The organism is Echinicola sediminis (assembly GCF_054777495.1).
Genome location: NZ_BAAHAP010000015.1, coordinates 1 through 57,671, shown reverse-complemented (window position 1 = coordinate 57,671; position 57,671 = coordinate 1). Strand labels below are relative to the sequence as shown.

At 43.7% G+C, this 57,671-nt stretch carries 52 protein-coding genes and 2 rRNA genes (1 of these 54 running past the window's edge); 25 read left to right on the top strand and 29 right to left on the bottom strand.

Going from position 1 to position 57,671, the window contains the following annotated elements:
* On the bottom strand, nt 1-398 hold the start of the coding sequence (locus ACYVAA_RS05985) for a nucleoside permease (RefSeq protein ID WP_460539498.1). Its footprint begins 838 nt before the window's first position; only the first 398 of its 1,236 coding nucleotides appear in the window; its start codon is at nt 396-398; its stop codon lies off the left edge, out of view.
* A gap of 298 nt (nt 399-696) precedes the next feature.
* On the opposite strand from ACYVAA_RS05985, the gene ACYVAA_RS05980 reads away from it, so the two are divergent.
* From ACYVAA_RS05980 to ACYVAA_RS05965, 4 genes are all read left to right on the top strand, one after another.
* On the top strand, nt 697-1,863 hold the full coding sequence (locus tag ACYVAA_RS05980; RefSeq protein WP_460539496.1) for a Gfo/Idh/MocA family protein: 1,167 nt from the start codon (nt 697-699) through the stop codon (nt 1,861-1,863).
* A 108-nt stretch (nt 1,864-1,971) separates the two neighbouring features.
* Nucleotides 1,972-3,024 (top strand): sugar phosphate isomerase/epimerase family protein, encoded by a 1,053-nt coding sequence (locus ACYVAA_RS05975; RefSeq protein WP_460539494.1) that lies wholly within the window; start codon nt 1,972-1,974, stop codon nt 3,022-3,024.
* Nucleotides 3,025-3,051: 27 nt separating this feature from the next.
* Complete coding sequence (locus ACYVAA_RS05970) at nt 3,052-3,474, top strand: c-type cytochrome (RefSeq protein WP_460539492.1); 423 nt, start codon at nt 3,052-3,054, stop codon at nt 3,472-3,474.
* 59 nt (nt 3,475-3,533) lie between these two features.
* Complete coding sequence (locus tag ACYVAA_RS05965; protein ID WP_460539490.1) at nt 3,534-4,295, top strand: 3-keto-disaccharide hydrolase; 762 nt, start codon at nt 3,534-3,536, stop codon at nt 4,293-4,295.
* 314 nt (nt 4,296-4,609) lie between these two features.
* On the opposite strand, the gene ACYVAA_RS05960 is transcribed toward ACYVAA_RS05965, so the two are convergent.
* A complete protein-coding gene (locus tag ACYVAA_RS05960; protein WP_460539488.1) occupies nt 4,610-6,853 on the bottom strand; it encodes an NADP-dependent isocitrate dehydrogenase in 2,244 nt (747 codons plus the stop codon).
* 728 nt (nt 6,854-7,581) lie between these two features.
* On the opposite strand from ACYVAA_RS05960, the gene ACYVAA_RS05955 reads away from it, so the two are divergent.
* The gene (locus ACYVAA_RS05955) at nt 7,582-7,998 is read left to right on the top strand and encodes a hypothetical protein (RefSeq protein WP_460539486.1); all 417 of its coding nucleotides are present in this window, start codon (nt 7,582-7,584) and stop codon (nt 7,996-7,998) included.
* 113 nt (nt 7,999-8,111) lie between these two features.
* On the opposite strand, the gene panB is transcribed toward ACYVAA_RS05955, so the two are convergent.
* The 6 genes from panB to ACYVAA_RS05925 all read right to left on the bottom strand — a co-directional run bounded on the left by panB (nt 8,112) and on the right by ACYVAA_RS05925 (nt 12,966).
* The gene (gene panB, locus ACYVAA_RS05950; RefSeq protein WP_460539484.1) at nt 8,112-8,933 is read right to left on the bottom strand and encodes a 3-methyl-2-oxobutanoate hydroxymethyltransferase; all 822 of its coding nucleotides are present in this window, start codon (nt 8,931-8,933) and stop codon (nt 8,112-8,114) included.
* Nucleotides 8,934-8,944: 11 nt separating this feature from the next.
* Complete coding sequence (locus ACYVAA_RS05945) at nt 8,945-9,448, bottom strand: phosphoribosyltransferase family protein (RefSeq protein WP_460539482.1); 504 nt, start codon at nt 9,446-9,448, stop codon at nt 8,945-8,947.
* A 132-nt stretch (nt 9,449-9,580) separates the two neighbouring features.
* Nucleotides 9,581-10,504, bottom strand: coding sequence for a ribosome small subunit-dependent GTPase A (rsgA, locus tag ACYVAA_RS05940; protein WP_460539544.1), 924 nt, complete (start codon nt 10,502-10,504; stop codon nt 9,581-9,583).
* On the bottom strand, nt 10,501-11,754 hold the full coding sequence (locus ACYVAA_RS05935) for a 3-deoxy-D-manno-octulosonic acid transferase (protein ID WP_460539480.1): 1,254 nt from the start codon (nt 11,752-11,754) through the stop codon (nt 10,501-10,503). The genes rsgA and ACYVAA_RS05935 overlap by 4 nt, the downstream gene beginning before the upstream one ends.
* Nucleotides 11,755-11,871: 117 nt before the next feature.
* Nucleotides 11,872-12,501, bottom strand: coding sequence for a peroxiredoxin (locus ACYVAA_RS05930; RefSeq protein ID WP_460539478.1), 630 nt, complete (start codon nt 12,499-12,501; stop codon nt 11,872-11,874).
* A 51-nt stretch (nt 12,502-12,552) separates the two neighbouring features.
* Nucleotides 12,553-12,966 carry a Fur family transcriptional regulator gene (locus ACYVAA_RS05925; protein ID WP_460539476.1) on the bottom strand — a complete coding sequence of 138 codons (414 nt, stop codon included), beginning with the start codon at nt 12,964-12,966 and terminating at the stop codon, nt 12,553-12,555.
* A 149-nt stretch (nt 12,967-13,115) separates the two neighbouring features.
* Between ACYVAA_RS05925 and ACYVAA_RS05920 the strand changes: the two genes are divergently transcribed.
* The 3 genes from ACYVAA_RS05920 to ACYVAA_RS05910 are packed head-to-tail and all read left to right on the top strand — an operon-like array spanning nt 13,116 to nt 15,467.
* A complete protein-coding gene (locus ACYVAA_RS05920; RefSeq protein WP_460539474.1) occupies nt 13,116-14,114 on the top strand; it encodes a DUF6588 family protein in 999 nt (332 codons plus the stop codon).
* Between the two features lie 2 nt (nt 14,115-14,116).
* The gene (locus ACYVAA_RS05915; protein ID WP_460539472.1) at nt 14,117-14,602 is read left to right on the top strand and encodes a low molecular weight protein-tyrosine-phosphatase; all 486 of its coding nucleotides are present in this window, start codon (nt 14,117-14,119) and stop codon (nt 14,600-14,602) included.
* On the top strand, nt 14,595-15,467 hold the full coding sequence (locus ACYVAA_RS05910) for a fructosamine kinase family protein (protein ID WP_460539470.1): 873 nt from the start codon (nt 14,595-14,597) through the stop codon (nt 15,465-15,467). Before ACYVAA_RS05915 ends, ACYVAA_RS05910 begins: the two co-directional genes overlap by 8 nt.
* A gap of 9 nt (nt 15,468-15,476) precedes the next feature.
* Here ACYVAA_RS05910 and ACYVAA_RS05905 read toward each other — a convergent pair whose 3' ends face one another.
* Nucleotides 15,477-16,778, bottom strand: a complete 1,302-nt coding sequence (locus ACYVAA_RS05905) for an amino acid kinase family protein (protein WP_460539468.1) — start codon at nt 16,776-16,778, stop codon at nt 15,477-15,479.
* A gap of 57 nt (nt 16,779-16,835) precedes the next feature.
* Between ACYVAA_RS05905 and fbp the strand changes: the two genes are divergently transcribed.
* Entirely contained in the window at nt 16,836-17,876 is a 1,041-nt protein-coding gene (gene fbp / locus ACYVAA_RS05900; RefSeq protein ID WP_460539466.1) for a class 1 fructose-bisphosphatase, read from the top strand.
* 257 nt (nt 17,877-18,133) lie between these two features.
* Here the strand turns inward: fbp and ACYVAA_RS05895 are convergent, their stop codons facing one another.
* The 3 genes from ACYVAA_RS05895 to yihA all read right to left on the bottom strand — a co-directional run bounded on the left by ACYVAA_RS05895 (nt 18,134) and on the right by yihA (nt 19,617).
* Nucleotides 18,134-18,433, bottom strand: coding sequence for a hypothetical protein (locus ACYVAA_RS05895; protein ID WP_460539464.1), 300 nt, complete (start codon nt 18,431-18,433; stop codon nt 18,134-18,136).
* An 84-nt stretch (nt 18,434-18,517) separates the two neighbouring features.
* Nucleotides 18,518-18,952 carry a DUF5606 family protein gene (locus tag ACYVAA_RS05890; protein ID WP_460539462.1) on the bottom strand — a complete coding sequence of 145 codons (435 nt, stop codon included), beginning with the start codon at nt 18,950-18,952 and terminating at the stop codon, nt 18,518-18,520.
* A 59-nt stretch (nt 18,953-19,011) separates the two neighbouring features.
* On the bottom strand, nt 19,012-19,617 hold the full coding sequence (gene yihA, locus ACYVAA_RS05885; protein ID WP_460539460.1) for a GTP-binding protein: 606 nt from the start codon (nt 19,615-19,617) through the stop codon (nt 19,012-19,014).
* Nucleotides 19,618-19,738: 121 nt separating this feature from the next.
* Between yihA and ubiE the strand changes: the two genes are divergently transcribed.
* The 5 genes from ubiE to ACYVAA_RS05860 all read left to right on the top strand — a co-directional run bounded on the left by ubiE (nt 19,739) and on the right by ACYVAA_RS05860 (nt 24,631).
* Nucleotides 19,739-20,461 carry a class I SAM-dependent methyltransferase gene (gene ubiE, locus ACYVAA_RS05880; protein ID WP_460539458.1) on the top strand — a complete coding sequence of 241 codons (723 nt, stop codon included), beginning with the start codon at nt 19,739-19,741 and terminating at the stop codon, nt 20,459-20,461.
* Nucleotides 20,410-21,186, top strand: a complete 777-nt coding sequence (gene porT, locus ACYVAA_RS05875; protein ID WP_460539456.1) for a type IX secretion/gliding motility protein PorT/SprT — start codon at nt 20,410-20,412, stop codon at nt 21,184-21,186. The genes ubiE and porT overlap by 52 nt, the downstream gene beginning before the upstream one ends.
* Nucleotides 21,187-21,284: 98 nt before the next feature.
* Entirely contained in the window at nt 21,285-21,599 is a 315-nt protein-coding gene (locus ACYVAA_RS05870) for a hypothetical protein (RefSeq protein ID WP_460539454.1), read from the top strand.
* A 97-nt stretch (nt 21,600-21,696) separates the two neighbouring features.
* Nucleotides 21,697-23,598: an ABC-F family ATP-binding cassette domain-containing protein gene (locus ACYVAA_RS05865; RefSeq protein WP_460539452.1), complete on the top strand. Its 1,902-nt coding sequence runs from the start codon at nt 21,697-21,699 to the stop codon at nt 23,596-23,598.
* A gap of 1 nt (nt 23,599) precedes the next feature.
* Entirely contained in the window at nt 23,600-24,631 is a 1,032-nt protein-coding gene (locus ACYVAA_RS05860) for a flavin-containing monooxygenase (RefSeq protein WP_460539450.1), read from the top strand.
* Here the strand turns inward: ACYVAA_RS05860 and ACYVAA_RS05855 are convergent.
* The 9 genes from ACYVAA_RS05855 to ACYVAA_RS05815 form a co-directional block, all read right to left on the bottom strand.
* Nucleotides 24,628-27,063: a TonB-dependent receptor gene (locus tag ACYVAA_RS05855; RefSeq protein WP_460539448.1), complete on the bottom strand. Its 2,436-nt coding sequence runs from the start codon at nt 27,061-27,063 to the stop codon at nt 24,628-24,630. The two genes, ACYVAA_RS05860 and ACYVAA_RS05855, sit on opposite strands and share 4 nt — an antisense overlap.
* Nucleotides 27,064-27,252: 189 nt before the next feature.
* Nucleotides 27,253-28,116 carry a nucleoside phosphorylase gene (locus ACYVAA_RS05850; protein WP_460539446.1) on the bottom strand — a complete coding sequence of 288 codons (864 nt, stop codon included), beginning with the start codon at nt 28,114-28,116 and terminating at the stop codon, nt 27,253-27,255.
* Nucleotides 28,109-29,092 carry a rhodanese-related sulfurtransferase gene (trhO, locus tag ACYVAA_RS05845; protein ID WP_460539444.1) on the bottom strand — a complete coding sequence of 328 codons (984 nt, stop codon included), beginning with the start codon at nt 29,090-29,092 and terminating at the stop codon, nt 28,109-28,111. Before trhO ends, ACYVAA_RS05850 begins: the two co-directional genes overlap by 8 nt.
* 63 nt (nt 29,093-29,155) lie before the next feature.
* Entirely contained in the window at nt 29,156-29,791 is a 636-nt protein-coding gene (locus tag ACYVAA_RS05840; protein ID WP_460539442.1) for an acetyltransferase, read from the bottom strand.
* A gap of 59 nt (nt 29,792-29,850) precedes the next feature.
* Complete coding sequence (locus ACYVAA_RS05835; protein ID WP_460539440.1) at nt 29,851-31,143, bottom strand: DUF2851 family protein; 1,293 nt, start codon at nt 31,141-31,143, stop codon at nt 29,851-29,853.
* A gap of 288 nt (nt 31,144-31,431) precedes the next feature.
* A complete protein-coding gene (gene pyrF, locus ACYVAA_RS05830) occupies nt 31,432-32,247 on the bottom strand; it encodes a beta/alpha barrel domain-containing protein (protein WP_460539438.1) in 816 nt (271 codons plus the stop codon).
* Nucleotides 32,248-32,422: 175 nt separating this feature from the next.
* Nucleotides 32,423-33,076, bottom strand: coding sequence for a LolA family protein (locus ACYVAA_RS05825; RefSeq protein ID WP_460539436.1), 654 nt, complete (start codon nt 33,074-33,076; stop codon nt 32,423-32,425).
* Nucleotides 33,077-33,106: 30 nt separating this feature from the next.
* Nucleotides 33,107-35,593, bottom strand: coding sequence for an FtsK/SpoIIIE family DNA translocase (locus ACYVAA_RS05820; RefSeq protein ID WP_460539434.1), 2,487 nt, complete (start codon nt 35,591-35,593; stop codon nt 33,107-33,109).
* 64 nt (nt 35,594-35,657) lie between these two features.
* Nucleotides 35,658-36,698 (bottom strand): quinone-dependent dihydroorotate dehydrogenase, encoded by a 1,041-nt coding sequence (locus ACYVAA_RS05815; RefSeq protein ID WP_460539542.1) that lies wholly within the window; start codon nt 36,696-36,698, stop codon nt 35,658-35,660.
* Between the two features lie 295 nt (nt 36,699-36,993).
* Between ACYVAA_RS05815 and ACYVAA_RS05810 the strand changes: the two genes are divergently transcribed.
* The gene (locus ACYVAA_RS05810; RefSeq protein ID WP_460539432.1) at nt 36,994-39,360 is read left to right on the top strand and encodes a glycoside hydrolase family 95 protein; all 2,367 of its coding nucleotides are present in this window, start codon (nt 36,994-36,996) and stop codon (nt 39,358-39,360) included.
* 126 nt (nt 39,361-39,486) lie between these two features.
* On the opposite strand, the gene ACYVAA_RS05805 is transcribed toward ACYVAA_RS05810, so the two are convergent.
* The gene (locus ACYVAA_RS05805) at nt 39,487-40,464 is read right to left on the bottom strand and encodes a c-type cytochrome (protein WP_460539430.1); all 978 of its coding nucleotides are present in this window, start codon (nt 40,462-40,464) and stop codon (nt 39,487-39,489) included.
* Nucleotides 40,465-41,189: 725 nt separating this feature from the next.
* On the opposite strand from ACYVAA_RS05805, the gene ACYVAA_RS05800 reads away from it, so the two are divergent.
* From ACYVAA_RS05800 to ACYVAA_RS05785, 4 genes are read left to right on the top strand one after another with little or no spacing between them, the layout of a single operon-like run.
* Nucleotides 41,190-44,381 (top strand): SusC/RagA family TonB-linked outer membrane protein, encoded by a 3,192-nt coding sequence (locus ACYVAA_RS05800; protein ID WP_460539428.1) that lies wholly within the window; start codon nt 41,190-41,192, stop codon nt 44,379-44,381.
* 11 nt (nt 44,382-44,392) lie between these two features.
* Nucleotides 44,393-45,931, top strand: a complete 1,539-nt coding sequence (locus ACYVAA_RS05795; protein WP_460539426.1) for a RagB/SusD family nutrient uptake outer membrane protein — start codon at nt 44,393-44,395, stop codon at nt 45,929-45,931.
* 24 nt (nt 45,932-45,955) lie between these two features.
* Nucleotides 45,956-46,594, top strand: a complete 639-nt coding sequence (locus ACYVAA_RS05790; protein WP_460539424.1) for a fasciclin domain-containing protein — start codon at nt 45,956-45,958, stop codon at nt 46,592-46,594.
* Nucleotides 46,595-46,626: 32 nt separating this feature from the next.
* Nucleotides 46,627-47,742, top strand: coding sequence for a DUF5007 domain-containing protein (locus tag ACYVAA_RS05785; protein ID WP_460539422.1), 1,116 nt, complete (start codon nt 46,627-46,629; stop codon nt 47,740-47,742).
* Nucleotides 47,743-47,869: 127 nt separating this feature from the next.
* Here the strand turns inward: ACYVAA_RS05785 and xerD are convergent, their stop codons facing one another.
* Nucleotides 47,870-48,775, bottom strand: a complete 906-nt coding sequence (gene xerD / locus ACYVAA_RS05780) for a site-specific tyrosine recombinase (protein ID WP_460539420.1) — start codon at nt 48,773-48,775, stop codon at nt 47,870-47,872.
* A 116-nt stretch (nt 48,776-48,891) separates the two neighbouring features.
* Between xerD and aroQ the strand changes: the two genes are divergently transcribed.
* The 5 genes from aroQ (at nt 48,892) to ACYVAA_RS05755 (ending at nt 52,269) form a co-directional block, all read left to right on the top strand.
* Nucleotides 48,892-49,305, top strand: a complete 414-nt coding sequence (gene aroQ / locus ACYVAA_RS05775; protein WP_460539418.1) for a type II 3-dehydroquinate dehydratase — start codon at nt 48,892-48,894, stop codon at nt 49,303-49,305.
* Nucleotides 49,306-49,325: 20 nt separating this feature from the next.
* Nucleotides 49,326-50,381, top strand: coding sequence for an aminotransferase class V-fold PLP-dependent enzyme (locus tag ACYVAA_RS05770; protein WP_460539416.1), 1,056 nt, complete (start codon nt 49,326-49,328; stop codon nt 50,379-50,381).
* A gap of 57 nt (nt 50,382-50,438) precedes the next feature.
* Nucleotides 50,439-51,017, top strand: coding sequence for a MarC family protein (locus ACYVAA_RS05765; protein ID WP_460539414.1), 579 nt, complete (start codon nt 50,439-50,441; stop codon nt 51,015-51,017).
* Nucleotides 51,018-51,086: 69 nt separating this feature from the next.
* Complete coding sequence (gene rnhA, locus ACYVAA_RS05760; RefSeq protein ID WP_460539412.1) at nt 51,087-51,542, top strand: ribonuclease H family protein; 456 nt, start codon at nt 51,087-51,089, stop codon at nt 51,540-51,542.
* Between the two features lie 7 nt (nt 51,543-51,549).
* Nucleotides 51,550-52,269, top strand: coding sequence for a tRNA1(Val) (adenine(37)-N6)-methyltransferase (locus ACYVAA_RS05755; RefSeq protein ID WP_460539410.1), 720 nt, complete (start codon nt 51,550-51,552; stop codon nt 52,267-52,269).
* Here ACYVAA_RS05755 and ACYVAA_RS05750 read toward each other — a convergent pair.
* The gene (locus ACYVAA_RS05750) at nt 52,258-53,604 is read right to left on the bottom strand and encodes a saccharopine dehydrogenase family (RefSeq protein ID WP_460539408.1); all 1,347 of its coding nucleotides are present in this window, start codon (nt 53,602-53,604) and stop codon (nt 52,258-52,260) included. The two genes, ACYVAA_RS05755 and ACYVAA_RS05750, sit on opposite strands and share 12 nt — an antisense overlap.
* A 131-nt stretch (nt 53,605-53,735) precedes the next feature.
* Here ACYVAA_RS05750 and ACYVAA_RS05745 point away from each other — a divergent pair, with 131 nt between their 5' ends.
* Nucleotides 53,736-54,218: a cytidine deaminase family protein gene (locus ACYVAA_RS05745; protein ID WP_460539406.1), complete on the top strand. Its 483-nt coding sequence runs from the start codon at nt 53,736-53,738 to the stop codon at nt 54,216-54,218.
* 573 nt (nt 54,219-54,791) lie between these two features.
* Here ACYVAA_RS05745 and ACYVAA_RS05740 read toward each other — a convergent pair.
* From ACYVAA_RS05740 to rrf (ACYVAA_RS05720), 5 genes are all read right to left on the bottom strand, one after another.
* On the bottom strand, nt 54,792-55,562 hold the full coding sequence (locus ACYVAA_RS05740; RefSeq protein WP_460539404.1) for a ThuA domain-containing protein: 771 nt from the start codon (nt 55,560-55,562) through the stop codon (nt 54,792-54,794).
* Between the two features lie 33 nt (nt 55,563-55,595).
* Entirely contained in the window at nt 55,596-56,360 is a 765-nt protein-coding gene (locus ACYVAA_RS05735; RefSeq protein WP_460539401.1) for a M15 family metallopeptidase, read from the bottom strand.
* A complete protein-coding gene (locus tag ACYVAA_RS05730; RefSeq protein WP_460539398.1) occupies nt 56,360-57,115 on the bottom strand; it encodes a Rossmann-fold NAD(P)-binding domain-containing protein in 756 nt (251 codons plus the stop codon). Before ACYVAA_RS05730 ends, ACYVAA_RS05735 begins: the two co-directional genes overlap by 1 nt.
* Before the next feature lie 199 nt (nt 57,116-57,314).
* Nucleotides 57,315-57,426, bottom strand: a 5S ribosomal RNA gene (gene rrf, locus ACYVAA_RS05725).
* 163 nt (nt 57,427-57,589) lie between these two features.
* Nucleotides 57,590-57,671, bottom strand: a 5S ribosomal RNA gene (rrf, locus tag ACYVAA_RS05720); the annotation flags it as partial.

The window sequence follows — 57,671 nt, the reverse complement described above, 5'->3', positions numbered from 1 at the left end:
ATCACGCCAAATTCCTTTTCCGGATTGCTCATCTGGTTAAAGGAAACGGAATTCACTAGTGCCAAAGTAGGCATATACGCCACCATATAGGCAAAAACATAAGGATAAAATGAGGCATAATCCTCCGCATTGAACATCTGGAACATCAGCACAGCTCCAATTAAATGGAGCACACCCAAAATCCGTTCTGCATTGAAATACTTGTCTGCTATCAGACCGATAATAAACGGAGCAATAATGGCCCCTAATGATTGTGTTGAAAATACTGCCGCATCTTGTGCGCCTGTTGTCCCCAGATTATTCCCAAGAAATAGCCCCAAGGTAACGAACCATCCTCCCCAAATAAAAAATTCGAGGAACATCATAAAGGACAACTTGAATTTTGTGTTGAAACTCATAGGTTTTTTAATAGGTTTTTATTTAGTTTTTGACGGCCAACTTAAAAAGAAAAAACCAAACTACTTAAATAAAAATTTAAAAATTAGTGTTTTTGGTTTAATTTTAGTCTTTCTGATTCATAGGCAAACTGTTCAGTGATTCGGTTTAAATATACTCTTTGCCACTCATATTACTATATTGCACTTTGTCATCAATCAGAGCATAACAAACCTACTCCTTAGGCACCCCTGCAAAACCATGAAAAAGTAGTTAAAATTGAAAATGAATTTCAAACCCATAAAAACTATAGTATAAATTATGAACCACCGTAAACTTCGAATGGGCATGGTCGGAGGCGGGCCTGGCTCCTTTATCGGAGCTGTCCATAGGATCGCCGCCAATATGGACGGACAAATCGAACTGGTAGCAGGCTCATTCAGTAGTAACCCTGAAAAATCAAAAAAAGCAGGTGCAGAACTTTTTCTCGACAACAAGAGGATTTACCAATCCTATGAAGAAATGTTTGAAAAGGAAAAGCAACTTCCCGACGATGAGAGAATAGACTTTGTGAGCATCGTCACCCCTAACCACGTTCATTTTGACCCCACCCTAAAGGCCCTTCAAAACGGCTTTCACGTGGTATTGGACAAACCGATGACCTTAACCTATGAAGAAGCGAAGGAACTCAATCAGGTCATCTCCAAATCCGGTTTGCTTTTCTGCCTTACCCATACCTATACCGGATACCCCATGATCAAAGAAGCGCGGCAACTCATCGCCAATGGTACTTTGGGAAATATCCGAAAAATATATGTGGAATATCCACAGGGATGGCTTTGGAAAGCCTTTTCCGAGGACGAAAACAAACAGGCGGGATGGAGAACCGACCCTAAGAGGAGCGGTGTAGCAGGCTGCATGGGGGATATCGGCACCCATGCGCTGAACCTGGCTGAATATGTCAGTGGCCTCAAACTCGACAAACTTTGCGCGGACCTCAACACCACCTTGCCAGGAAGGGTCTTGGATGATGACGGGATCGTCTTATTAAAATTTGACAATGGCGCATCTGGAGTTTTGATGGCATCACAAATTGCCACAGGGGCCGAAAACAACTTAAAAATAAGGGTTTATGGAGATAAAGCGGGCCTGGAATGGCAACAAGAAGATGCCAACAGCCTGATTCTAAGACACCCTGATCAACCCGACCAAATCTACCGGGCAGGAGAAAACAATGCCTATCTTTCCAGTTATGCCCTGGCAAATTCGCGGACTCCCGCCGGACATCCGGAGGGTTACCTGGAAGCCTTTGCCAACCACTACAGGAATTTTGCCCGAACACTTCAGGCCAAAATGGAAGGCAAAGCACCAGAAAAAGAATGGCTGGATTTTCCAGGCACGGAAGATGGTGTAAGGGGCATGGCCTTTATCGAACATGTGGTCAAAAGCGGGAAGTCCGACCAAAAGTGGACGAAGTTTGAGCTTTGACCTGAAGAAAAAGCCCGCCAAATTGGACTGGTTCTATGAAAAGAACGTAATTTGCAACCAAACCATTTGCTAAAACGATTAATTCAACAACTTAAAATACCCTATAATATGAAAACCATCAAAGGCCCTGCCTTATTTATAGCACAGTTTGCAGATGATAAAGCACCTTTCAACAGCCTAAAAAGCATAAGCGAATGGGCCAAAAGCATTGGTTATAAAGCGATACAAATCCCTTCTTGGGACAGCCGGTTTATCGATCTTCAAAAGGCAGCCGAGGACTTGGACTATGCCAAAGAAATAAAAAATACGGTAGAAAATGCCGGCCTGGAAATTTCAGAACTGAGCACCCACCTGCAAGGCCAGCTGGTAGCTGTCAACCCTGCCTACAACGAGCTGTTTGATGCTTTCGCCCCAGAAAACCTGAAAGGTGACCTTAAAGGCAAAAGTGCATGGGCCACTCAGCAACTGATGTACGCCGCCAAGGCCTCCAAAAACCTGGGACTTACCGCCCATGCTACCTTTAGCGGTGCTTTAATGTGGCACACCGTTTACCCCTGGCCTCAGCGTCCCGCAGGCTTAGTAGAAGCGGGCTTTGAAGAACTGGCCAAGAGATGGTTGCCTATTTTGGATGAATTTGACAAAAATGGTGTAGATTTATGCTATGAATTGCATCCGGGAGAAGATCTGCACGACGGGGTTACTTTCGAAATGTTCTTGGAAAAAGTAAACCATCACCCTAGGGCCAATATACTATACGATCCAAGCCACTTCTTGCTTCAGTGCCTGGACTATGTACAGTTTATTGACTTTTATCATGACAGAATCAAAATGTTCCATGTAAAAGACGCAGAATTTAACCCGACAGGGAAGCAAGGTGTATACGGCGGCTACCAAAGCTGGATCAACAGAGCCGGAAGGTTCCGTTCGTTGGGAGACGGCCAGGTGGACTTCAATGCCATCTTCAGCAAATTGTCACAATATGACTTTGATGGATGGGCCGTTCTGGAATGGGAATGTGCGATCAAGCATCCCGAAGCAGGAGCCAAAGAAGGTGCAAAATTCATCAGCGAAAAAATCATCAGAGTGACCGAAAAGACTTTTGATGATTTTGCATCGGCAGGTACCGATGAGCAGCTAAACAAAAAGGTATTAGGAATTTAATTAAAGCAACTCAAACCTATAAAACCAATGAACTTAAGTAAAATCACAGGCGCAAGTGTCATCGCACTTGCAGGATTCGCCTACGCATGTGGCGGAGGGTCAGACACCAAAACAGAAGAAACCGCGACTCCCGCACCAGCTACGCCTGCCAAGGAAATGAGCTTCGATGAAATGTACAAAGACAATCCTGACTATGTCAACGGCCTTGCGCTAGTGAAAGAATCAGACTGTCCAAGCTGCCACATGGTAGAAAGGAAAATCGTAGGACCAGCTTATAAAGATGTGGCTGAAAAATATGAAAGTACTGAAGAAAACATCGAAACACTTGCCAAGCACGTCGTTGAAGGAAATTCCGGTGTTTGGGGTGAAGTTCCAATGCCAGCCCATCCAGGCCTTTCTCAGGAAGATGCCAAAAAGATGGTTAAGTACGTCTTAATGTTAAAAAAATAACCTTATTCACTAAAGGGGATCAGCAATGATCTCCTTTTCGTGCAAACGAAATAAACCGTATGAAAAAAACAATTTTATCCCTATCAGTATTGAGCCTCATGGCCGCTTCCTGTGGTTCCTCCACAGAAAAAAGCGCAGAAGAAAACACCTCTGTTGATACTCAGATGAGTGTGGAAACCACTGCAAACCAAGAAGAGGAGTGGATCAGTTTATTCAATGGTGAAAACCTTGACGGATGGGCCAATTACAACAAAGAAACAGTAGGCCCAGCTTGGAAAGTAGAGGACGGAATACTTTACCTTGACGCCTCTAATAAAGAAGACTGGCAAGTAAATGGCGGCGGAGACATTGTCACCGAAGAGATATTTGAAGACTTCCACCTTAAGCTTGACTGGAAAATCTCCAAAAACGGAAATAGTGGCATCATGTTCTTGGTTCAAGAAATGGATGAATTCAGGTATCCTTGGAATACAGGACCAGAATACCAGCTACTGGACAACGAAGGCCACCCTGACGGAAAAATCACTAAGCACAGAACAGGAGACCTTTATGACCTGATCGAATCTTCGGAGGAAGCATCCAATCCTGTGGGAGAATGGAACACTTCAGAAATCATCGTCAATGACGGCCAGCTGACCTTTAAGCTGAATGGGGTCACCACCGTTTCCACCTCTTTGTGGGATGATTCTTGGAAAGAACTGATCGCAGGCAGCAAGTTCAGAGACATGAAAGAATTTGGTCAATATCAGAAGGGAAAAATAGCCCTTCAAGACCATGGTAACAATGTTTGGTTCAAAAACATCATGATCAAAAAACTTTAATCCGGATTCGGATCAAGGAGCAATTTCATAAACACTAAAGCCGGGAACTCCCCGGCTTTTTTTGATCATACCAGAATGAGACAGCAGCTCGGACGAAGCCCAAACCATGACTTTAGAAACTACATCTTTTAGTACTAGCCAAATCAAACCAATATCCAGGAAGTTTTTAGCCCAATAGTCTCGTGACACAGAAGGGGCTGCAGTCTTATTTCATTCAATCTGCTTATCTAAACAGTATCAATTTAGGTATTATCCAAAAAAAAAGGATTGCCCTGTTCGGACAACCCTTTTCTTATCAAGTATGTTATTATCTTTTAGACATTGGCTACTACCATCTCTAAAATCTCATTCAACGTTTGGCTAGGCCTCATGGCTTTAGAAGTCTTCTCTTCTTCCGGCTTAAAGTAACCTCCGATATCCACGGCACTTCCCTGAGCTCCATTCAGCTCCGCCACGACCTTCTCTTCATTCTCTTCCATTGCCTTAGCTACTTTGGAGAATATCTCCTTCAATGCAGCATCCTTATCCTGTGCTGCAAGTGCCTCAGCCCAGTACATGGCGAGATAAAAATGGCTTCCACGGTTGTCCAGCTCATTTACCTTACGGGAAGGCGATTTGCCATTTTCCAGAAACTTGCCGGTTGCCTCGTCCAAGGTTTTCCCTAGAACGATGGCCCTTTCATTGTTGAAGGTATTGCCCAAATGTTCCAAAGATACCGCTAGGGCCAAGAACTCGCCCAGTGAATCCCACCTTAAGTGTCCTTCTTCCACAAACTGCTGAACGTGCTTTGGAGCTGATCCACCGGCACCGGTTTCAAACAAGCCCCCTCCGTTCATCAATGGAACGATTGAAAGCATTTTGGCTGAAGTTCCTAATTCCAAAATCGGGAAAAGGTCTGTCAAATAGTCCCTCAATACGTTTCCTGTTACAGAAATAGTATCTTTTCCTTCTTTGATCCTCTCCAAAGAGAAGCGTGTAGCCTCCACAGGTGCTAGGATTCGGATATCCAATCCAGCTGTATCATGTTGAGGCAAGTATTTATTTACTTTTTCAATCAACTGCGCATCATGGGCCCTGTTCTTATCCAACCAGAAGACCGCTGGAGTATTGCTGGCTCTGGAACGGTTTACGGCCAACTTCACCCAATCCTGAATAGGAGCGTCTTTGGTCTGGCACATTCTGAAAATGTCTCCTTTTTCTACCGCATGCTCCATCAACGTTTCCCCTGCTGCATTGAGTACTTTTACCTTTCCTTCAGAGGCAATCTCAAAAGTCTTGTCATGAGAACCGTATTCTTCCGCCTTTTGGGCCATCAGACCTACATTAGGAACACTCCCCATAGTAGTTGGATCAAAGGCACCATGCTTCTTACAGAAGTCAATGGTTTCCTGATATACACCGGCATAAGAACGGTCTGGAATAACCGCCTTGGTATCCTGAAGTTTGTCATTCTTATTCCACATCTGGCCTGAAGAACGGATCATGGCAGGCATGGATGCGTCAATGATCACATCACTGGGCACGTGAAGATTGGTAATTCCTTTGTGGGAATTTACCATGGCCAGATCAGGACTCTCAGCATAACACGCTTCGATGTCAGCCTCGATTTCATTACGCTTATCGGCAGGCAGCTTATCCAATGCACTGATAAGGTCACCAAAACCATTGTTGACATCTACGCCAAGCTCTTTGATAGTTGCGGCATGTTTCTCGAAAACAGGAGCGAAGAAAACCTTCACAGCGTGACCGAAGATGATAGGGTCAGAAACCTTCATCATGGTAGCTTTCATGTGCAAGGAAAACAATACTCCCTGCTGCTTAGCCTCTTCCTTCTGCTCTGCCAAAAAGGCCTCCAGTTTCTTGGCGCTCATCACAGCCGAATCAATCACTTCTCCTTCTTGAAGCTTCAGTCCTTCTTTCAGGACAGTCACCTCACCATCTTTACCTTCCAACTGAATTTTCACCGTCCCTGCTGCAGCCATAGTTAAAGACTGCTCGCTGCCGTAAAAATCACCTTCAGTCATACTGGCCACATGAGACTTGGAATCAGCACTCCAAGCCCCCATGCTATGAGGATTATTTTTGGCAAACTGCTTCACTGCTTGAGGAGCTCTTCTGTCAGAATTACCCTCTCTCAAAACAGGATTCACAGCACTGCCCTTTATTTTGTCATATTTTGCCTTTACGCTCTTTTCTTCCTCGGACTTAGGCTCATCAGGATAATCAGGCAAAGCATAGCCTTTTCCCTGTAATTCCTTAATCGCTGCTTTTAATTGGGGAATAGAAGCACTGATATTCGGTAATTTCACGATGTTGGCCTCTGGGGTTTTGGCAATCTCCCCCAACTCCGCAAGGGCATCCCCTATACGCTGTTCTTCCTTCAAATACTCAGGGAAATTCGCAATAATTCTACCGGACAAAGAGATATCTCTTGTTTCCACTGCTACCCCAGCCGAATCGGTAAATGATTTGATAATCGGCAGCAAAGAATAAGTTGCCAGAGCCGGCGCCTCGTCGGTCAGCGTATAAAGAATCTTAGGTGTTTTTGTAGTGGTCATTTTGTTACAATTTGGACACAACAGTCCACAGCCATTGCTGCACTTTGTGTATTACTTCGATTTAATGATTGTTGATAAATGCCTACGCACTCAAATTTGCCGCTAAAATACGCAAAATATCGCGCTTTCAAACAATTATTATATTTTCGATAATAAAAACGATCAAAATTAACAATTTTTCATCAAAAACCCACTACACTGTGCAAATTCAAAAAATTATTGGGAAAGGATTGATTATTTTCAGATTTCACCCTGATTTCATCTGATAAAAAAAATCTATCGCCCATCAATTACCCGACCCAATCCATTAAATTGAAAAGAGCATAGTTTGATGTGGATTTTTAAAACAATTAAATAATTCTGACTATCCGGGACTTTGCACGTAGAATTAGTTGAACAAACTACTTAAAAGAAATCCTTCTGAAGGCCTTTGGAGCGTTCGGTTTTGGGACAGTTGCTGGAGGCGTTAATAAAATGAGTTAGCTCGCGAAGTGGACGAGCGAGATCCACTCATTTTTAGCCTATAGCAAATGGCACAAAATCAAATTGAGATAAACTGATTGTAATCGAAAACAAATTTACTCGATTTGAAGAAGGCTCCATGGCCTAGATTTTTGGTTCTTTTCATCAATGGAAAAGAACAGAAAAACAATAAGAATCTTATAAGATTTGGTTACTTGCAAAAGTACGGATGCATGTATTACTAATTAACTTTTAATGGAGTTGCCATGAAGCTAGCGATAGATAAAAACAGACCTTTACTGGCCCTTTACTTGACAGGTTTGATCTGGCTTACACAGTTTGCCTCATCAGTTTTCAGCCTGATGACGTTTAAAATCCCCTTCCTCCTATTCCTCATTCTGGCCATTGTTATGTTTTTGATATTTTCTATTAAAGGCTGGGAAGACGGACTGAGCAAAACGGCCTCACTGACAATAGGCTTTATGCTGATCCCACAAATAGCCCTGATCATCATCGAGTTCTTCAAGAAGGAACAGGGGTTTCACTATTTTCACTTGGGCGGCCTGATCCTGTTCTTTGCAAACACCTATCTGATCTATAGAAGCAAAGGGAGCAAAAACTTACAGCTTACCAACTTTGTCATTCATCTAACCTATCACAGTGTGATATTCAGTTTTAAGTAGAATTCATTCCACCCAGAAATGAAGCTTAAATGTTGTTTATAAGTTCAGTTAACAGGTTAACCGATTCAACCATTAACCTAATTTTCAGGGAAGCTACCTACCCGTACGGGGAATCAATAACTCTCCTTTTCATTGGGGAAGTCCTTGGACTTGACGTCCTTGATATAGCCCTCCACGGCTTCTGTCATTATCCCTCTCAAATCGGCATATTGCCTTAAAAACCTTGGCTTAAACTCCTGGGTAATTCCCAGCATATCATGGACCACCAGCACTTGGCCATCCACATGAGGCCCTGCTCCGATACCTATTACCGGGATGGACACCGTTTCAGCCACTTTCTTGGCCAGTTTTGCGGGAATCTTTTCCAAAACAATAGCAAAACAACCGCATTCTTCCAGGATCCGGGCGTCTTCAATAAGCTTTGCAGCCTCCTCATCCTCTTTGGCCCTGACCGTGTAGGTTCCAAATTTATAGATGGACTGTGGGGTCAAGCCCAAATGTCCCATGACGGGTACACCGGCGCTGAGAATCCTGATCACGGACTCTTTGATCTCCGCTCCCCCTTCCACCTTTACCGCATGGGCTCCCGATTCCTTCATTATCCTAATGGAGGACCTTAAGGCTTCGGAGGAGTTGCCCTGATAGGACCCAAAGGGAATATCCACGACAACCAATGCCCGCTTCACCCCTCTCACCACGGAAGAGGCATGATAGATCATCTGATCCAAGGTGATGGGCAAGGTAGTCTCATGTCCCGCCATAACATTGGAAGCTGAGTCCCCTACCAAGATGATATCCAAGCCTGCTGCATCCAGAATTCCGGCCATGGAAAAATCGTAAGCGGTCAGCATGGAGATTTTCTCGCCCCGGGTTTTCATTTCCTGGAGTACGTGCGTAGTGATTCTTTTGATATTGGAAGATTGATGAACAGACATGGTGTTTGGGATTATTGAAGATGGACAGTCGAATCACTTTCGTTGAGGTCTACCACTATATTTTCACTCAGAGTAGTAGCCAGTTCATAGCCAGTATAGTCAGCGGACACAGGAAAAAGCTTGTGGCTCCTATTGACCAAAACGGCTACTTCAATTTTCTTAACTTCGTATTTCAAAAAGGGATCTATGGCATAGGTCAAGGTCCTTCCGGAGTTGAGCACATCATCTACGATGATCAGGCATTTCCCCATAAAATCAACCTCCTTGGACAACTTCACCTGAGGTTGGGTTTTGGTAAATTTATCCAGGGATATCTGAAGTTCTTCTATCCTAAGAGACGATATCTCCCTCACCTTTTCGGCCAACAGACCGGCAAATACATATCCCATACCGGAGATCCCAGCAAAAACCAACTCCTCTTCCCCCGCATTTCGTTCATAGATTTCAAAAGCTATTCTGGTGATCTTTTGCTGGATCTGCTTATGATTCAGCACCAAAGTCTTGATTTCACTCATAATGGATTGATCAAACTGTTTTTAAAAAGGAAAATTAGCCCAAAAGCCGATAGATTCAAAGATTTGCCCACGATAAATACACCTTGGGCCAACGCTTATGCCTCGCAAAAAAACGCCCCGTTTCCGAATCCCTTAGCGGTGTGTATCCTCTTCGTAGAGTATCTTTACATAACTATCGTACCGATAGGGATGGATATACCCCTCTTCCAGCACCTCCAACACCTTACATCCCGGCTCATTGAGGTGCTTGCAATTATTGTATTTGCACTGCCCAAGGTAGTTTCTCATCTCCACAAAATAATGGGACAGTTCATGCTCATCGATATCCAGAATCCCAAACTCTTTGATTCCCGGTGTATCGATTAGAAAGCCCCCATCCTCTACCGGAAACATTTCAGCGAAAGTGGTCGTGTGCACCCCTTTTGAGGTAAAACTAGAAACTTCCTTAGTGGACTGGCCTGCGCTAGGAATCAACTTGTTCAACATGGTAGACTTGCCTACGCCAGAATGGCCCGAAAGCAGGGTCGTTTTTCCCTTAAGCCTATTTTTAAAATCCGCTTCCAAGCCCTGGTCATTAAGTGCCGAAATCTCAATCACGGGATACCCGAGCGGCTCATAAATCTCATGGATGTCCTGGAGAAATTCTTGGTCCTTTTCTTTCTTGACCAAATCCATCTTATTGACTACAATAGTGGTAGGTATTCTAAAACTCTCCGTACTGACTATAAAACGATCAATAAAGCCCAAAGAAGTCCTGGGCTGCTTCAAAGTAACCACCAAAAAAGCCTGGTCGATATTGGAGGCCAAAATATGGGAGAAATTATTCTTCCGGGTGGACTTCCTGATGATGTAATTTTCCCTGGGTAATATACTGGCTATAATGGCGGTATCCTGGTTGGCCTCCTCTGTCAACATCACATAATCCCCCACCGCAATCGGGTTGGTCAACTTATGGTCGTCCTGCTTAAACTTACCACGCAGCCGAGCCTTTACCAATCGCCCTCCTGCCTCCACCATGTACCAGCTGCCGGTCGATTTCACGACTCTTCCTTTTATGTCCATTGGATAATATTTTGTACTCCCTTCATGATTTTCTCTGCGCTGCCCAGGTTATCCCCCACTAGCTTTCCGGCTGCGTGAACCGCCCTTTCGTAAGACGACTCCTTTTCCAAATCTAAAACTATTTCCTCAAAAGTGGCCGCATCGACGGCTTCAAAACCACAACCGTATTGCTGGCTGATACCAGCCTCGGGGAATTTACTCTTCTTTTTGACCTTCCCAAAAACTACTGGAATATGAAAGGCCAAGGGCTCCAGAATATTATGCAGCCCCTTTCCAAAAGCCCCGCCCACATAAGCTATTTTTGCAAATTGGTACAAAGAGGAAAGCATTCCAATATTGTCAATAAACAGTACCTCTATATTTCCCCCTTGCTCATGTGACAGTTCAGAATACTTAATGGATTTTTGCTTGATTTCAGCCTGCCAAGCCGAAATTTGAGCCACATTGATATCATGCGGAGCGACGATATACTTGTATTGAGGGTTTTTATTGATAAACGGAACGATCAAAGCCATGTCCTCCTCCCATGCACTCCCCACCACCATAACCTGCTTGCCCGCTACAAATGTCTCCATCTCTGGAAACACTTTGGGCTGCAAGCTGATCTGCCTGACATTATCATACCGCGTATCTCCGGCGACGCTGACATTTTGCACCCCTATGCCCCGAAGCAATTCCCAAGTTTCTTGGTTCTGGGAGAAAATATGATCAAAACTCTTTAAAATTTTCCTGAAAAATTCTCCATATGCACGAAAATAGACCTGATCACTTCTCATGGAAGCAGAAAAAAGAACCAAGGGAATACCCCGCTTTTTGGCCTCAAAAATATAATTGGCCCACAAATCATATTTCACAAAAAAAGAAATGGCAGGCTTTACCACATCCAAAAAGCGCTGTGCATTGGCCTTGGTATCAAATGGCAGATAGGTAATATAATCCACATGGGGCTGGGGCTTCCTAATAACATTTTCATAGCCACTGGGGCTGAAAAAGGTCACAAGCACCAATTTATCAGGAAAAGCTTCTTTAAAAACCCTGATTACCGGCTTGGCCTGTTCGTACTCTCCCAAAGAGGCCACATGAAACCAGGCAAGATCAGTTAAAAACTCACTTCTAAAGGCTTCCAATTCAACAAAAACATTTTCCCTCCCCCTCACCATTCGGGCAAGCTTGGACCCCCCCCCTTTGGCCAGTTGTAATGCTCCGGACATTGCCCACACTGAAAAGTCATAAAACAGCTTCATGCGTCAAAAATAGTAATAAGCATAGAAACCACCTCGACATAAAGAATTAATCCATAAAAATGCAAAAAGCCCCGGTGTACCCACCGAGGCTTTCATTATTTATTGCAGGTGCAATAATCAGTTTTTAGAAAGATATTCAGACACACCTTCTTTGGTAGCTTTCATAGCTTCTTTACCTTCTTCCCAGTTTGCAGGACAAACCTCTCCATGCTTTTCTACGTGCTGAAGAGCATCCACCAATCTGATCATCTCGTCAATGTTTCTACCTAAAGGAAGGTCGTTGATGGTTTCGTGTCTTACCACACCTTCTTTGTCGATCAAGAAAGATCCTCTGAATGCTACAGGAGCACCTTCGTAAGCAAGCTCTCCCTCTTCATTGTAATTCCACTCACCGGCCAAAACGCCAAAGTTGTGGGCAATGGTTTTTGCTGGATCAGCTACCAAAGGATAAGTCACCCCTTCAATACCACCGTTGGCTTTAGGAGTAGCCAACCATGCAAGGTGGGTTTCTTCCGTGTCGCAAGAAGCACCTACTACGGCTACGCCTCTTTTCTCAAACTCAGCCAATTTCTCCTGGAAAGCCAAGATTTCTGTAGGACATACAAAAGTGAAATCTTTTGGATAGAAATAGAAAATCACTTCTTGCTTACCGATGTACTGCTCCAATGAAAAGCCATCTACGATTTCTTCTCCATTGATAACTGCTGGTGCGCTAAATAGTGGGGCTTTTTTTCCTACTAATGACATACTTTTTTACGTTTAAATTGATTAATTATGTGAATAAATTATTGTTGTTACTTACTTGTTGTGGCCTTTGATGACCACTGAGATATCTTCTACCTCAAAATCCTCTATTTTATTTTTCTCAAAGAATTCCTTGATCAAGGCTTCTAATTTTTCGCTGCGATAATCCCTGATTTCGTTGGTGCTCTTATCGTAAAGGTGACTGTGAGCTTCCAAGATGGCATCAAAACGCATCACGCCGTTGTTGTCTACAAACTTCTGGATGATTTGAGCATTCACAAAAGTATCCAGCGTCTTGTAAACCGTGCCGAGCGAAATGGAAGGGTTATTCTCCTTGATTTGATCATATACCCATTCAGCAGTAGGGTGATTATGGGTCCGCGACACCGCTTCATAAATCACCATACGCTGGTGGGTAAACTTTAACCCGCCACCCGAAATCTTATTTTTTATCGCTTCAATATTCATTCAGTGTTAAGAATGATTCTTATCTAGTAATAGTTCCGCAAAACTATAAAAGATTGGGAATTTTTCAAAAAAATATTTTTCACCCCCTGATCCGTTCAAGAGTTTAGTCCAAATTTCACTACCTTTATTTTCCAAAACCAACCGAACCTATGAAGAAAGTATTATATTTTTGTTTAGCCTCCCTGATTTTCAGCGGAACTAAGGTCTTTGGCCAGGGCGATTTTGATGTTGAAAAAATCCTTCAGGCCGGCGTGAATGACCTGAACACCTATATGGGACATTATGTAGAACCTGCTGCAAAAGGCTTTATGTATAGTTCTGGTGCAGGATGGGCACATACAGCCAAACCTCATAGCACCTTGGGCTTTGACCTCAAGTTTTCGGTGAGCGCCGCTGCTGTTCCAAGCAGCTACGAGAGCTTTACATTTAACCCTAACGAATACGAAAAACTAAGGGTAGAAGGAAGCAACGGGACCCCTTCCCAACTCCCTACCTTATACGGCGATCCCGACGCGGTCGGTACACTCGGAATTTATGAAAACAACACAAAACTAGCCGAAGTAGACATCCCCCCAGGTCTTGACATCCCTGAAAACCTCAAGTATGTCCCCGCTCCTACCGTTCAAGCGGCCATAGGGCTTCCTGCCGGTTTTGAGATTGTAGGAAGAGTGATTCCTAAAATCACCGTGGAGGACGCAGAGGTTTCCCAATGGGGACTTGGCATCAAGCATGATATCAAGCAATATATTCCAGGAGTAAAGCTCCTTCCTTTTGACTTCTCGGTATTGGCGGCATACAACTCCCTCAACGCAAAATATTTCATAGAAAAAGACTTGGCTCAATATGGCGAAATGGACATGGAGGCATGGACTTTTCAAGGTATTGTCAGCAAAAAAATATCCGTTGTCACGTTTTACGGAGCTGCAGGCTATAATTCCGGAAAATCCTCTTACAATATGTTGGGCACCTATCAAGTAGAGGGCACTTCAGAAAGCGTGACGGATCCGGTGAAGCTCAACTATATGGCAGAAGGAGCCATGGCGACCCTAGGGACGCGCTTTAAATTCGGACCTATCTTCCTCAACGGGGATTACACTTTCCAGGAATTCAACACCATCAATGTTGGACTAGGAGTTTCAATTAGATAAACATGATCAAAGTTTTATTCGTTTGCTTAGGCAATATTTGCCGTTCTCCTTTAGCGGAGGCCATTTTCAATCATCAAATCAAAGAACTGGGCCTTGAAAACAAATTCCAGAGTGACAGCTGTGGAACATCAGACTACCATATCGGAGAACTACCAGACGAGCGCAGTATCAAATGCGCAGAGCAACACGGTGTCCATATTTCACACCGGGGGCGACAATTATGCCACACAGATATCCGCGATTTTGACTTCATCATCGCCATGGACAAATCCAACCGGACCAATATCCACAAACTGATGGAAGCTTATAATCAGCAGCATGAGCAGATCCACCTGATGAGGGACTTCCAAAACAATCCTGATGCAGAAGAGGTGCCTGATCCCTATTATGGTGGAGAAGAAGGTTTTGAAAAAGTATACCAAATCCTGAATGAATCCATTCAAGGATTGATAACAACACTCCAAAAAAAACATGAAGTGTATGCATAGGTCCCATTCATTTTATGAAGAAGCCTTATACGATGCCCTACATGAACCCACTATCATCAAATCTGTCCGCCTTATTTCTGCGGGAACAATGAACCAAAGCGTGCTCTTAGAAACCGATAAGGGCGCGCTGTTCCTTAAATCGAACCATTTCCCCTCACCAGACATTTTTCATCAGGAAATAAAAGGCCTGACCTTACTTCACAAACACTCCCCCGTACAAATCCCCAAGACCATCGGGTCAGGAAGAATCAAAGATCAAAACTACCTACTGATCGAATGGATTCACGGGGGCTATCCTACCCCTTCTTATTGGGAAAACCTGGGGCATGGACTTGCCGAGCTCCACATGGCCACCTCTCCCCAATTCGGATTAGCCGACGATAACTATATCGCTATCCTCCCTCAAAAAAACACTTTTCATGCAAATTGGGCTACTTTCTATGCCGAGCAACGGCTTGAGCCATTACTGGGAAAAGCTTATTATGACGGCTTGATCCAAAAAGATTTTTACAAGAAATTCCAACGTATCTATGCTAAACTGGAGGATCTGCTCCCCAATGAGAAACCGGCATTGCTCCATGGAGATCTCTGGTCCGGCAATGTAATTGTAAACAAAAAAGGAGAGCCTTGCCTCATAGACCCTGCGGTTTATTATGGCCACCGTGAAATGGACCTTGCTTTTTCAAAGCTTTTTGGCGGATTTCAGGGCAGGTTTTATGAGGCCTATAACGACATTTTCCCCTTGGAGCCGGACTTTGAAGTCCGAGCAGACATCCACAACCTCTACCCATTATTGGTCCACTTAAACCTATTTGGCCAAAGCTATCTTCCCGGCATCAAAAAGGTCATCAAAAAATTTATCTGAGCCACCTTTCTAATCACTCCCTCCTTCTTTAGCTAACTTGATGCTGCCTTTACATACTATCTGAAAAGTGCTTCTTGTAGTCTGTTCGACCAAAATCAAACCTGCCTCAAAAAAATCCCTTTTGATGCTTTCATTGTAATTTTTCACCGTGACCAGCTGCAGCCCTTCATTATAACGAACCTTAAACATTGACTTCATTTCTTCGAGCAGCTGCTCCAACTTAAACAGCTCCCTGTCCATGCAGATGGAAATGGTGATGGCAGAAGTTTGAAGCAAATTTACCCTAAGCTTTAGCCGCTCCAGTTCAGCATAGACCCGGTGCATGTGGGACTCATTGATAAAAGTAAAATCCGTCACTTCAAATGTCACCAACACCTGATGATCCTTTACCACAATACTGGGCACATCCGGCCTCTCATCAGGAAAATCACTAATAACGGTACCGACTTCATCCGGCTGCAAAAAGGACTTTACATGAAGGGGAATACCGGCATTGGCCAACGGCCTAATGGTCTTGGGGTGGATAACTGAAGCCCCATAATAGGTCATTTCAGCGGCTTCCCGATAATCAATCCGGTCAAACTTCACCGTATCCCCAAACCGCTTCGGATCGGCATTCAATACCCCTGGAACATCTTTCCATATAGTCACTGATTTTGCCTTGGTACTTTTCGCGATGATTGCTGCTGAAAAATCAGAACCTTCTCTTCCCAAGGTGGTCGGTTTTCCTTGGGAAGAGCTCCCTATAAAGCCTTGAGTAATTACCGGAAACTTTTTCATTTTGGTCAACAGGTGCCGTTGGCACATCCGTTCGGTCATCCCCCAATCCACCTTGGCTTGCCGGAAACTCTCATCTGTTACGATGATTTCTCTGGCATCCTGCCAGAGACAGAACATGTTCTGGCTGCATAAATAGGCATGGATAATTTTACTGGAGATCAACTCCCCATAACCGACAATCTTGTCATAATACTGATCATAATTTTCTTTGCCCAATGGATGTGACAAATCCCTCTTCAGCTGCAGAAAAAGGTTTTCAACAGCTGAAAAAACAAGATCTCCTTCGGAAAAAAGCTCATTGCAGATTGCTAAATGGTTTTTTCTTAAAATAGTACAATTCGAATCATACGGCTCCTTTTCAATTTTTAACCTCAAAATTTCCTCCAGCGCATTGGTCGTTTTACCCATTGCCGACACAACTATGACCATCGGGTTATGCAATCGATTTAAAAGAATCGTATGAAGGTTTTTGACTGCAAAGGCATCTTTCACCGATGCCCCGCCAAATTTGTAAACAATTGCTTTTGTCATAAAAATATTAATCGTATTTTTCAGTGGGTTATATTTACAATTGTACTTTTCAAAGATATGAAAACAAAACCATACCAGCCTGATCACTCGGCATTGGGCTATTCAGTAGGCGTCACATTGGATCGTTTTATCAAAATGAAACAAGATGACTTCCCTTTTGCCTCCGGGGAACTTTCCCAGATCCTCAGGGATATTGCATTGGCCTCCAAGATCGTGAACCGTGAGATCAACCGAGCTGGATTATCAAATATAGGCGGTGCCTTTGGTAATACCAATGTCCAAGGTGAGGAACAACAAAAACTCGATGTCATCGCCAACATCCGATTTACCAGGGCATTGACCAAGGGCGGGGAAGTATGCGCGGTAGTTTCCGAAGAAGATGACGAAGTAATCGACCTTCAAAACAGCAGCGGTAAATACGTCGTGGCCATGGACCCGCTGGACGGCTCTTCCAATATCGATGTCAACATTTCCATTGGCACCATTTTTTCCATCTACAGAAGGGTTACCCCCATAGGCAGCCCAATTCAGCCTGAGGACATCATGCAGCCGGGCAACAAGCAGGTAGCTGCAGGCTATGTTCTTTACGGCTCCTCCACCATGCTGGTGTACACTACTGGAAAAGGGGTCAACGGCTTTACCTACGAACAATCACTAGGGGAATTTTTCCTTTCGCACCCCAACATGAAAGCCCCGGAGAACGGAAAAATCTTCAGCATCAATGAAGGCCTCAACTCCCAAGTCAGCGATGGGGTAAAAAACTATATTGAATCCTGCAAATCCAGGAATTTCAGTGCCCGATACATCGGAAGCTTGGTGGCTGACTTTCACCGCAACCTGCTAAAAGGCGGGCTTTACATCTACCCCAGCACTACCAAGGCCCCTGAAGGAAAACTGCGCCTACTTTATGAGGCCAATTCCCTGGCATTTATAGCCGAGCAAGCCGGAGCCGCTGCTTCCAACGGTAAGGAGAGAATATTGGACATCGAGCCAACTGCCCTGCACCAGAGAACTCCTCTTTACATAGGTTCCAAAATGATGGTTGCAGAGGCTGAAGAATTTCTAAAGGAAGAAGAAAGTCCGATCGTCCACAAATGAGGACGCTTAATGAATGGCAATTGCCTCTAAGGTAATTTGTGAATTGGTTAATGGTCTATTAGGTTATTGAGTTACTAAGTTATTGGGTTTATGTACCTTGGCGGATAAAACGAGGGTTTACCATTTGCCTTGGGTGTTCTTCATTCCCCTTTTACTAGGCCATGCCCATGGTAAGAGAAGTGCTGAACTTAAAAATTATTCAAGGCGTTCGATCCACCATCCCATCCGTTCATTAGCAGCCCATCACCGGACTGGGATCATTGGTACTTTCTTCTGATTTCGATTTTCTGAATCTGACGATCCACTAAGGCCGCGCTGAGATCATACGCCATTCGCTCAGGAGCGGAAGTATGAAGAATATTTTTCAGTTTATGCTCTCCGAGGTCTATCCTGTAACACACATGAAGCAGCTTCTCCAGATCCCTATCGAGAAGCTGTTTTATTATGGGCTCAAGAAGTTTGATCAGTTCCTCTTTGCTGTTCAATTCACCAGGAATTGACAGTTCAAAGTCCTTTTGAAGTAACCGGGCACTTTCGGAGATACTATCTGATTTCATCACAAAAAAGGCTACTTTTTGGATCAAAATTTTCTTCCAAAAAGTAGCCGTTATTTTTAATTTGAATATCTACTAATATTACACTTATTCGTCTTTGCTCTCCTCACTGTCTTGCACAGCACTTTCCTGAAGAACTTCCGGAGCATGCTCTCGAATGATCTTGTACCAAGAAATCATTTTTTTCACATCCGAAGGATAAACTCTGCTCTCATCAAAATCAGGAAGCACGTGCTTCATAAAAGCCATGTACTCATCGTTGTCCGCACCTTTGGCCAGCCCGGTATCGCCTTCAAATTCTTTCTCCACAGTGATCATCACTTCCTGAAGAGGGGTAGCGCCTTCCTCGGTCATTGTGTAGATTGATATCTCGCTAAGTATTGACACACGGTGGTTGGCACCAACGACCAATTTACCTTTTTTGGCATCCATAGATTCCAAAATCACACCACTTCTACTTGGCTTGAGCACTTTATATAATCCGGGTTTGCCGGCTACTGTAGCAATTTCATTGAATTCCATATCACTTCTTTTAGATCAGGTTGCAAATATAGGGTTTCAGTATAAAAGCTCAAGACAAATCATTGCTGAGCATAAAATTCTTCTGACAGCTCTTCCATAAATCCGATCAGTTCTTCTCGACCTACAGCTGTATTGGACGAAGTCACAAAATACAGCGGTGCTTCCTCAAAAATCCCTTTGGAGGCTTTTAGGAATTTCTGAACATTCCCTTTCACCTTACTCACGGACAATTTATCCGCCTTGGTAAACACCAATACAATGGGAACGGCATTCTGACCGCACCAAAGCAGAAATTCCAGGTCTTTTTTCTGAGGCTCCAACCGGCTGTCAATCAATACAAAGGTGGCCTCCAGATTTTCACGGTGGGTCAGATAGCCCTTGATCATCTTCTCCCAATCAGCTTTCATCATCTTACTCACCTGTGCAAAACCATACCCTGGCAAATCCACGATATACCACTTTTCATCGATTTCAAAATGATTGATCAGCTGTGTCTTCCCTGGTTTACCAGATATTTTGGCCAGGCTTTTATTGTTGGTCAGCATATTGATCAGGGAGCTTTTACCCACATTGGACCGCCCGATAAAGGCAAACTCCGGCTTGTGTGCTGATGGGCATTTTCTAAAATCAGAATTACTGGTCAAAAATGTGGCCTTCTTTATCATTTTCCTCTCTTTTTTACAAAGGTAAGCCTTTCCCAGTAAAACCCTGACACCAATTAATCTTTAACATTTTTCCATTGCTCGGGTTTACTTAGTAATATTGCGCATCCAAACAGTGAAACGAATGTCAGTAGTACCTTACAAAGACCAGCAAGAAGGCAAAAAAACTCAAGTTGCCAAAATGTTTAACAACATCAGCAAGCGATACGATTTGCTGAATCACATGCTGAGTTTGGGCATTGACATCATCTGGCGTAAAAAAGCCATCAAACTGCTGCAAAAAGACCAACCTAAACTCATCCTGGACATCGCCACCGGCACCGGAGATTTCGCTATCGAAGCGCTGGTCCTCAATCCCGAAAAAGTCATCGGCGTGGACATTTCTGAAGGGATGCTGTCTGAGGGAAAAAAGAAAATCAAAAACAAAAAACTCGATCACCTGATAGAATTGCAGATGGGTGATTCTGAAAAGTTGCTTTTTCCAGAAAATAAATTCGATGCTGTCATCGTTTCTTTTGGGGTAAGGAACTTCGAAAACCTGGAAAAAGGATTGGCGGACATGCACAGAGTCCTCAAACCAGGGGGAAAAACCGTCATTCTTGAATTTTCAAAACCTAAAAAGTTTCCATTAAAGCAAGGATACAATTTCTATTTCAAGTATATTTTACCTCAGATAGGGAAATTGATATCGAAAGATCAATCAGCTTACACCTATTTACCTGAATCGGTCCAGGCTTTTCCTGATGGAAAAGACTTCTTGGAAGTATTAAAAAAAGTTGGTTTTACGAATACAAAATGCAAATCGCTGACATTCGGAATAAGCTCAATTTACATTGGAGAAAAATAAGCCTTGCTTTATTTTTTCTTCTGTCATTGTCTTTTAAGGCTTTACCGCAAAGTCAAAATAAGCCCATCAACCTCTCAGGACAGGACAATAGGTTCATGAGCTACGGCTTTTTTCTGGCAGGCCACACATCCACACTCCGAATGAAGTACAGTGATGCTTTCATGGACCCGTCCCAGACCCAGCTTCGTCAAATCCAAAGCATCACCCCGGTATATTCCCCTGGCTTTGCCTTGGGCTTTTTGCTGACCTTAAGGCTGCATGACCAGTTTAATTTTTTGGCCACCCCAAAAGTTGGCTTTTACGAGTACCAAACAGATATCAATTATTTCAACACCAATGACGGCCCTGATTCAGAAGCAAGCGTCACCACGGAGACCGTGACCACAGAAGCCACCATGATAGAGCTTCCACTGATCTTCAAGTATAAATCCTTACGGTTCAACAACACCCGGATGTTTTTCATAGCCGGAGCCAACCCGATGTTCCGAACAAAATCCCAAGACGAGGCCGATGCGGATCCTTTGGTGATAAAAGGACAGGACGTGGCCCTGGAAATGGGCATGGGCTTCGACTTTTATTTTAAATTCTTCAAATTCTCCCCAGAAATCCGATTTTCACACGGACTTAGTAATCTTTACGAAGAAACCACTTCCGATCCTGCATTTGCAGGTGCCATTGAAGATCTTCGAAGAAAATCGATCACCGTTTACCTTAATTTTCAATAAACCGGATTTTCGCCCTAAATATTTATTCTCCCAAGCAAAAAAGTCAGGTCTGCTTTGTATATTGATGTTATCTATTCATTCATCAAAACATCCTGACCATGACCACAAAACAGAAATCATCATTTGAAGAGGTCGAGCATCTTCTTCAGGAAATCGGTCACAAAATCGAGGAGCTGATCACAAAAGGAGCAGAACTAGGTGGAGAGGCAAAAGTAGAGGTGGAGAAAAAAGTAGAGGAACTAAAAAAGGACAAGGTTACTTTGGAAAAGGAATTTTCCAAGCGCCGAAAGGATTTTGAAGAAAAATACCAATCCAGAAAAGAAACCATCAGTCCCATGCTGGAAAAATCCAAAGAACATTTCAAAGCGGGGCTTAAAGAACTTACCGAAGCCGTCAGGACCCTCTTCCACTAAACCGCCGTTCTTAGGCTTTGAAAAAAAAGGCACAACTCCTCCCTCTTTTTAAAGAGCAAGGAAATGTCACAAGCATATTTTTTATGTAATTTTGAGCATGAATTACCTTTCAGTAGAAAACCTTTCCAAGGCTTTTGGAGAAAAGCCGCTTTTCAATAACATATCATTCGGAATAGACCAAGGGCAAAAAGTAGCCTTGGTAGGAATCAACGGAGCGGGCAAATCCACTCTGATGAAAATCATTATGGGCATAGAAGTCCCTGATGAAGGGAATGTAGCGATCAATCAAAACGTAAAAGTCGCCTATGTCCACCAAAACCCGGTTTTCGAAGGTCATCTAAGTATTTACCAAACCATCTTTTCTGACTCCTCCAATGAAACCCTCCAAACCATTGAGGCCTATCAAAAGGCCATGGTCAATGCCCAAGAGGGAAAAGAAAATGCTGCACAGCTCAATGAGCTCATGGAGAAAATGGATGCGCTTCAGGCCTGGGACTTTGAATACCAAGTAAATGAAATACTTGGAAAATTAGGCCTTCACGATACATCGCTGCCCGTGGGCAGCCTTTCGGGCGGTCAAAGAAAGCGGGTAGCCTTGGCAAAAGCCATTTTGGAAAAACCTGACCTGCTCCTATTAGATGAGCCCACCAACCATTTGGACCTGAAAACCATCGAGTGGCTGGAAGACTACCTTTCCAAAGCCAACTTAGCGCTTTTTATGGTCACCCACGACCGCTATTTCCTCGAAAAAGTCACCAATGAAATCCTTGAGCTGGATGCAGGGAAGATTTTCAGGTACACGGGAAACTACAGCTACTTCCTGGACAAAAAAGCAGAACGAAGGGAAATAGAAGCCACTGAACAGGAAAAGGCCAAGAGCCTCTACAAGAAAGAACTGGACTGGATAAGAAGGCAACCAAAAGCCCGGGGAACAAAAGCCAAATACCGCATCGATGCCTTTGAGGCTACCAAAGAAAAAGCTTTCCAGAAAAAAGAGGAAAGAGAAATCGACCTGCAAATATCCTCACAACGACTGGGCGGAAAAATCATTGAGATAGATAAGCTTTCCAAAAGCTATGAGGAGCTCCGCATTGTGGAGGACTTCTCCTACACTTTCAAAAAGGGCGACAAAATCGGTATTGTAGGGCCTAACGGTGCCGGAAAAACCACATTTTTGAACTTGATCACCGGCATGTTGCCGCCTGATTCGGGGGAAGTCACTATCGGACAGACCACCGCATTCGGATACTACCGGCAAGAAGAAAGTTCTTTTGATGAAGAAAAACGCCTGATAGATATTGTCAAAGAAATAGCCGAGGTGGTGACCTTGTCAGGAGGTAATACCATCACCGCTTCCCAATTCCTCAATAAATTCGGTTTTCCTCCCAAGCAGCAACATACCCCCATCGCAAAACTTAGCGGAGGTGAGCGGAGAAGACTTCAGCTGTTAATGGTGCTGATCAAGAATCCAAATTTCCTCATTTTGGACGAACCCACCAATGACCTTGACATCATGACCTTGAATACCTTGGAAGAATTTCTGGACTCCTTCCCGGGCTGCCTGATCATTGTGTCCCACGACCGTTACTTCATGGACCGCTTGGTGGAGCATCTTTTCGTTTTTCAGGGAGAGGGTGCTATCAAAGATTTCCCAGGAAACTATACCGACCTAAGGGAGTGGGAAAAGGAGCAGGAAAGCCTGGCTACTTCCATAAAACAGGAGAAAAAAGCAGAAGTAGAGACCACAAAATCCGCCGATCCCAAAAAGAAAAGCAACAAGGCTTCGTTTAAGCAAAAGCAAGAATTCAAACAGGTACAAGAACAAATAAACCAGTTGGAGGAAGAAAAAAGTGCGCTGGTCCAAAAGATCAACAAGGGCACTGAAGACCATGAAACCTTATTGGACTGGTCTACTTCAATTCAGACCATTACGGAACAGCTGGAGGAGCTGGAGTTCCGATGGCTGGAATTAAGTGAACTCGACGATATTATGGACTAATATGAAAGAAAAAGAGTTTGTAATCATAGGAGCGGGACAATGCGGACTGTCCGCAGGAAGACACCTCCAAAAGGCAGGTAAAGAGTTTATCATCCTGGACCAATACCCAGAGGTAGGGGATGGCTGGAGAAGACACTTTGAATCCTTGAGGCTTTTCACTCCTGCCGCCTATTGTAGTCTACCGGACCTTCCTTTAGCTCTGGCGCCAAAAACCCGGCCTACAAAAGACCAGATTGCAGACTATTTCTCCCGGTATGCGACCCATTTTGAGCTCCCGGTCCACAATAAGAATAAAGTTAGCCAAATCATCAAAGAAGGGGACAGCTTCCGTATTAAATCCACCTTTGAAGAGGTAATCGCACAAAAGATCATTATAGCCAATGGCTTTTGTCAGCTCCCTGTAATTCCCCCGTGGGCCGAAACTCTCAGCATACCCCATATCCACAGCCATCATTACCGCAACCCTATTTCCATTAAGGGCAAAAAAGTCCTAGTGGTTGGAACCGGAAATACAGCAGCCCAGATTATTGCCGAGCTGACCACTTACTTTGAAGTCCATTGGTCACAGGAACAAAAACCAAGGTATAAATCCTTGAATCTTTTTGGAAAAAACATTCTTTGGTGGAATCAAAAATTCAACCAACTGGACAAACCGGTCAGCAAAAAGGATATCGGTAAAAACAGCCCCATCTACCTTTATAACAACCTTAAAAGCAAAATCAAAAAAGCTAAAAGGCACCCGCAGGTAACCACATCCAACGGCTATCAAGTGACCTTTGATGATGGCAAAACCATGAGCTTTGACTTCATACTCTTTGCCACTGGCTATCAACCTGACTTTGGCTTCATCCAAATTGACGGTTTTGAGAATAACCAAGAGCAGCTTCGTGCCCAGCAGGGAATATCCGCTGTAAAGGGCTTATTTTTTCTGGGCATACCTTACCAAAGAACCAGAAGTTCTCATTTAATATATGGAGCACAAAAAGATGCTGAATTCATTGTTTCAAAAGCAATGGCCAAAGAAGCCGGTTAAAAATCCCCATCTTCATCACCTCCTCCTGCTCCACGGTCTCTTCCATTTTTCTTTTCCTTGAATCCGCCAAAACGATAGGTCAATGATAAGGTTAGGATCCTGGTTTCCCATTTAAACCGTCGATCTTGTAAAAAACGCGGATCCTCGGTGTGGATAATAAATTCACGAACATCAAACACATCGCTGAGATTTAAACTTATAGTCCCTTTCTTCTTGATAACATCCTTTCTCAGTCCCACATTTATCCCCCAAAACGGCTTGATTTCTCCTTGAGGCAAGACGATCGGCCCTCTGTAATTCCCCTGCACCTGCACATTAAGTACCCTTGGTACAGCCATATTGGACAGCAGGCTTACCGTCCAACTGAGATTGGAATTATCAAAGCCTTCTTGCAGATTATCCCCTTTGACCACGCTATAAAACAAATTCCCCGTCAAGGTTACATCCATCCAATCGGTAAACTGAAATTGGTTAATTAACTCCAGACCAGAACTGCTCCGGGTATTGATATTTTCACGCGTTTGGACCGTCACATTATCATCGTTGATCCTGGTAATCCTGCTGATAATATCAGTGGAATACCTGTGGTAAACCGTCGCATTCAGCAACCACTTTTCCCAGCCTTTCATATACCCAAGTTCATAACTGTCTGTGAATTCCGGATTAAGATAGGGATTGCCCGTTCTCACATTCAGTAGATCAGACACATAATACAAAGGTGCCAAATGCCAAATTCCTGGTCTGGAAATCCTCTTACTGTAGTTAGCGGTCAGCTCCTCTTCCTCTTGAAGAGTATAGCTGAAATAAACGCTTGGAAAGAGATTGAAATAGTTGTTTTCCACCTCCAGGTCTTTCCTTGCCTGAACGCCGAGCGTACGTGTAGCCTCCCCCCTCAGGCCCAATTGATACCCCAGTTTCCCCAGCTTGTTTCTATAAATCAGATAGGCTGCATAGACGTCCTCAGAAAAATCGAACTGATCGCTGATGGTATCATTTCTCACCAGTTCAAAATCAGATAACTGATCTCCGTTAAAAAACTCTTGGCTCCTCTCCCACGTCCCGAAGGTTCCCTTCAGCCCGGCTTCCAGTTTTGAATTTTTCCCAAAAGGTTTCTCATAATCTACCTGAAAAATATAAAGCTCACTGCTTCTCGGTCGATCATTAAGCTGGACCAGCCTCTTTTCAGGGACCTCCTGCATGGTCTCATCATAAAACAGTTGCTCGTAAGTATCCACCTGAGTACGGCCATCATTGGCATAAGACAAACTGCTATACAATTTATGTCCGGTAGAATCGATCTCCCAGGAAAAAGTCAAGCCTGTTTCAAAATTATGTCCGTCTTCATCTTCGTCCGCATTTCGGACATATAAGCTATCCAAACCTCCCTGACTATTGATACTTCGCTGGTTAAGCGTTTCCTCCTCTACTTCCTCGTTCATGTTGCCTTGGACATAAAACCCCAGCACGCTTCCTTCCGACAGGGTATAATCCAGTCCTCCACGGATGAGGTGAGAAACCTCCACTTCCTCATTATAAGAATCCTGGTCCAACAGCGGAGAGGCACCGTCCAAAAAACTGAACCTTTCTCCTTCACTTTTCCTGAACCGTTTTCTGTTCTGATAATTGTAGGAACCGAAAAAATTAAATTTCTCAGTTCCATAATTTAATACCAGCCCCCCAGCATATTTATCCCTTGTACCAATAGAAGCATTCACCTGCCCGTTAAAGCCCCTTCTCTCGTTCTTCTTCAAGATGATATTGATGATTCCGCCTACCCCTGCTGCATCGTAACGGGAAGAGGGATTGGTAATCAACTCCACTTCCTTGATGCTATTGGCAGGAAATTGCGAAAGGATGGCTTCTGTATTTTCTCCCGAAAGGTTGGAAGGGCGCCCATTGATATAAATAAGCACATTTCCGCTTCCACGCATGGTAATGCTCCCTTCTTCATCCACTTGAATGGATGGTAGGGTGGCCAAAAGTTCGGAGGCGGTGGCTCCTTCCGCGACAATGCTATTCTCCACATTATAGCGGCGCTTATCGATATCAGACTCAAACATGGAAGTAACTCCCTCCACCAACACCTCGTCTAAATCCTCCGTATCCGAGACCAGTTTGATCAGTCCAAAATTATAGGTGTTTTTCTGGCCTAAGGAAACCTGCTCGAAGTAACTCGTATAACCAATGAATCCCACACGAAAAAGATAATCACCCTGGGATGCATCAAATTCAAACTGCCCTTTCAAATCAGTCATTCCTCCCGTTACGACCGTTGAATCAGCGGATCTTAAAAGGGCCACATTGGCAAATTCCAATGATTCACCATCACTTTGATCTACTACCCTTCCCTTGAGGGTAGTTGTCTGAGCTAACAAAGAAAAGTAAGAAAAAAAAGCTCCTAATAACAAGGCACTTCGGTAAAGGCTTTTCATAGGAAAGGTTTGTCGGGGATAGAAACTACCAAGCTTTACAAAATACCACCTGAGGGAATAAGCCAACGTCCCGAGGAGCACCGTGAACAACCACTATTAAAAGTTTAACTTAATATTTTACTGGTATGTTTCACCATTCATCACAAATACCTGTGTACCAACACAAAAAAAAACCAACCCAACTCAAAATCAAATATTTTCGAGGGTGTGCACGATCAATCGCTCCACCACCTCATCAGCATCTTTGACAAACTCTTGACTTACCCTATTGGCTACGATCGCGTTTAGGCTCAGCACCCTATGGCCCAGCATTCTTCCCATGGCATAATATCCTGCCGTTTCCATTTCAAAATTGGTCAGCCTGAACCCATCTACATTTACCTTTGCCAAACGCTCCATAATATCGGGAATACTGGGCTTGAGCCTTACTTCTCTTCCTTGGGGACCAAAGAATCCGGGGCAGGTGACCGTGTTCCCTTTGATCATTTCTCCTTGGCATAATTTATCCAAAAGTGCCCTGTCACCTTCAAAACAATACGGTGTAAAGCCCAGCCCCAAAGCTAACTGTACCGCCTTGCCAATTTCCTCCTCCTTACCGGAACAGCTTGCCTGGTAATACTGCATCAACGTATCCAAACCCACACCGTAAGCAGAAGCGACCAAGGCTCCAGCAGGAATGTCTTCTTGCATACTTCCTGAAGTCCCCACCCGTACAATATCCAGGCTGGTCAACTTATCTTTGACCTTACGTGTTTTCAGATCGATGTTGACCAATGCATCCAACTCCGTCATAAAAATCTCGATATTGTCGGTCCCCATCCCGGTACTCATCACCGATAGTCTCTTGCCTCTGTAAATCCCCGTGTGGGTAACAAATTCCCTTTTGGCCACCTTCACCTCAATTTCATCAAAGTACCGCGATATTTTGGCCACCCTTTCTGGATCACCTACCGTAATAACACTTGAAGCCAGAAATTCTGGCTTCAAGTTTAAGTGATAGATACTTCCATCAGGGTTAATGATAAGTTCCGATGCTGGTATGGTTTTATTCATTAACAATGGAGTTTGTTTCTTTATGGTCCTGCTTTCTGTAAAAACCTTTGTAGGGATTATAACCGTTGGTGTTTTTTTGATAATAGCCTGTTCCATCGTAAGGACGCTTTTCCGGATGTTCCTTGCATTCCGCAGAACAAGCTCCTTCGTATTCCCTCCCGCAGTCTTCACATATCGGCACATGAATATTACATTCTGGATTGGCACAGTTCACCATCCTGTCCGAATGCTTGCCACAACAATGGCACACAGAGATCACCTTTGGATTGACTTTGTTTACATCAACGGCCACGCGATTATCAAACACATAACATTTGCCCTCAAAATCTTCTCCTCCGGCCTCCATGCCATATTTGATAATTCCGCCATGAAGCTGGTAAACGTCTTCAAAGCCTTGCTCCAAAAGGTAGGCGGAGGCCTTCTCACATTTGATCCCTCCAGTACAATAGGTCAGTACTTTTTTGTTCTTCAGATGCTCCAGCTCCTTTACTTTTTCTGGGAAGTCCCTGAAGTTTTCAATATCCAGCCTAAGCGCGTTCTTAAAATGTCCTAACTCATGCTCATAATTGGACCTGACATCCAAGATCACCACATCCTCGGCATCTTTAAGGGCTTTGAATTCGTTTGGCTCCAAATGCTTGCCTGTCCGTTTGTTAGGATCAATATGGCTGAGACTGGAATGAACGATCTCGGGTTTCACCCTTACATGGATTTTAGCAAATGCATGCCGGTCAAACTCATCCACCTTAAAGTCCGTCTTGGCAAATCGCGGATCGGATTTGACATATTCCATGTACTTCTCACAGTCTTCTTTCAAGCCAGAGACAGTTCCGTTCAGCCCTTCAGAGGAAATGATGATCCTCCCTCGGATATTGTTCTCAATGCAGAACAAATGATGTTCTTCCCTGTACGCTTCAGGATCCTCGATCTTTGCGTAGCAGTAATAAAGTAAAACGCTGTAATCTAATTTTTCCATAACTAAAGCCCTGTTTCCAGCAGGGTGTTCTGGTTTTAATGATTATGAAATATAATTAATTTCCTATTTAACCGGAGCTGCTGGGTTACCGAAAACAGTACTTTCCTCCTCCACATCCGCAATCACCACCGAGCCTGCTCCTATGCGGGCATTCTCCCCTACTTTCACCCCGGAAACCAAGGTCACGCCTGAGCCGATGAAGGCACCTTTGCCGATGCTCACACCGGAGTTGATCACTGCTCCTGCCCCCACTTGCACAAAATCCCCCAAAGTAGCTCCATGATCTACCAGTGCACCTGAATGGAAGATACAATGATTACCCACTGTAGTTCCTGCACCTATATTGACACGGGCATTGATGAAGTTACCGTGCCCTATGGCAGCATCTGTGGAAATATAGGCCGTCTGATGCACCGCATTGACCGGCTGAACTTTCCTTCTTTCATTCAAGAGCTTCACTAAAAATTGCCGGTACTTATTATCGTCCACTGCCACAAAAGCCTCACACTTCTTTCCTATCAGCTTTAAGTAACCGTCATCCTCGGGATTTCCCAATACAGGTACTGTATTGATTTCCGTCCCATGTAACTTCTCATCCTCCTCCAAAAAGCCATACACCACCACATCATTGCTGTTAAATATCTCCAAGGCGGGATGAGCAATACCTTTTGCCCCTAATATGATTACCGGTTTCTCCATTATCTTTTTTGGTTACAGCTGGCAAAATTACGGCAAAATCCCCATCCAACCAAAAAACGCTAAACCCTTGGCCTGAGCAGGTTTTGCCCTATTTTACAGTCCAGGCATTTTTTCTGGCTACAGTAGGTATGATGTAAACCGATCATCCCTTGGGAATCAAATGCATTTTCAGGCTTCCAGCCTTCTTCATGATACAAAGAAATAATGCTGTTTTCTTCCGCAGAAATACCCTGCAAAAAATCAAAACATTTCTCCCGCCAAACAAGGTCGTCCGTATATTTCCCAAAAGCATACCATAAAGGCACTATGAAGTTGATCCCCAATAAGCTGACGATTTGTTTACTCAAAACCCTGTTTTGGGGCTTTTGACTCTTTCTACTCAACTGATAATGGTGCTGCCAATAACTGTTGGGACTGACCTGAAAAACAGCCAACAGATCCTCCACAGTATTTATCTCATGGATCAACATACTGAACAAATGCGGACTATTCGCCAATACAGCAGCCAGCTGGGCAATCCTCACGGAAGGATAATTGCTGGGTCTTACCCGCATAAATTTCCATTCGGTGTCAAAAACCGGGTTTTCCAGCAGGTATTTCTTCCGATAAAAATCATATTCTTTTTTCACAAACCTGGTATAATCATCCGGCATCTCCTGGTCGGGAAACCCCGCCTGCCCCAACATCAGGGCTTCTTGCACCAAAGGCTGTCCTTCATGTTTCTTCAGCAGCCTGTAGGGCAATGATCTGGCGAGTTTTAACATTGGCTTGCTATTCACCTTAAAACCAAAACTGTAAAACAGCCACCTGTAAGCCACCTCCTCCCAATCTCCTGCCGTATTTTCTATTTCTTTCTGAATCAAACTGGATTTTTCGTGAAGCCTCTCCACTAAGGCCTTTTCTAGCATAGAAAACTTGATGATCCCTCTTACTTCAGGTAGAAAATCACTGCAAAGCAGCCCTTTATCCGCGGCAATCAATCGCTGATAATTTCTAAGTACATCCAAGTACACCTTTCCTTTTAGCTCCAAGGTGGGAATGACCGTTCCGTCACTCCTTGTTACCTCTGCATCGTGTTCCCAAACCACGTGCAAAATCACCGACTCATACTTACCGTCACCATCATGGCCATGGGCTTTCCAATCAGATGATCTTAGATGAAGTTCCACATTTCCGTGAAAGTCCATTTTACCGATCACCACTTGGGATTCGATGAAATCAGGCCCTTCATGAAAATTATGAAAACCTATTTTTTTGATGTCCAATGAAATCCCTGAAACCGTTGAAAGGCCCCGCTTTTCAAAATATTGGTATTTCCATACCGCATGGATAAAGTTTTCCTGAAAATTCATTTTACAAAAAAGTTAAGTTTAAAAAACAACCTCCTCAAAGCCAACACCTTCTTTAATTTACGGCAATTAATCTGAAACAAAAAATACTTCTGTTTTTAAGACACCAAAACAGATCAGGAAATTAGTTATGGTTATAATGGTTGTTGTGTTGGCTGATAAATAACCCATAACAAGGTTATTTAGGTCGGCTGCATATTTTAAACCAGAAGCAATAAAGGGGCAATCTGTCCTTTGCCCCTCTTATAAAGGTTACTACTGCTACTTTATATTATTGAAAATCTTGACCTCTTAACAATACCGGTCAAGAAGAGTAGTCATCTCCTGTTGGAGTTTTTCAGCTTCTTTTCTGGCCTTTTCAGCAAAGTCTTCTCCATTTGAAGCATAAATGACCCCTCTTGAGGAATTGACCAGCAGCCCACAACTTTTATTCATTCCATACTTGGCAACTTCCTCAAGGCTTCCCCCTTGGGCTCCCACCCCAGGAACCAAAAAGAAATGATCAGGAGCATATTTCCTGACTTCGGCAATCTTTTCTCCACGGGTAGCGCCCACTACGTACATCAGATTTTCGTCGGAGCCCCATTGCTGACTTTTCTCTAGCACCTGCTGAAAAAGAGGTTTGGCACCTTCGGTTTCCAAAACCTGAAAATCCTTGCTTCCTTCATTGGAAGTCAGCGCCAATAGGATCACCCACTTCCCATCAAACTCCAAAAAGGGGCTCACACTGTCTTTACCCATATATGGAGCGACGGTGATAGAGTCAAAACTCATTTGCTCGAAAAATGCCCTGGCATACAGTTTTGAGGTATTTCCAATATCTCCCCTTTTAGCATCCGCAATTGTAAAAATGTCTTCCGGAATGTACTCCAACGTCTTTTGTAAACTTTCCCAGCCCTTAGGGCCCATTGCCTCATAAAACGCAATATTTGGCTTGTAAGCTACCGCAAAATCAGCTGTTTGGTCAATGATCCGCTTGTTGAATTCATAAATAGGATCTTCCTCTTTTAACAAGTGAGCAGGAATTTTCGCCAAGTCCGTGTCGAGCCCTACACATAGGAAGGATGATTTATTTTGGATATTATTAAAAAGAGTCTTTTTGTCCATTTCTCTGATTGTTTCGGCAAAAATAAAAAAATGGCCCGGTACAAAACGAAAAAACAGCAGATATCTGCTGTTTTTCAAAATTAAGTTTCTTGTGTAGGTAGTCCAATTCTATTTCATGTGGGTACGTAGCCATACCAATAGCGGTGTATGGTTAAAAGGTCGCTCCAAGTGAAATTCACCTCAAATCTATCACTTCTACTCCAGGGTGCTTTTTGGGATCAAAGGTGAAAAATGGTCCTTCAAGTACCACATCGGTATCCACCTTCCTAAATTCATATTTGAATGTACCTCCGTCACTATCCGACACTTCCCAGGCCAATAGATCACTATTCCTTTTGTTTACAAAAAGCCTGATTTTCTGAAACTGGGCTTTGGAATTTTCCGCAGTCAGAATGATCTCCTGTACCGGCAAACCGCTCTTGGTCGACTCTCCTGCAAAAGCATAATTATAGCCTTTCTTATAAAGGTTATAAATGCTGGAGGGGGTCAGCTCTTCCTCATCATCGCTTGCGGTGTTGATCGTGACTTCATTGTACCCTCCTGATTTAATGAAAGTCCAAACGGTCTCTCCGTTATTATAGATCTCCTGATCGGGCAACACCAGCTTATACTGCCTTCCCTTCACGGCGATTTCACCGCTACTGGTCTGGCTGGCTCCATCAAGATCGTTGTAATAATGGTAATCAAAAGTAGCTTTCAACCCCTTTAGGGACCTGTACCTTTCACTCACTTCATCCAAGACCTGCTTTGCCCTGGGATCTTTTTGTGCTTGTGCTTCTGTATAAAGGCCAATGATAATTAAATAAAATAGGATAATTTTTTTCAGCATGACATTACTTCTGTTTTGACTTTTCAGCTATTAGATGCTACTCAATAACTGTTCCAAACTGACTTCGTCCTGCACCAATACTTCCCTCGCTTTACTTCCCTCAAATGGTCCCACGACACCCGCTGCTTCAAGCTGATCAATAATCCTACCGGCCCGGTTATATCCTAACTTTAATTTCCGCTGAATCAGAGATGTACTTCCCTGCTGGTGAATGACTATCAGCCGGGCAGCATCTTCAAATAATGGATCCCTATCAGAAAGATCCACATCTCCCACGCTGCTGTCTCCGTCTTCTCCCTCAAATTCTGGCAACAAATAGGCATCGCTATAGCCCCGCTGCTCGCCGATCCATTCACACACCCTTTCTACTTCGGGGGTATCCAAGAAGGCACACTGAAGCCGGATCACGTCAGACCCCTGCGAAAGCAACATATCCCCCATACCAATAAGCTGCTCAGCACCTCCTGCATCCAAAATCGTCCTACTGTCCACCTTGGAAGTCACCCTAAAGGATAACCTTGCGGGGAAGTTTGCCTTAATAATACCGGTAATCACATTCACCGATGGACGCTGCGTGGCTACCACCAAATGGATTCCAATAGCCCGCGCCAACTGAGCCAACCTTGCGATAGGCCCTTCAATCTCCTTACCCGCGGTCATCATCAAATCGGCAAGTTCATCTATCACCAAAACGATATAGGGCATAAAACGATGCCCTTTGTCCGGGTTAAGTTTTCTGGCAACAAACTTCGCATTGTATTCTTTTAGATTTCTGCAACCGGCGTCTTTGAGCAGGTCATAGCGGTTATCCATTTCGATACATAGGGAGTTCAGCGTATAGATCACTTTCTTGGTATCGGTAATGATCGCATCCTCGGCATTGGGCAATTTGGCCAAAAAGTGCCTTTCAATCTTATTGAACAGGGTCAGTTCCACCTTTTTCGGATCGACCAGAACAAACTTCAGCTGCGACGGATGTTTTTTGTATACCAAGGAAGCCAATATCACGTTCAAGCCTACCGACTTACCCTGACCGGTGGCACCCGCCATAAGCAAGTGCGGCATCTTTGCCAAATCGACTACAAAAACTTCGTTTGAAATGGTCTTACCCAAAGCCACCGGAAGGTCCTTGTCGCTTTTCATGAACTTTTCAGTCCCCAGAACGGACTTGGCAGCTACCAGCTCCCTGTTCTTATTGGGCACCTCTATACCAATGGTTCCTTTTCCCGGGATCGGCGCAATAATCCTGATTCCCAGAGCTGCCAGGCTCAGGGCGATATCATCTTCCAGGTTCTTGATTTTGGAAATCTTCACCCCCGGGTCAGGGACTATTTCATACAAGGTCACTGTAGGACCGATGGTAGCCTTGATTTCCTGGATACCGATCTTAAAATTAACCAGCGTCTCTACAATCTTATTTTTGTTCTCCTCAAGTTCCTGCCGGGTAACCGTTACCTTTTGCTGGTCATACTCGTTCAAAAGATCAATGACCGGATACTGATAACTCGCCAGATCAAGGGTTGGATCGTAAGGATCCAGGTTTTCCACTTCACTCACCTTCTTCTCCTCATCGGCCGAAGCCTCCACGGTGAATCTTCTTTCTTCAGGTTCATTTTGCGCAACCTTTTCCTTTTCTGCGACAGGAAGCTCTTCGATATTAAAAGCAGGCTCAGCAGCAGATTTCTTGGCTGGCTTCTCTGTTTTTATGGTCCAGCTCTGACCGTCGTCTTCTAATTCCTCCTCCTCGACCAATACTTCTTCATTCTCGAATTCTTCCTCCTGCTCCTCATCTACCTGCTCGGTATATTTGGGAGAGCTCTTTTCCCTCTTCACCGGCTCATCCTCTTCAGCGGTCTCCTCTTCCTCCAAGGCCTTGGGCTCACTTTGAAGCCAGTCAATTTGGGTGATGTTAAAAAAGAACACCACAAAAATGAGCAAGGAACCGAAGATAAGGATGAAGGTACCCCAGCCTAAAAACTCATCGGCAAGCACCGCCATTTCATATCCAAAGCCACCACTCAAAAACTGTAAATAATTAAAGCCATCCAAAATATGGACCACATAGCCCAACAGCAGGCCCAGCCAGAAAGTAAAGAAAAGCCCAAAAGCACTGTATTGGGTCAAGGGAATCAGAGATTTTTTAAATACCCATTTGAAGCCCAGCAAAAACAACAAAGGAGGAAGTAGAAAGGCTGCTAGGCCAAACCATCTAAAGATCAGCCAATGTGAAACATAAGCTCCTGTAAAGCCCAGCCAGTTCCTTGCCTCTGCAGCCTCTTCTCTCAAGGGGACTTCAGCCCCGCCACCGACTACCACACTTTGGTCAGCCGGCCCGGTAAACAGGTAACCTAAAAACGCAAAAAAGAGGAACAAACCGGCCATCATAAAGAGGATCCCAAATGACAACCCGATTTTTTTGTCCTTTAGTGCATTGAAGGAAAAGTTGAAAGAGCGCTTTTTCTTTTTGGCTTTCTCCTTTTGTCTAAATGTATTTGATTTATATGTATTGGAAGCCATAATTCTTCAATATGTCCCTGATGTCAGTGAGTAAGTTAATCTTATTCGTCTAATTAGTAAAATATCAACGCTTGTAATACGTCTTGAGGCCTTTCTTGATTGCCTTCATCAAACCGGGGCCTTCATAAATCATTCCAGAATAAACCTGTACAAGGGATGCCCCCGCTTCCAACTTCTCGATTGCATCCTCTGCACTAAAGATCCCACCAACTCCTATTATTGGAAACGACCGGTTTGATTTCTCGGCCAAGTACCGGATAACTTCCGTACTTCTTTTGCCCAGCACTTTCCCACTTACTCCTCCCGCTCCGATTGCCTCCACCTGCTTGGCATCAGTTGTCAGTTTGGAGCGGTCAATGGTCGTATTGGTAGCAATGATCCCATCGATTTTTGTTTCCTGCACAATCTCGATAATATCATCCAGTTGCCCGTTTGTCAGGTCCGGGGCTATCTTTAGCAAAACAGGTTTCGGGTGCGGCTTTTGGTCATTTCTGGCTTTGATGGTCGTCAACAGCTTCTTTAAAGGCTCTTTCTCCTGTAGATCCCTGAGGTTGGGGGTATTGGGAGAGCTTACGTTGACCACAAAATAATCCACATAAGCATGCAGCGCATCCAAACAGTAGAGATAATCTTCCTCTGCCTTCTCATTAGGGGTCACTTTATTTTTGCCTATATTCCCTCCGATCAGCACCCCTGACTTCCTTTTTTTCAAGCGCTTGACCGCTTCATCTACCCCGCCATTATTAAAGCCCATTCGATTTACAAGCGATTCGTCTTCAGGCAAACGGAATAATCTTGGCTGGGGATTCCCTTCTTGGGGTTTGGGGGTCAATGTCCCTATTTCAATAAATCCAAAACCCAGCATGGCCATTTCGTCGATCAACTTGGCATCCTTATCAAAACCTGCCGCAAGCCCTACAGGGTTTTTAAATTTCAGCCCAAACACTTCCCTCTCTAACGAAGGATGCTCAAAACCGTACATGCCCTTTATCATTCCTTTTATAATAGGCAGATTAAAAGTGGTTTTGGTCAATGAAAAGGTAAAATGGTGGGCGTCTTCAGCTCCTTTTTTAAACAGAAAAGGTTTTAAGAGGGATTTATACACGGACATTTATGGATTAGTTTTATCCGCTAAATTAATTGAATTAGATGAAAGCTACACCTAATTCGTGGAGAGATCGGCAAATATTTGAGCAACGTCCTCTCCTTGTTCCCTTTCTCCACTTCAGGCAAAACCAACATCTTTAGCAAACAAAATATCACTATATGCAAAAGTACTCCTTATTTTCCTTCCACTCCTACCTCCTATTTTGGCTAATTTTACTTGATCCAAAGTCTACCTAAGAAAAATTATTTTTTACTGTATATCAAAACGAAAAACAATTAATGATCAAAACCTTATGAAAGCGTTACTATTTAGTCTAAGCACGATTCTTTGCTTGGCCGTGATTGGCTGCTCTACTCCCAAAAACACCAACCCTCCGACCGAGATCTGGTACAAACAACCTGCAGTAAAGTGGGAAGAGGCCTTGCCTGTTGGCAACGGCAGACTGGGCGCAATGGTGTTTGGTGGTACCGACACCGAAAGAATCCAGCTCAATGAAGATTCCATGTGGCCAGGAGGACCGGAATGGGGAGACAGCAAGGGCAGCCCGGAGGACCTCAAGACCTTGCGGGAACTGGTAAAAAACGGCAAGGTCCATGAAGCTGACCAAATGATCGTGGACAAATTCTCCTACCACGGCATCGTACGCTCACATCAGACCATGGGAGACCTGTACATCAATTTTGAAGGAAAGAAAGAAGTGAAAAACTACCGAAGGGCGCTCAGCTTTGACGATGCTCTTGTTTCGGTAAACTATCAATCCAATGGTGCGGAATACACTGAAAAAGTATTTTCATCTGCAGCGGACAATGTCTTGGTAGTCCATTTGAGCACCACTGCTGAGTCAGGAATGAATTTCCAACTTAAACTTGACCGCCCAGAAGACAATGGCCATCCCACTGTAAAGGTTTCCTCCCCTTCAGACACCGAATTGGTCATGGATGGAGAAGTGACCCAATATGGAGGTGTTTTGGAAGACCATCCTACCCCCTTGGAGCATGGTGTACAATTCCAGACCAGACTTAAGGTAAAAACCACTTCAGGCAATGTCAGCTCCTCTGGCGGAAAGCTTGACCTGCAAGGGGTCAAGGAAGCCACCATCTTCATTGTCTGCAATACTTCTTTTTACCATAAAGACTTCATTGCCGCCAATGAAAATGACCTGGGCAAATTAGAAGACAAAAGCTTCGACCAGCTCTTAAAAGCGCACACTGCTGATTTCAACCAATATTACTCAAAGGTTGCTCTCGATTTAGGAGGACAGGACCTTGACAGCATCCCTACAGACGAAAGATTGGCTCGGGTTAAAGACGGCAACAAGGATGCCGACCTGGCTGCCACCCTCTTTCAGTACGGCAGGTATCTTTTGATCTCTTCTTCCAGACCCGGAACCAATCCGGCAAACCTGCAAGGGCTTTGGAACCAGCATATCAAAGCCCCATGGAACGCGGATTATCACCTTAACATCAACCTGCAAATGAATTATTGGCCTGCCGGACCGACCAATTTATCCGACATGCATCTTCCCCTGTTTGACCTAGTAGACAGACTCATTGAAAGAGGAAAGATAACCGCCAAAGAGCAATACGGCATTACTAGAGGCACCGTCATACATCACGCAACAGATTTATGGGCCGCACCCTGGATGAGGGCCAACCGGGCCTATTGGGGAGCATGGATACATGGTGGGGGATGGATTTCCAGCCACTATTGGGAACATTACCAATTTACCCAAGACACTGCCTTCCTGAAAGAAAGGGCCTATCCCGCCTTAAAAGAGTTTGCCCTCTTTTATCTGGACTGGCTGGAAAAAGATGACAAAACAGGCCTCTGGGTCTCTTACCCGGAAACATCCCCCGAAAACTCCTACACTGCAGCAGATGGAAAATCCGCAGCGGTGTCCTACGGTGCTGCCATGGGACATCAGATCATTGCTGATGTATTCCAAAACACGCTTTCCGCAGCAAAAATCCTTGGCACTGAAGATGACTTCACCAAGGAGGTGGAAGATAAATTGGCCAGCCTGTATCCGGGAATTGCCATTGGAAAGGACGGCAGGATCCTGGAATGGAACGAACCTTATGAAGAACCCGAAAAAGGGCACAGACACATGTCCCACCTCTATGCCCTCCACCCGGGAGACGATATCACAGAAGCCAAGCCTGAAGCCTTTTCCGGTGCGCAAAAAACCATTGATTACCGTCTCCAGCATGGAGGAGCAGGAACAGGCTGGAGCCGGGCCTGGATGATTAATTTTAACGCCAGGCTTCTCGACCCTGTATCGGCCGAAGACAACCTCTATAAACTGCTTCAAATATCCACTGCGGACAACCTATTCAACGAACACCCCCCTTTCCAGATCGATGGAAACTTCGGATTCACCGCGGGTGTGGCCGAATTACTGTTACAGTCCCATGAAGGTTTTATCAGAATTTTACCTACACTTCCTGAAAGTTGGAAATCAGGAGAAGTGAATGGTTTGGTGGCCAGGGGCAATATTGAAGTGGACATAATTTGGGAAGAAGGAAAATTAGCCAAACTGGGCCTGTTCAGCAAAAGCTCTCGAGAGCAAGAAGTCCTTTATAATGGCAAAAAAGTAAAAGTGGACATACAGGAAAATAAAAAGCTTTGGCTTGACAAGGAATTAAATCCTACCGAATAAGGCTCTATAAGTTTTATTGTCAGCAAAAAACACAAAAAGTGAACCTAACAAAGAGTGGTGATGCCCAAAAGCTCACCACTCTTCTACCTATTTGGTGATTAATCCAACTTTCTCAATCGATTTAACCTACCTTTCTGCAAAGGTTACTTTTTCCACTTTATTCCCTACCGGCTCCAGGGACATCAAGTATTCATAGATAGCTTCCAAATCCGTGGTATCCATACCCGCATACATCATCCAAGGCATGATCGTCTGGAATTCCCCCGGTGCAACACTGGCAGGCTCATAAGTAGCCGGGTCATAACTTTTAAATTGCTCTACAAAGCCACTTTTACTTTTCGCTTTAATACCGGTCTCGTCCGGAGTAAGGTTTGGGCTCCTTAAAACAGTACCATCTGGGAACAAAAACTCTCGACCTCCGGCCAAATAAGGACCTACAAAAGCTCCTTTTTCAAATTTGGTGTGACACTCACCGCAAGCGCCCGCAGTCACCAAATATTCCCCATACTTGATTACATCACTTTTAGGGGGCATTGGCTTTAAGTCTGCCTTTTGTGGAATGGTTCGAAGAATGAAATTCATCGGAAAATCAATTTCCCTTTTGGGAATATCGCTTTGCTTTGGCTCCAATGTCCTTATATATGCAATGACAGACCTGATATCTTCCGGATCCAATTTACCATAATTCTGATAGGGCATAATCGGAAATATAGGTTCACCGTCCTTCCTTACCCCTGTGGTAATCAACCTAAAAAGTTCCCCATCCGTCCAATCCGAAACCCCAACGGGAGTGATATTAGGAGAGACAAAAACCCCTGGAAGTCCCATGGAGCGATCAAACCGATCACCTCCTGCCCCATGCGTGCCGGGCCTCGGTGGGGCTGCAAACAGGGAATAGTCCCTTTCCGCATGACAGTCCATACACAGCATCACGTGATTGGCCAGGTACCGTCCCCGGGCAATTTGCTCAGAGCTGCCTTCCACAACAATTTCTTCAGCCTCCCCTACATTGGGCAATGCAAAACTAATATAAGCCAGCGCGGCACCGACCACCAAAACAACAAGAACGACCAAATAGACAAGTACTCTAAAAAGTTTTTTCATGAGTCAAGTGTTTCAGGAATTAGGATTATAAGATAGCCAAAATAATATTATACTCAAAAAATTATATTTCAAATATAAAATAATGACAAATAAAACAACAGCAATCCACCCCTTCGCTTATCAAACAATGGTTAAACAAGCAACACATAAATCAAGAAGAATCCTTCTCCAGCTGAACCGAAACTAACAGCAATTCACAAAACAAAATAAAGCTATCGATTAATCATAAGCCAAACAATAAAACTTTCTTCCGAATTAACCAACAATACCTGCATTTAAACCGATTAAAAAACAATATCACCTAACAAAACAATAAAATGAAATAAAACACGATCAAAAAACACATTTATAATAAAAACATAATATATTGACCAATCAATAAAAATCAAACGAAATTATTTAAAACCTAAAAACCATAATATGGAATGAATATGTAAGTAAATACCCCAAAAAAACTCAACAAAACATGGCGCTGAAAAGCTATAGCGATAGGTATCTTATTTCAGAACACTTGTCTTATCACCCCCAATAACCTCCTCTTTAGCTTAAAAGGTTTAAATAAAGCCAGATTGCCCTTCAATAATAGCCCAATAAGTTACTGGGAGCCCCTTAATGGACATTTTGATCTGACACCCCATTCTGAGCATAGGATAAAAAAAGAATGTAATGAAGGCTAATCCCTTCTTTATATAAAGCTTTAACAATCATACAATCTCATTATGAATATGATCAAAACTATACTAAGTTTTTTATTAAGTTTTTGTCTGTATGGGCTAGTGACGGCCCAGACAATTTCTGTTAGCGGAACCGTCACTGATGCAGAAACGGATGAACCCATCCCAGGTGCAAACATTCTAATCAAAGGCACCACAAAAGGAATGGTAACCGATATTGACGGTAATTATCAAATCAGCGTCAATCAAGACCAAACTTTAGTCTTCTCTTTTATAGGATACAAATCCCAAGAGAGGCCTGTCAATAATCAAAGTATAATAAACATTTCTTTGGAAGCCAATGAATCTGAACTCGACGAGTTTGTGGTAGTTGGTTATCAATCTGTAATAAAAAGGGATGTAACGGGAGCAACCACAAGTATCAAGAGTGAGCAGCTTGAAGATATTCCCGTAACAAACGTAGCCTCTCTAATAGGCACCCAAGGCACCGGCATCCAAACCGTCAATGTCAGCGGAGCCGCAGGAGCAAGAGGAGCACTTATCATTAGGGGAAACACCACTGTATCGGGAGGCCTTGACGGAGGCGATCGATTTACCGCATTTAGCACACCATTATACGTGGTAGATGGAGTACAAACTTCCCTTGAAGACTTGGCTGGCTATGGTGTTTCCAACACAGACTACCTTGCTTCATTAAACCCAAATGACATAGAGAGTATAGACATTCTCAAAGATGCATCAGCATCGGCTATCTACGGCTCCCGTGGTGCCAATGGTGTGATCATCATCAAAACGAAAAAAGGAGCTGCCCTTGACAAGCCTCAATTCGACTTCTCTACCAGCATTGGTTTCCAACCCATCCCCAAGCAAGTACCTATGCTAGTGGGAGCTGCTGAAAGAAGAGAAAAAATGGACATGTTGCAAAAATGGTGGGACCACGATTTCCTTCTTTCGAACAATACCCCCATCATGCTGACAGACAGTATCAACCCTGCCTTTAACAATAATGTGGATTATCAGGGACTGTTTTATCAAAAAGGGGTTTCACAACGGTACAACTTAAGCATGAGAGGCGGCAGTGAAACATCCAACTACCGCATCTCTTTGGGATACAACGATGACAAAGGCGTCATCAAAGCCACAGGCTTCAAAAGGTACACCCTTAATGCCAATCTGAACGCTAAGGTAGGCAAAAAGTTCACCAACCAGTTCATCATCAACTCTTCCATTACTGAAAACCAAACGGGCCAAGGAAACCCTGGAGGAGGTTCTTTCAACCTTGACAACAGTCTTCCTACCAGCCCCAACAATTTAAATTCGTCCTTATTTTATTTGCCTCAGGCAAAAATAAGGTCACTTCAGGGAGAGCTCAACGACAAGTTGAACTCCGATGAGCAAACCAAGGTCATCTTCTCTAATTTTGCCCAGCTAAAAATAATCGATGGCCTGAAGCTGAACTCGCAGCTGACTTATCAGTTTGACTTCAACAAGAAGAATTTCTATGAGCCATCGACCATCAGGCCAAACGGGGATGGATATGCAGCCTATTCACTTTATACCAGAAAGAATAACGCCTCAGATCTTTACCTGGACTACTTCAAAACTTTTGGCGACCACGAAATCATTGCCATCGCCGGTAATCGACTGGATTACAACAAGTATGAAGACATGGGTATCAATGCCGTTGGTTTTGGCAGTGACGCCATCAAAGTAATCAACAGCAGGTACGAAAAGGACAACATAAACGGCTTCACCGATATCAGTGAAAATGCCCTGGTTTCTTTCTACGGAAGATTCAACTACAAGTACAAAAACAAATACTTGGTCAGTGTCAACTACAGTAGGGATGCCTCATCCCGTTTTGGGAAAGATTCCCGATGGGCAAACTTTGGATCCGTCTCCTTGGGATGGGTATTCTCTGATGAACCTTTCCTTCAACAGATCACTGGAGATTGGCTTGACTTTGGTAAAATCCGTGGTAGCTGGGGGATAAACGGAAAACAATTTAGTCAGAACTACCTTCGTTTCGGGGCCTATCAACTTGGCTACGGTGGATTAGCCGCGGGATATGGCTCCAACCAAATGAGCGTTTCTTCTTATGGCGGTGTCACTGGGGTGGTTCCAAACTACGGGGCTATCGGCAATGATAACCTCTCATGGGAACAGTCGCAGCAATGGAACCTTGGTTTTGACCTTGCCCTGCTGAACCAACGGTTGAACATCACCTTTGATGCCTACAACAAAAACACTGACCGACTGTTTTTCGACATCGAATTCCCTTCTTATTCCGGATACAACAATGCCAAAGCCAACGTGGCCGGAGTGCTGAACTATGGATGGGAAGGACAGATCAGATACGACCTCATGCCTAGGGCAAGTGACTGGAAAATTGAGCTAACGGCAGGTTTTGCCAGAAACCAGAACTTTGTCAGTGCCTTGCCAAATGGCAACAGGGACTATTTGTTGGGAAGTTATGGATATATCGTCGGCAGACCGCTTAACCTTTACTATGTCTTCGTCAATGACTACATCATTGATAATTTAGAGCAACTACCGGTAAACCCTTACACCGGTGAACCACTTACAGGAAAATCGGCTTGGGCCAGCATTCGACCAGGTTTACCTATTTGGGAGGATATCAACGGTGACTATTTATTGGATGAAGCAGGTGATCAGATCATGTCTTTGGACTACTCACCGGTTCCTGACATTCAAGGAAACTTCAACATCAACATGAGATACAAAGGCTGGTACCTTCAGGCCTATAGCCAGTTCTCTTTCGGAGCAGACATTAAAAACACCGTGCTGAACAGCTATATGGACCGCTATGACAGAGGAGGAGACGGTTGGGCCACTTCCGGACTTGCCGATCTCAGCGAATACAGTTTCTGGGAGCAGCCTGGCGATGGAGCGGCAGGAGTCCGATTCCCTGCCCTATTCCCTGCCGGTGGCGGCGAAGCCCCTTTCTATGCCTTTAGAGGTAACCAAACACTTTGGATAGAAAATGGAGACTATTGGAAAATCACCAACGCTTCTGTAGGCTATAACTTCAACAAGAACACCTTCATTGACAAAATGGGACTGAGCAGACTTAGGGTATACCTTTCTGTATTGAACCCTTATCAGTGGCAACGATCAAAAAGCATTGTGGATGCTTCCATGGTTGATGCCAGAGGTCATGTTTTAGGTAACGGCTACCCTCAGGCAAGAACTTTCTCCTTTGGTCTAAATGCAAGATTCTAAAAAACAGCACCATGAAAAAACTACGAAAATTAAACATATATATAGCAACAATTCTTTCAATTGTTTTTTTCGGTTGTTCAGATCTTCTTGATCGGGAGCCTCTTAGCATAACGCACCCTGACGTTTACTGGAGCTCTCAGAGCGAAGCAGAACAAGCACTGGCCGGATCATATGCCTTATTGAAATATGCCATAACTTACCAGGCTAATTTCCTGCATTGGGGGGAGTTCCCGGGCATGACTTTAATGGACAGCAAGTTCTGGATCACCAACTATATTGAAGGAAGTGGAAATTATGTTTTGCCCTACCGGGAAAACACCCAGGAATGGAAATTTTTCTACAGGGCTGCCAATTGGGCCTTCACCATTGAGCAGTACGTAGAAGGCATGCCTGACGAACTATTCACCACCCCTCAGGAGAAAAACAGAATACTAGGCGAAGCAGCTTTTATTAGGGCTTTCTCTTATTTCTATATGACCAGAATATGGGGTGATGTTCCGATTGTGCATGAATCCATTGAATCTTCAGATCAGCTGATCACTGCAGACGGTTATATCGTAGAGGTTCCAAGATCGAATGAGAAAGAAGTTTTAGACTATATCCTTGAAGTGACGGACAAAGCTATTGGCTTGTTGGAATACTCCAATCCAGGGGCTGCTAAGTGGGCGATCACTGCGAATAAAGCCAGTGCTGAGGCGCTAAAAGCCCATGCTACGCTCTGGTACGCAAGCAGAGATGGAAACAACACGGAGATGACACAGGAAAGCATAGATGCTGCCACCAATGTCATCTCCAACAGTAACGCAAGTCTGATCGACTATGTCGCAGAAGGTCAAGAGGGTTTCGAGAAAATGGTAAAAGGACAATCCAAAACAGGACTCTTCGAAATCAACATCAATGCAGGAATGAATGAATCATTTAGAGTAAGCAATGGTGGCGGCAACCATACCGGCATGACCCTGAACCAACCTGTACTAAATGGCAACAACGGGACTGCCCCACAGGGCAACCCTGACTTTTACGGGTATGAATTTATGATCGAAGAAGAAAGGGACAATGATGTAAGAAAGGACCTATTCTTTAACGAATTTGAAGACATGGGAGCAAAAACCTTCCCGCTCAAATACGCTCTAAGTTCAGACGACCCTGCCTCTGAAGATCCTTATGCCGTTTTCTCGGAAGCCAACATACTTGTTTTCAGGCTTGCGGACATCTACCTATTGAGAGCGGAAGCCTATACTAAACTCGGACAGTATTCACAGGCCATTGAAGACCTTGACCTGGTCCGCAGCATGGCGGGAGTACCGGCTTACACCGGACCACAAGACAGGGACAACCTGATCAAGGCCATTTTTGATGAACGGGCCATTGAATTGGTAGCTGAAGCCCACGCTGCCTATGACCGCATCAGAATGGATTATTTTGAGGGTGTCTCCTGGATGAATAACAACAGAAAAGAAAAGCAAGGGTACTTCTGGCCAGTTTCAAAAGATGTTATTCTGAGGAACCCATCTATCGTTCAAACAGAATACTGGCAAGGCCGATTGTAATCCACCTTTAAACTAAAAGCAACAATGAAAAAATACATATATATATTAGCCATTTCACTGGGGTTAATCTCATGTATCGACGAAGAGTATTTGGTAGACGGCGGAGTGAGCAGTGGCTTTGTAGGCTCTGACACCTTTACTTTCTTACAGTCACACCCCCATCTTGACACGCTAGCTTTGCTCATCGAAAAAGCCGACATGGTTGATGAAGTCAACGGTGAAAACACCCTCTTTGCGCCAAACAACCTTTCGATCCAAAAATATGTGGATCAGGTATTGGCAGAAATGAGAAAAGAAAATCCTGAAGCGGAATATTCAGTAAATGACATCCCCAAAGACACTTTGGTAAAATACATGGGAGCATATATTTTCCCCGGTAAAATCACCAGGGAAGACATGAGCGCAAACGGAGAAATACTGACCGCCCTAAATGGTGATGAAAGAAGAATATCCCTTGAACCTAGGGAAGAGTACACGAATCAGTTAAGTAGTTTTCCGGAGTATGTTTTTTATACCTATAAAAACGGAGACGAATGGGACGAATGGGACAACGTAATTGATGATGATGTCATCAGGGTCAGAACGTCCAATTTAACTTCCACCAATGGAGTAATTCATGTATTGCAGGGCGACCATACCCTTTTCAATCTTGATTTTGATTAAGTAATTCATCGTTTTACAAAAACACTTTGAAAATGAAAAAAGCATTATATCAACTAACCATATTGTCCTTTTTAGGAGCAGCGGCATGTACACCTCCTGAAATAGGCTACCTGAGTGACAATGTCCATCATACCCAGGACACCATCTCCGTACCAAGAGGAGCTTTTACAGTCTCTGCCCGTCCGGCGATTGAAAACTCTACCGCCCCCATGAAATGGGAAATTGTAGGCTTCAAAGACATTGACGGGAACCCCTCCAATGAACTACTTGAAAAGCATGAAATCCGGATTTGGAAAGAAGCTTTTAATGGAGATACCGATACCACCTTGGCCCTTGCAGAAGCAAAGCTGGAATTCTCTGAGGAGCCTTCCATTTTACTGAACGAAGTAAGTGGAGAGTTTGCCTTTACTCAGGCAACTAAAAATGTACAAGGTGACTTGTTCAAGGCAGACGTAGCTGTATCCAACATCAAAGGAGAAAGACTGCTGGAAGACTTCACTGTGATCAAACTGGAGCCTTTTGTACCTGTAGAATTCCCTACAGAAATGAGGTCCAGGCTTATTTTGGATAAAGACGATGGAAGTACCATCGCTCACACTGGGGTAATTAAAGGCTCAAACGATGATAACATCCCTTCAGTTTTAGACGGAACCAACCCTTACTTCTCCATCCAAAAAGTAAGCGAAGAACCTGCCAATGCTGTAAAGGTGGACATGTATATTCAGGACAGCTATGGTAACCCTCTGGACACTGATGAAATCACCTATTACCCAAGCGGTGCCGGTTATCTCCAGAACTACCATGACAACTCCGTGGAAACTATCGAGGAAGAAAAGAAATCATCCTTTTTCTTACCAGCACCTCCTTTTCCTCAATTTGGCAGAAATTACGGGGGAAACAATACCTACTTGATGTATTATCTATCTAAAGGAAGTGCCTTCGTAGTGGACAAAGAAGCCTATGAAGCAGATAACGGCCCTAAAACTCCTGAAGAATGGGAAGAGTTCTGGGCACCTTTTAGGGATCCTGAAACAGGTAAAATCCGAAACCACGCCTATATCCGTTGGGGCATAAAAATCAATGATACAGGAACTTGGGAATTAAAAATGAACATCCCGTACACCAAGCTTGACCAAACGGAGCAGTAAGTAACAGCATATTACTGAAGTACCTCTCCTTCGACGCATGCCATATTTCGGAGCGCAAAGAGTAAATCAGTTAAACTTTAAAAGCCGGCCCAACCATTTGTTTGGGCCGGCTTTTCTGTTTTTAACATCATTTCCTCGGATGAAATTCCGTCAATACCTGCCTAAGGTATTCCCTATCCAAATGGGTATAAATTTCTGTCGTGGTAATACTTTCATGACCGAGCATTTCCTGCACGGCTCTCAAATCCGCCCCTCCTTCGATCAAATGGGTGGCAAAGCTGTGCCTAAACGTATGGGGACTGACCTTTTTTTTAATCCCTACTTCAGCCACCAGCTTTTTTATAAATAGAAAGACCATCACACGGGTCAGCTTTTTGCCCCTTCTGTTGAGAAACACATATTCCTCATGGCCCGGGGCAATTGCCTGGTGCCTCCTGATTTCTTCCTGGTAAATCTTCAGGTACCTCAGCGCATCTTTACCGATGGGAACCAATCGCTCCTTATTCCCTTTACCGATCACCCTCAAAAACCCAATATCAGCATAAACTTGGCCCAGTTTAAGTTCTACCAGTTCAGAGACCCTCAGACCGCTACTGTACAGGACTTCCAATATGGCCCTGTTCCGATGACCTTCCGGCTCTCCCAACTTTACCCCTTCCAGCAGCTGTACAATTTCCTGGTAGCTGAGCGTATCAGGCAATTTCCTGCCCAACTTGGGCGATTCCAAAAGGGTGGAAGGATCTTCTTCTATTTTATCCTCATACATCAGGAACCTGTAAAAAGCTTTAACCCCTGAGATCACCCTTGCTTGGGTATATTCTGACACCCCTATTCCTGCCAACTCATTCACAAACCCCCTTAAATGCTCTAGTTTAACCTGAAAAGGCCCAACGTCCGGGTAATGCTGCCTGATAAAAGAAGCCAACTTCTCCATATCCTGATGGTAGGCCATAATGGAATTCTTACTCAAAGACCGCTCTATCTTCAAATAATGTTGGAACTGCTTGAGGTGATTTTCCCAAATATCAGGCATAGTTAAGGTTTTGGCTCAAAGATAAAATTAAAGCCCCGTTTTATTGTCTAAATCAAGTTTCCAATGCTTAACTTTGGGCAAAATTTTGAACAGCACACGACAAACCATTTAAAATTTTGAAGATACTTATTATTAACGGCCCTAATCTAAACCTTTTGGGCAAAAGAGAGCCTGAAATTTATGGAAGCCAATCCTTCGAAGATTACTTTGAAACGCTGAAGTCCGTATTTCCAGCTATTGATTTATACTATTACCAAAGCAATATTGAAGGAGAATTGGTAGGTAAGATCCATGAAGTTGGTTTTAGTTACGACGCCATTCTCTTAAATGCGGGTGCTTATACCCATACTTCTGTAGCTATCTCGGACGCCATCGCAGGCGTAAGCACTCCAGTGATGGAAATCCATATTTCCAACATATACAAAAGGGAAGAATTCAGGCATAAAAGCATTATCTCCAAGGAATGTATCGGCATGATATCAGGACTTGGTCTCAAAGGCTACGAATTAGGGATTAAGTATTTTCTGTAAAAAAATAACACCTTTCAAAAATGACTACTTTCGCTCCAGGACCATCTAAGGTCTACGACCAATTGGCCACATACTTACAGGATGCTTTTGATCAGGGAATCCTGAGCGCTAATCACCGAAGCGCTACGTTTATGAACCTTTATCAGGAAACAGAAACCTTGATCAAGGAAAAACTCCATGTTCCTGAGGATTATAAGTTACTTTTTACCGGCAGTGCAACAGAAAACTGGGAAATCATCGCCCAGTCCATTGTAGAAAGTGCCAGCTTCCATATTTATTCCGGTTCATTCGGAAAGAAATGGTTGAACTTTGCCCAGCACCTCAACGGTGAAACCGAATCAGTGAAGCTGGATACAGAGACGGAATTGGATGTGGCTGCTTTGGAGATTGGCGAAAAGTTTGACCTGATTGCCATCACCCAAAACGAAACCTCCAATGCCACTGAAGTAAGCAATAAGCTGATCAGGCAGGTAGCGGAGAAATATCCCAACAAAATGATCGCGGTGGATACAACTTCTTCCATGGCGGGCATCGAACTGGACTTTACCGCTGCGGATATTTGGTATGCCTCAGTACAAAAATGTTTCGGACTTCCTGCCGGCTTGGGCCTATTGATCCTCTCTCCTAAAGCCATTGAAAAATGTGAGCGCAAAGGAGAAGCGGGAAGATACAACAGCCTTAGCTTTATACTTGAAAATGCGGCCAATTATCAAACCCACTATACTCCAAATGTATTGGGCATTTATTTGCTAAAACGTAGCTTGGAAGACCTGCCTGAAATTCAGGAAACAGACCAAATCATCCGTGAAAGAATGAGGCAACTGGAAAATACCATTGCCCAATCCGACAAGTTGACCATGCTGGTACAGAACCCCAACACAAGAAGTAAGACCGTAATGGGGATTGCCGGAAAAGAAGATTTCATACAAGAAGTCAAAAAAGCGGCTGAGAAAGAAGGGATGCAAATGGGAAGTGGCTATGGGCCTTTAAAGCCTACCAGCTTTAGAATTGCCAACTTCCCGGCCATTACAAATGAGGAATTTGACAAACTCATAAAATTCCTTAAAGAATATTAATTCAAAAATTGAAATTATTCAAAATTTAAATTCTACTTTTGCGGGAAAATTTAAACAATGTTTGATTTCAAGGAAATCCTTTCGGTATCACTGATTCTCTTCTCTGTCATTGACATATTGGGTTCCATCCCGATTATCATCAACTTGAGAAGAAAAGCGGGGCATATTCAGTCAGAAAAGGCTACCATAGTGGCAGGTATCCTGATGGTGCTTTTCCTGCTTTTGGGAAAAAACATCCTCAACCTTTTCGGAATAGGGGTGGCTGATTTTGCCATAGCAGGCGCACTGATCATTTTTGCTTTGGGAGCAGAAATGATCTTGGGAATAGAAATATTCAAACCTGATCCGGAAGCTGATGCGTCCAGTACCTCGATTGTACCCATAGCTTTCCCCTTGATCGCAGGGGCAGGTACCATGACGACCATCTTGACCCTGAAAGCAGAATACGCTCAGATGAATATTGCCGTAGGTATTTTGATCAACTTGGCCGTAGTCTACGTGGTGCTTAAAAGTACTACTTGGCTGGAAAGAAAGCTGGGAAAAACCGGCTTGGATGTTCTTAGAAGAATTTTTGGGATCATTCTCCTTTCCATTGCGATCAAAATTTTCAAATCTAACCTCACAGACATGTTATAACCATGTCTGAAATACATGCATTTGAAATGTCAGCTAGAAATAGCTGACATTTTTATTTACTTTTGAAACATGATTTTGATTTATACAGATGGTGCCGCCAAGGGAAATCCTGGCAATGGAGGTTACGGAACGATTCTTAAATACAAGCAACATGAGAAAGAACTTTCGGAGGGCTTCCGTCTCACCACCAATAACAGAATGGAGCTTTTGGCAGTGATCAAAGGACTGGAAGCCATCAAAGTGGAAGGGATCCCAGTAAAAATCTATTCCGACAGCAAGTATGTGGTCGATGCAGTCACAAAAGGCTGGCTGTGGGGCTGGCAGAAAAAAGGCTTCAAGGACAAAAAAAACGTGGATCTATGGAAGCGCTACATCCCTCTTCATAACAGATACAAACCGCAATTCCAGTGGGTAAAAGGCCATGCCGGCCATCCGGAAAACGAACGCTGTGACCAGTTAGCTGTAGCCGCTGCAGAATCTTCCAAGCTGCTGGTGGATGAAGTTTATGAAAGAGAAATAGGTTAATCCCATCATGGCCAACAGCTATTTCCAGTTCAAGCAGTTCACCATCCACCAAGAACACTGTGCCATGAAAGTCAGCACGGATGCTGTGATTATAGGAGCGCTTGCCCATCAAAACCAGCCTGGAAAAATATTGGATATCGGTACAGGAACCGGTGTGATTACCCTGATGCTTGCTCAGCGATTTGAGGGAGCCACCATACAGGCAGTGGAAATAGATGAAGCGGCAGCACTTCAGGCCGGCAGAAATATAAGCAACAGCCCTTGGAAAGACCGTATTAACATTTTCAATCAGCGATTTCAGGATTTTATCCAAGATAATCAGGAACGCTTTCCCTTGATTGTCAGCAACCCTCCCTATTTCCCCAAGCACAATAAATCAAAAGATGCGCAAAGGAACCTTGCCTTACATAATGACGGCCTGCCTTTTGGAGACCTGATCAAAGGCATTGTCAAACTATTGGACAGGGAAAAAGGAAAATTCTGGGTGATACTTCCTCCCCAGCAAATGAGGGAACTGGAGAAAATCGCCAGGTTCTTTGAACTTTATCCGCAGGATTCTTACGAGCTAAAAGACCGGCCATCTACAAAAGTCCTTCGGGAAATTAAAGCATTCTCCTTTCATAAAACTGAAGCTCCCCATAGCACCAGCATCTGTATCAAAAACGATGATTTTTCTTTCAGCGAGGTCTATCAACAGTTGCTCAAAGACTTTCTTTTAATCTTCTGAAGCCAACTCTTCTTGTTCATCAAACCTAATCCCTTTCTTTTCCAGTTTTTCTAAAATCGGTTGATATATTTCCTTCCTAGTAGGCAAATACATTCCCGCTCCGCTTATTCTGCCTTCCATAAACAAATCTACGGCAATGGCCAGTGGCAAACCTACGGTTTTAGCCATAGCTGTATACTCTCTATTTTCCCCAAGGATAACCAAACTGGAGGTTATTTTTTTTGTTTTTCCAGATTTAAGCAAGACCTCAAACTGATGCTGCATGGCCACCATGTCCTTATCATCGGGCTGGAGACTCCACTTTTCCTCCAAAATCTTCAGGAGGATATCAGCTGGACTTCCCTTCAATAAGGGTAATGGCCGATCACTAAAAAGTCCCAACCACTCCAATTTGTCCATGATATCATCATCCACCCAGTTCAACAAACGCTTCAATTTTTCTTCAAGCCTATGTACCGGATCATATGGCAAAAAAGCATTGAAAAACATCCTTAAGGTAAAATCTTCGGGTAGTTCTATCTCGAAAGAATTATCGGTAAGTCCCAGCTGGACCAATACATCCCAGCTTTTACAAAAGCCTACCCTTCTTAACGTTCCCCGGATAATCGTGGGGATATTTTCCAAACCGTACACCCCTCTATAATTCAATGAATCCCTATTGGCATAGCCATCAAAATCCCCAATAGCTTTAAAATGCACCAAATCTGTCCTCCGAAAAAGCATGTGGTATGGAATAAACTTGTAACGGCCATTCCGAATAAAACGGGACACTCCCTGACCTGCCAACACGACATTTCTGGGATTCCAGGTAAACTTGTATTTCCAGGGATTGCCCTTTTCGCTTTCAGGGGACAATAGCCCCCCGGCATATGATTTGAACAATACGATTTCATGGCCTGCAGCCTTTTCCCGGTCGATGATCCTCATGGCAGACATGTGGTCAATCCCCGGATCAAGCCCACATTCATTGAGAAAGAAAAGTCCCTTTTCACTTACTTCCGTAGAGAGCATCCTCATCTCGGGCGACTCGTAGGAAGCGGAAAAAAAATGCTTTCCAAAAAACAGGCAATCCTGGGCAACTACTGGATGTAAAAAGGCCGGCAGCATAGAAACCACCACATCGGATTGACTGATCAGACTTCTTCTTTCCTCTTGATTCCCGATATCCAACTGAACAGCGGTCCCATACTGGTTTCCGGAGAGTTTACGTTCTGCAGTACTTTTATCTACATCAGCCAAAAAAATCCGCCTGTCCTTTGATGGAGCTGTCTCCAATAGGTAGTCCACCAATACCTTTGAAGACTTTCCTGCTCCTAAAATCAAAATGTTCTTCATTGACAACATCGTTTATTCTGAGTGCGGCGAATATGGGAATTTAATTTATCCTCTAAAAATTATACGTTCGAAATCGATGAACATTTGACTAAATTATTTATTATTCCTCAGATAACCATTATGCGAAGCCCATGGGCAAAAAAATCGAACAGAAAGTAAGCTTAAGCCTTTTGGATTTTTCTGAATTGACTCGAGTAGAACAAGGATTAATCGAACAGGCAAAGAAAGCCCTGAAACAGGCATATGCTCCCTATTCCGCTTTTAATGTCGGAGCGGCTGTTCTCCTGGAAAATGGCAAAATACTGTCGGCCAATAACCAGGAAAATGCCGCTTTCCCAGTGGGCGTATGCGCGGAAAGGATACTGCTGGGCTACGCCAGTGCCAATTTTCCCCAGCTTAAACCGCTTCAAATAGCCATTGCTGCGCAGAGAAGTGGGGAGACGGGATTTGCGGCTATTTCTCCTTGTGGCCTTTGTAGACAAACCATCAGTGAATACGAAAAAAAGTTTGATCAAGAAATAGCTGTCTTGATGCTCACTCCTGATGAAAAAATACTCAAGGCTGAAAACATCAGTCAGCTTCTGCCATTTAAGTTTAACGAGCTAAAAGGCTAGCGTTTAGGTCTACCTGCTATCATGCACGTTCTTCCTTATAAGAAGCATCTGGTTCTGAACCTATGAACGGCCTTTTCATCAATGGACATGCGCAGCCTTCAGGAGGGCCAACCAGAACAAAACAATACCTTTATATAAGAAAAGATAAACAAGCGCAAAAGCATAAACCAAAGAAAATATTGCTTTGTGTAAACTAGTGTTATGTCAAGCATGATTTGTAGATACGTTTCTTAGTCACCTGCATGTTTAATCGGTTAATTGTTTAACTGATCGATTTCACATAACTAAACATTATTTTTCTGTTAAGCAGTTAAACAAGCAGTCTTGTCCCGCACAGCGGGGCAGCTGCCTAAACAGTTAAACCCACTCTACCCAATATCTCGAAGCAAAGAATTCGACATGCTCAATACGCCTGTTTACGATTAACTTAACACTAGTGAATAATCATAAAAAAGGGAGAGAAAACCCTAGATCAAACAAATGTTGAAATAAAAAATCCCCAATAATGGAGGGCACAATATCTACCCATATTCATTACAGGGGATTTTCAGACTGATTCAATCACCTAAATGATTATTCTGAAGGATAGCCTTTTGCTGCCCACCAGATTCCACCATATAAATGCTTAAGAAAGTCTGCGTCTTCGTATGCCGAGTCCACATGACCTAAAGCGGTATAAAATATTCTTCCTCCATCATATTCATGGTACCAGGAAACTGGATGAACTTCTCCCATCCCCATAAATTTCCCATTTCTAGTTCCTGCATCATAAGAGCGTTCGTCTACTTGAAGAAGTACCTTTACGTCATCATTGAAGTTCTTAAAGTTATACCACTCATCTGTCCAAAGCCACTTTGAATTGAGGTGATAGGTTGCAGGATGGTTTTGGTCCATCACATGAATCCTGGCAGTTTGTTGGGCGGGGTGGCTTTCAAACTGTCCACCAATAAGTTTGGCATACCAATCCCACCCATACTCAGTATCGGTAGCACTGTGAATACCTACTACTCCCTTTCCACTCTGAACAAAGCGCTTAAAAGCTTCTTTTTGTTCCTCATTCAAAATATCCCCTGTGGTATTAGCCAAAATAAGGACATCATAGCCTTCCAGGGATTTATCGTTAAATACAGTGGCATCCTCCGTGGCATAGACTCTAAACTGCTGGGTTTGGCCCATGTCTTTAATGGCCTTTACAGCATTGGGAATGGATTGGTGCCGGAATCCTTGGGTTTTGCTAAACACCAAGGCCTTGAACTGCTGTGCTTCTACTTGAAAAGACATCAGTAATACGAAGTTGATTAATAAAAGTCCCTTCAAAAAGGATGATAGATTTGATAGTTTCATAAAATATTGTGTAGGTAAGTTTAAAGGTTAATGTTATTGTATTATCTCAAATTTATCTTTTGCTTCTTTTAGGCTGTAGGCATTAAAATGCCACCACTCTGAACCAATGCCCATAAAACCCGCTGAATACATCGCTTCTCTTAGCAGTTGACGGTTCTGGATCTGTTTATGGGTGATTTTTCCTTCTTTAAGCATTTGATCTTCACGATCAGGATATGCAAGATACCCAAAATAATCATAATGCGTACCCAAATCCAAAGCCCTTCCTGTCCCCTTCTCTGCTATGGTCAGATCAACGGCTACCCCATAATTATGAAGGCTTCCCCGTTTTGGGTCCGCTACATACAGTGGTTTTAAGCTATCCGGTTTATCCAAGCTATCCCACAGAATCTGTTGCACACTAAGAGGCCTCACACCATCGTAGATCAAAAAGGTTAAATCAGGCCGTTCTTTTTGCAGATACTCCAATGCTGTTTGAAGTTTTTGAACCACTTCTTCCTGTAAATAGCATTTGGTCAATTCACCATATACATCCCTCCCAAAAAAATTGTCTTCAGTACTGTATTTCAATTCTACAAATATATCCGGCAACAGACTTCTTACATCTATTAAACCAGCATCTAATAAGTTCCTTTCCATAATGCCGATAGAATCACTCTTGGACACTGTGGAATCTTCCGTTGCTATAATTTCCTCTTTGCTAAAAATGGCTTTATCGGAGCTATCCTGTTCAGATTGCTTTGCGTCGCAGCCTACGGATAAAAGCACTGGAAATAAATAGCAAAACGTCTTAATCATTACTGATCTCGGTAAACAGTAGTACTATCAGCTTGGGCACCTGCCAAAACGGTGATATCGGTCATAACAACATGCGCAGGCCTTGTCACAGCGAAATTTACTATATCTGCTATATCCTCCGGCTTTAATGGCTGGAACCCTTCATAAACAGCACTAGCCCTATCCTTGTCCCCTTTAAACCTAACTAGGGAAAACTCTGTCTCCACCAATCCAGGATGTACACCTGTAACCCGTATCCCATGTTTGGTCAGGTCTAAACGCATGCCTTTAGTAATCGCATCTACGGCGTGCTTGGAAGCGCAATAAACATTTCCATTCGGATAAACTTCCTTGGCCGCTATAGATCCTATATTAATGATATGGCCGCTGTTTCTTTTGATCATAAATGGCATCACCTTTTTGGATACGTAGAGAAGTCCCTTCACATTAATATCTATCATAGCATCCCAATCATCGGTATCCCCTCTATCAATCGCATCCAGACCATGTGCATTGCCTGCATTATTCACCAATACATCAATATTTTTCCAGTCCTCAGGCAAAGAATCAATTGCATTATTAACCGCTTCCTTATCCCTCACATCAAAAACAAGGTACCTATACCCTACTCCAGGGTCGATCGCATTTCTGAGTTCGATCAACCTATCTTCCCTTCTTCCTGTAGCGATGATACTATATCCAGACTTAGCTAAAATAAGCGCACAGGCCTCTCCTATTCCTGATGTAGCTCCTGTGATTAAGGCAATTTTATTCATGGGTTTAATTTAGGCCAAATATGGAAGAGAAAAAAAGAAACTTATAAGATCGGCTAATTTTTTGGCACTGATCATCCTTTCCGTAATCTTTGGACAGTCCACAGCCTATCGTCAACGGACAACTGTGGATCGTGGACTGCCACATTTTCGCGGCAGTGCATAAAAAAAAGCCCTCCGTTCAATACGGAGGGCCAGTAAGTGTGGGCGGCGACCTACTCTCCCGGGTGTAACCCCAGTACCATCGGCGCGACAGGGCTTAACTTCTCTGTTCGGGATGGGAAGAGGTGGATCCCCTGCGCCGTACCACCCAAAGTCGTTGGACTATTTCAGTCGCCTATATTTTTGTTTATACCTTAATAGTAGAAAATTATTCTACTGTTAAGGTATCTATTTACATTCAATAAGTAGAGCACTTTACGTTTAAAGTAGCTGAAGGATAAAAAAAGCCCTCCGTGAATACGGAGGGCCAGTAAGTGTGGGCGGCGACCTACTCTCCCGGGTGTAACCCCAGTACCATCGGCGCGGCAGGGCTTAACTTCTCTGTTCGGGATGGGAA

Excerpts from the sequence above, each read along its gene's own strand:
- ACYVAA_RS05980 (WP_460539496.1), top strand. The coding sequence starts at position 697 with ATGAACCACCGTAAACTTCGAATGGGCATGGTCGGAGGCGGGCCTGGC.
- ACYVAA_RS05975 (WP_460539494.1), top strand. The coding sequence starts at position 1,972 with ATGAAAACCATCAAAGGCCCTGCCTTATTTATAGCACAGTTTGCAGAT.
- ACYVAA_RS05970 (WP_460539492.1), top strand. The coding sequence starts at position 3,052 with ATGAACTTAAGTAAAATCACAGGCGCAAGTGTCATCGCACTTGCAGGA.
- ACYVAA_RS05965 (WP_460539490.1), top strand. The coding sequence starts at position 3,534 with ATGAAAAAAACAATTTTATCCCTATCAGTATTGAGCCTCATGGCCGCT.
- ACYVAA_RS05960 (WP_460539488.1), bottom strand. The coding sequence starts at position 6,853 with ATGACCACTACAAAAACACCTAAGATTCTTTATACGCTGACCGACGAG.
- ACYVAA_RS05955 (WP_460539486.1), top strand. The coding sequence starts at position 7,582 with ATGAAGCTAGCGATAGATAAAAACAGACCTTTACTGGCCCTTTACTTG.
- panB (WP_460539484.1), bottom strand. The coding sequence starts at position 8,933 with ATGTCTGTTCATCAATCTTCCAATATCAAAAGAATCACTACGCACGTA.
- ACYVAA_RS05945 (WP_460539482.1), bottom strand. The coding sequence starts at position 9,448 with ATGAGTGAAATCAAGACTTTGGTGCTGAATCATAAGCAGATCCAGCAA.
- ACYVAA_RS05935 (WP_460539480.1), bottom strand. The coding sequence starts at position 11,754 with ATGAAGCTGTTTTATGACTTTTCAGTGTGGGCAATGTCCGGAGCATTA.
- ACYVAA_RS05930 (WP_460539478.1), bottom strand. The coding sequence starts at position 12,501 with ATGTCATTAGTAGGAAAAAAAGCCCCACTATTTAGCGCACCAGCAGTT.
- ACYVAA_RS05925 (WP_460539476.1), bottom strand. The coding sequence starts at position 12,966 with ATGAATATTGAAGCGATAAAAAATAAGATTTCGGGTGGCGGGTTAAAG.
- ACYVAA_RS05920 (WP_460539474.1), top strand. The coding sequence starts at position 13,116 with ATGAAGAAAGTATTATATTTTTGTTTAGCCTCCCTGATTTTCAGCGGA.
- ACYVAA_RS05915 (WP_460539472.1), top strand. The coding sequence starts at position 14,117 with ATGATCAAAGTTTTATTCGTTTGCTTAGGCAATATTTGCCGTTCTCCT.
- ACYVAA_RS05910 (WP_460539470.1), top strand. The coding sequence starts at position 14,595 with ATGCATAGGTCCCATTCATTTTATGAAGAAGCCTTATACGATGCCCTA.
- ACYVAA_RS05905 (WP_460539468.1), bottom strand. The coding sequence starts at position 16,778 with ATGACAAAAGCAATTGTTTACAAATTTGGCGGGGCATCGGTGAAAGAT.
- fbp (WP_460539466.1), top strand. The coding sequence starts at position 16,836 with ATGAAAACAAAACCATACCAGCCTGATCACTCGGCATTGGGCTATTCA.
- ACYVAA_RS05895 (WP_460539464.1), bottom strand. The coding sequence starts at position 18,433 with ATGAAATCAGATAGTATCTCCGAAAGTGCCCGGTTACTTCAAAAGGAC.
- ACYVAA_RS05890 (WP_460539462.1), bottom strand. The coding sequence starts at position 18,952 with ATGGAATTCAATGAAATTGCTACAGTAGCCGGCAAACCCGGATTATAT.
- yihA (WP_460539460.1), bottom strand. The coding sequence starts at position 19,617 with ATGATAAAGAAGGCCACATTTTTGACCAGTAATTCTGATTTTAGAAAA.
- ubiE (WP_460539458.1), top strand. The coding sequence starts at position 19,739 with ATGTCAGTAGTACCTTACAAAGACCAGCAAGAAGGCAAAAAAACTCAA.
- porT (WP_460539456.1), top strand. The coding sequence starts at position 20,410 with ATGCAAATCGCTGACATTCGGAATAAGCTCAATTTACATTGGAGAAAA.
- ACYVAA_RS05870 (WP_460539454.1), top strand. The coding sequence starts at position 21,285 with ATGACCACAAAACAGAAATCATCATTTGAAGAGGTCGAGCATCTTCTT.
- ACYVAA_RS05865 (WP_460539452.1), top strand. The coding sequence starts at position 21,697 with ATGAATTACCTTTCAGTAGAAAACCTTTCCAAGGCTTTTGGAGAAAAG.
- ACYVAA_RS05860 (WP_460539450.1), top strand. The coding sequence starts at position 23,600 with ATGAAAGAAAAAGAGTTTGTAATCATAGGAGCGGGACAATGCGGACTG.
- ACYVAA_RS05855 (WP_460539448.1), bottom strand. The coding sequence starts at position 27,063 with ATGAAAAGCCTTTACCGAAGTGCCTTGTTATTAGGAGCTTTTTTTTCT.
- ACYVAA_RS05850 (WP_460539446.1), bottom strand. The coding sequence starts at position 28,116 with ATGAATAAAACCATACCAGCATCGGAACTTATCATTAACCCTGATGGA.
- trhO (WP_460539444.1), bottom strand. The coding sequence starts at position 29,092 with ATGGAAAAATTAGATTACAGCGTTTTACTTTATTACTGCTACGCAAAG.
- ACYVAA_RS05840 (WP_460539442.1), bottom strand. The coding sequence starts at position 29,791 with ATGGAGAAACCGGTAATCATATTAGGGGCAAAAGGTATTGCTCATCCC.
- ACYVAA_RS05835 (WP_460539440.1), bottom strand. The coding sequence starts at position 31,143 with ATGAATTTTCAGGAAAACTTTATCCATGCGGTATGGAAATACCAATAT.
- pyrF (WP_460539438.1), bottom strand. The coding sequence starts at position 32,247 with ATGGACAAAAAGACTCTTTTTAATAATATCCAAAATAAATCATCCTTC.
- ACYVAA_RS05825 (WP_460539436.1), bottom strand. The coding sequence starts at position 33,076 with ATGCTGAAAAAAATTATCCTATTTTATTTAATTATCATTGGCCTTTAT.
- ACYVAA_RS05820 (WP_460539434.1), bottom strand. The coding sequence starts at position 35,593 with ATGGCTTCCAATACATATAAATCAAATACATTTAGACAAAAGGAGAAA.
- ACYVAA_RS05810 (WP_460539432.1), top strand. The coding sequence starts at position 36,994 with ATGAAAGCGTTACTATTTAGTCTAAGCACGATTCTTTGCTTGGCCGTG.
- ACYVAA_RS05805 (WP_460539430.1), bottom strand. The coding sequence starts at position 40,464 with ATGAAAAAACTTTTTAGAGTACTTGTCTATTTGGTCGTTCTTGTTGTT.
- ACYVAA_RS05800 (WP_460539428.1), top strand. The coding sequence starts at position 41,190 with ATGATCAAAACTATACTAAGTTTTTTATTAAGTTTTTGTCTGTATGGG.
- ACYVAA_RS05795 (WP_460539426.1), top strand. The coding sequence starts at position 44,393 with ATGAAAAAACTACGAAAATTAAACATATATATAGCAACAATTCTTTCA.
- ACYVAA_RS05790 (WP_460539424.1), top strand. The coding sequence starts at position 45,956 with ATGAAAAAATACATATATATATTAGCCATTTCACTGGGGTTAATCTCA.
- ACYVAA_RS05785 (WP_460539422.1), top strand. The coding sequence starts at position 46,627 with ATGAAAAAAGCATTATATCAACTAACCATATTGTCCTTTTTAGGAGCA.
- xerD (WP_460539420.1), bottom strand. The coding sequence starts at position 48,775 with ATGCCTGATATTTGGGAAAATCACCTCAAGCAGTTCCAACATTATTTG.
- ACYVAA_RS05770 (WP_460539416.1), top strand. The coding sequence starts at position 49,326 with ATGACTACTTTCGCTCCAGGACCATCTAAGGTCTACGACCAATTGGCC.
- ACYVAA_RS05765 (WP_460539414.1), top strand. The coding sequence starts at position 50,439 with ATGTTTGATTTCAAGGAAATCCTTTCGGTATCACTGATTCTCTTCTCT.
- rnhA (WP_460539412.1), top strand. The coding sequence starts at position 51,087 with ATGATTTTGATTTATACAGATGGTGCCGCCAAGGGAAATCCTGGCAAT.
- ACYVAA_RS05755 (WP_460539410.1), top strand. The coding sequence starts at position 51,550 with ATGGCCAACAGCTATTTCCAGTTCAAGCAGTTCACCATCCACCAAGAA.
- ACYVAA_RS05750 (WP_460539408.1), bottom strand. The coding sequence starts at position 53,604 with ATGAAGAACATTTTGATTTTAGGAGCAGGAAAGTCTTCAAAGGTATTG.
- ACYVAA_RS05745 (WP_460539406.1), top strand. The coding sequence starts at position 53,736 with ATGGGCAAAAAAATCGAACAGAAAGTAAGCTTAAGCCTTTTGGATTTT.
- ACYVAA_RS05740 (WP_460539404.1), bottom strand. The coding sequence starts at position 55,562 with ATGAAACTATCAAATCTATCATCCTTTTTGAAGGGACTTTTATTAATC.
- ACYVAA_RS05735 (WP_460539401.1), bottom strand. The coding sequence starts at position 56,360 with ATGATTAAGACGTTTTGCTATTTATTTCCAGTGCTTTTATCCGTAGGC.
- ACYVAA_RS05730 (WP_460539398.1), bottom strand. The coding sequence starts at position 57,115 with ATGAATAAAATTGCCTTAATCACAGGAGCTACATCAGGAATAGGAGAG.